Raw genomic sequence first — 57,671 nt, 5'->3', positions numbered from 1 at the left:
GGAGGTGCCTTTCGCTCAGCCATTCTCAAATCCCATCCACCGGGTCTACCACAGCGGCGCGCGGCAATCCGGTAGCAGCCGATAGACCATCAACGACGGATCGCATAACCCTTCGTGGTAGGGCCGTACGGAACACCTCGGCATCTGGCGACAGCTGGCACACAAGCGTAGCGTTTCTTGTACTGAGTGACGCCGTTGATCGGGCCCCGCGGTGTTGCCGGGGTTGAATTTTGGAAGTCAATCCGCAGAAGGAATCGGGATGGCTGGATGGAATGCTGATACTGCCGCTGGGCCGATGGGCCCTGGGTCAGTCACTTTGGTGGAGGGCTCGTCATTCTGCATTTCCGCGGCGAATGGGGATATCGATCCGGAATATCCGCACGGCGTTTTTCATGCAGACACCCGTATCTTGTCTGGTTGGCATCTGACCATTAACGGTCAGTCCTTGGAACCGCTGGCCGCGAAGGCGAAGGAACCGTATAGGGCACTGTTTGTTGGGCGAGTGCGCCGTACGGACGAGTACGAAGACAGTCCACTCGTCGTCGAACGTCTTCGCGAGGTGGGCGCTGGAATTCAAGAGCAGATCACCGTGCGAAACTACTCGTCCCTTCCTGCAGAGTGCGTTGTCGCCTTAACGATCAAGGCGGATTTTGCTGACCTGTTCGAGGTGAAGGAAGCACGCATTCAGCGGCGCTGGAATGAATCCCGTGAATTGAATGGCCCGAGCCTAACCATCCGGGCCACATGGCAGGACATTCGGAAGGGCGTCGTTGTGTTGGCCAACGGCGCTGAGACTTCCTCCGACGGACTGACGTATCATGCCGTTGTTCCGCCGCACGGGTTATGGAGCACCAGCCTGAGTGTAGTGCCCACAGTTGACGGGTCTGGTCCGGTTGCTTCTTTCGTTCGTCCCGACGAGGGCCAGTTGTCTCCGCGCGATCTGCGGCGCCAGGAGTGGGTAGGAAGGATTCCGGTATTGCGGATGGGCAACCGCTCCATCGAGCGAACCCTGCGGCGTAGCTACGATGATCTGGGCGCGCTTCGCATCGAGGATCCTGAACACCCCGAGCGCATCGTGGTGGCTGCCGGTGCACCGTGGTTCATGACGGTGTTCGGCAGGGACTCACTCTGGGCCTCCCTCATGGCGCTTCCGGTTGATCCGTCTTTGGCCTTCGGCACCATCCAGACCCTTGCTGGCCTCCAGGGCAGAGTGGTGGATGAGATGAGCGAGGAGGAGCCGGGAAAGATCCTGCACGAGGTTAGGTTTGACATCTCCAGCGGACTGGCGCTGGGCGGCAAGTCCGCCTACTACGGCAGTGTCGATGCCACTCCGCTGTTTGTGGCCCTATTTGGGGAAGTCAGCCGCTGGGGGTTTACTCCGGAATCCATCTCTGCCCTGTTGCCGCACGTCGACCGGGCGCTGGACTGGATCCAGGATTATGGCGATCGTGATGGCGATGGCTTCGTTGAATATGCTCGCCTCAACGACCAAGGGCTTATCAACCAAGGCTGGAAGGATTCCTGGGACGGCATCAACTTTGCCGACGGCAGGCTGGCGGAGCCGCCGATCGCCCTGTGTGAGGTGCAGGCCTACGTTTACGGCGCCTTTTTGGCCCGCTCTTGGCTCGCCTACGACGCCGGCGATCTGCGGTTGGCGAGGGAGTACCGGGACCGCGCGGCACAGTTGAAGAGGCGGTTCAACGAGCAGTTTTGGTTGCCCGAACATGGGTACTTCGCCGTTGCCCTGGACCGGAACAAGCGGCCGGTCGACGCCTGCGCTTCTAACATGGGGCAGTGTCTGATGTTTGGCATTGTCGATGATGACAAGGCTGCGCTGGTGGCCGAACGGCTGATGTCCCCAGAGATGTTTAGCGGCTGGGGCGTGCGAACGTTGGCGAGCGATATGGGCGCGTACAATCCTGTTAGCTATCACAATGGGTCCGTCTGGCCCCACGACAATGCGATCATTGCAGCCGGACTCCTGAGGTACGGCTTCACAGAGCATGTGCAGCAGATCTCCACAGCCCTTCTGGAGGCGGCCGAGTTCTCGGGGGGCAGGCTTCCGGAGTTATTTTGCGGCTTTAGCCGTGAGCATTTCGACGAACCCGTGCCCTATCCCACTGCATGCTCGCCTCAAGCGTGGGCCGCCACCACTCCAATCATGCTGATCAAGACCCTGATGGGCTACTACGCGGACGTCGCCCGGGGCGGCCTATGGATGGATCCAGCTTTGCCCCAGTCCTTCGGCGACCTGCACATCACGAACGCTCCCATGGCGAACAGCAGAATCACTATCGATATCTCCGGTTCCAACGCAACAGTGACCGGGCTGCCGGATAGCATGCAGTTCTACCAAGGAACACGACCCCGTGCCACCGAATTGGCTGAACGAGCTGGACAGCCAGGAAAAGGCTAGCCGCGAAGGCAACGGGTTCCGGGTAGGCCGCATAACGAAGCGCGATGAACGTCTATCCATGCTGCTTGATCCCTGATGGCGCGCTCAACTTTGACTGTCAGGCGTGGACGGCCGGCCGCCCACGCCTGCACCAGCGCCCCATGAAAGTGTCAGACGCATGAGGATACTCGGCCTCCCACAAGTTACGGACGCCCAAATCCTTGGAGAGGTTCGGAGCGCCGAACCGCCCCAATGACAGCCCTCCGACCAGTTTTCTTGTAGGCACCCTTGAATTTTCGACGCAAACTCATCATCTACCAGTCGAGCACGAGTCTGTCGGTCATCGATTTCGAAACGCACGCCGCCATCAGTTTATTCGACTCCTGTTCCTTGGATGAGAGGAAGGAGTCCCGGTGGTCTGGAACCCCTTTCAGCACGTTGGTCAGGCATGAGCTGCAGGTGCCTTCGAAGCAGGCGCCGGGGATGGTCACGCCCACTTCGGCGCAGGCGTCAATGATGGATTGCCCGGGCTGAACGGCCACGTCGATGTTGGATCGTTCGAGGTGCACGGTGAAGGCTTCATGCGAACCCGCTGCTCCCTGTCGGGCGCCAGGCTTTGGTGCGAACCACTCGGCGTGCAGCTCCCGCCCGGCACGCTTGGCGGCCTCCTCCAGGCCGACAAGGAAACCCTGCGAGCCGCACGCATAGATTGCCGCCCGTTCGTCCGTCGTCGCGACTAGGGCGTCGAGGTCCGGACGACCGTGTTCGGACGTCAGATGGATCTGCGTTGACTCGTAGTGCTCCAGCTGATCGAGGTAGGCGAGGCGGGGCCTGGTTCGCCCCACGTAGTCCAGACGCCATGGCACACCGCTCTCCTGTGCCGCTTCAATCATTGGCAGGATTGGTGTGATGCCGATCCCGCTCGCGAAGAAGTGGTAGCGCTCGGCGCTCTCCAGAGCGAAGTTGGTGCGTGGCCAGCGCACCCGGACCCGGTCGCCGGCTTTCAGGGTGTGGATCATCGCGGATCCGCCGCGCCCGTTCTCCTCGCGCAGGACCGCGACACGCCAATGGGTCCGGTCCGACGGTCCGTTGACCAGTGAATAGGACCTGACGACGTCACCGGGCAGCACCAGGTCGACGTGTGCGCCCGCGGTCCATTCTGGGAGCTCTGCGTCCTCATTGGCACGCAGCTCGATCTCGAGGGTGCGGTCAGCCACGGTACGGGCAGCGGCGACATTCATGACAAGCTCCCTGTAGCCGGCCCTGATCACGCTGCCTGTCAGGTCGACCGAGCGTGGAATGAAACGTACGGGGAGTTTGGAAGGGCCGAGGTGGGTCCAGGTGCTCCACTCGGGCTCACCCGTCAACTCGAAATCGTCCGTCATGGAGAGCAGCTCTTCCACCGCGATGCGCAGTTGCTCTCGTGCGAGGGAGGCACCGACGCAGCGGTGCGGGCCAAATCCAAACGCGATGTGCGGGTTGGGCTTGCGATCGAAATCGACCTTATCCGCGTTTTCGAACTTGCGGTCGTCCAGATTTGCTGCCGACACCATCAGACCGACACGCGATCCCTTGGGGACCATCCGACCCTCGATCTCGACATCACGGGTTGTCTTGCGGCCGACGAGGCGGACCGGTGTCCATACACGGAGCAACTCCTCGATGGCCTGTGGGATGAGCTTCGGTTCGCTCCTGAGCCGCTTCTGATCAGCCGGGGTCGTGGCGAGATGCCGGATGATGCTGCCGAGCATGTTGGTCGTGGTGCCGTGGCCTGCTTGGAGGAACAAGCGGATCGTGCCGGCGATGTCGTCGTCGGTGAGCCGCCTCCCATCAACTTCCTCGTGGATCATCGCGCTGATGACATCGTTCGGGTCGTAGGGCGCTTTTTTGCGCGACTCAAGGACGCGGTAAATGTACTCGTACATCTCATCGTTCGCGGCCTTATGCGTTGCCGTGTCGCCTGCCGCGCCGGCATCAATAATCTGGTTGATCGTCGTCTTGATGCGCTCGGCGTCCTCGACCGAGATGCCGAGGAAGATGCACTGGACCTGGATCGGCATGTAGAAAGTAAAGGAGGCAACGGCGTCGGTCTCGCCCAGGGAAACGCACCGGCCGATCAGGTCCCGTGCCGTACGCCGGATCACTGGTTCAATACGACGGATGTACTCCGGCGTGAAGAACCTGTTCAACAGGTCACGGTAGGCCGTATGAAATGGCGGGTCAACCTCTGCAGGTGCCCGAGGGGGACGATCCGGGGTGGTGGCATCGGGAATCGGAGTCTTCTGCGCGCTGGTGAAGGTGTGCCAGTCGAGGGCAGCCTCTGTCACATCCTTGAAACGCGTGAGGGCGTAGAACCCGTCGAATCGGTCGCTCCACGCGACCGGACATTCATTGCGCAGACGGGAATATACAGCTCGCGGATCACTATGGTTCTCTGTGGCGAGCGGATCCCAATCCTCAGATGGATGGGAAATGGGGCGGCCGGAGGTCATGAAACTCGCCTTTCGTGCGGGTACGTCGTCGTTCGTTCGGACCACGGTCGTGATCCTAGCGCTGGCTTGGGGGAGTGTGCGATCACGCCTGCTGTGTCCTAATAGTGCCCCGCCGCATGCACCGCTGACGGCCAGGTCGATCATTAAAACTGGAAGATACGGAACGAAGATGTGGAGCAAGGAGCGAACCCCTTGAGTTGACCAACCTGCAGCCATCAAGCAACTTCGGCGTTGAAGTCCCGCGCCGCGTCAGCACGTCGAAGCCTCATGGGGTGCAGTCGTCATGGTCGAACCTCGCTTCGTCGCTTTATGCCGGCATGAAGTGGGGCATAGTTCAACTAGCCCAAATACATTTGATCCTAGTATTTCCCGCATTGTGGGATTTAGTCAAGCCCCGCAGCGCCCGTATGAATGCATTTGAAGATTGACTATATCCCGAACTATGGGATATGGTCAATTATCGGCGTCTTGTTAGGCCTGAACCGCAATGGGTGAGCGGACGCCGGCAACCCGTCGGTTCTTGCCGGGGGATGACATCGACTTTTGTGAAGGAGCAGGAGAATGCGCGTAAGCAAGGCAGCCGATACCGGCAGTGAACGAGTCGGAACCATGCGTGAGGGAAAGCTGGACCAGAAGCACCTGCTGTTCGGTGAAGATGGTTCGCCCAACAACTTTGACCTGAATATGGGCCTCACGGGCAGCGGCGGTTGGGGAACGCCCCGGCACCGGCACAACTTTGACCAGATCCGCTACGTCATCGAGGGCAGCCTCCCCTACACCGAGAAGGATGTGCTGGAGCAAGGGTGGGTCGGGTACTTCCCCGAAAGCGTCCACTACGGCCCCCAGGCGCGTGCTGAGGGTCTTCGGACCATGGTGCTGCAGGCTGGCGGCGCGAGCGGTGGCGGATACCTCAGTGTCGCGCAGCGTGAAGAAGGTAATGCTGAACTGGCCAAGACCGGGGAGTTCAAGAAGGGCCTGTATCACTACACGGACGCCAATGGTGAAGCCCAGACCGTGGACGGGTCGCAGGCGATCTTCGAGCACGCCACCGGTCGTAAGCTCGAGTTCGCGACTCCGCGGTACGAAGACGTGATCGCGATGAACCCCGAAGCCTACGACTGGCTCCCGTCGGCCGACGAAGGGGTCTCGGAGAAGTGGCTCGGAAGCTTCACCGAACGCAACCTGCGCATCGGCTTCCTGCGCCTCGAACCGGGCGCCGTGTACCAGGCCGGCCAGCACCCCTCCATCGAAATCCTGTTCCAGATCAAGGGCCAGGTCACCGCAGGCGGGGAAAAGTACGGCCCCGAAACCGGCTACGAATTCCTGGCCAATGAAGGCCCCGTACCCGTCGAGGCAATCGAACCAACCGAGTTCCTCCGCGCAGTACTCCACACCTTCTAAAGCCAACCAGAGCACGCGAGCGACACGGGGCCCCACGGGGCCCCGTGTTGCCTTATGGGCGGAGCCAGATGGCCAAGCTTGGGGCCCTTAGGACGTTGTGGCGGAAGTTACCACGGCAACGACCTTTACCGACGGGGGCGAACCCTTCTTCGGCTTGTCGGCAGAAATCATAGCCTTTAGGGACGGCGCGCGGCCGGCGTGACAATTGGTGGTTCCGGCGGCCTTTGACCATCCCGCGCTTTCACGGCTATCAGTTGCGGTGATTGTTCTCCGTCATCCGCTCCGATATGGTCATCGCCGCCTGCTTGACGGCGAGCACGGCGCGCGGGACATCAACGTCGCGCCGCACATGTTCATCCCAGGCGACGCCTACGCTGCCCAGGGCGGTCTTCTGATCGGTGAGAATGGGTGCAGCAACGCTGTAGACACCGGGGTTGAATTCCCCCATGGTCAGGAGATGGCCGTCTTTTTTGATCTCGCCCAGCGTCGCGCGGAAGGAACTCCACGTGCTGCCCAGCCCGGCGTTCTCGATTTCTGCGCGCTGGCGAGGGTAGATAGCTTTCAGGCGATGATGGGGCAGGTAAGCCAGGATGACCTTCGACACCGATCCTCCGCCAAGTAGGGGGCGCCGCTGCCCTCGGCTGAACCGGTTCTCCGGACTTAGGGGGCCGCGGGCCTCGCCGACGCACAAGACGGAATCGCCGTACGCGGTACACAAAAGGGCCGAGTGCCCGATCTTGTCCACCAAATCCTCGAGGACGCCATGGCTGGCCAAGAGCAGCGGGTCCGTCAGGCGAATCTGGAGGTCCATCTCAATGATCCCCGGGCCGAGGCTGTAATAGCCGTTGCGGGTGGCGTTGAGCAGGCCTGCGTCATGCAGGGTCTTGATGTAGCGGTACCCCGTTGACCTGGAGGTCTCCAAGGCCTCAATGATGGCAGCCGTCGACCACACCGGCTCCGACTCGCTGAACAGCTGCAGAATATTGAGCATCTTGGCCAGACTGCTCGCACTGTCCGGAACCGACACCACCTTGCCGGCTGCATTCGCCGAATTGAATCCCGTCATGACCCGTGTCCTTTATTCCATGTAATGCAGCCTTGCGCCGGCCAGTTCTCACATTGTTGACAAAGTCTCATAATACAGGATATTCTCTTAATTGCTATGGCAGTTATGGCCAAGACAAGCGGCCCACCCTCTAGCCGGGCGCTCCATTCACCTGTATGAGCGGGAGCGCCAACGAACAGTAAAGGTACTTGGACACGTGACCGAACATTGTCGAGCGAATCCGTGCGCACGGCGCAAGTCTCACCTGGAACGAAGCTTGCCCTGCGTGCCGCGACTTCTCCGTCGCACCGCCTCCTTGTGGATGGATTCCTCCCGCTAACTTCCGTGCTCATGCCAGGCTGCGCCGCATGGCTGCACCGCCGTCCATCTCCTGCCTATAGAGGAGCGTTACATGCAAACAGTTGTTTTCCTGGGCGACAGTAAGCTTGAACTCCGTGAATACCCTGACCCCGTCCCCGGGCCGGATGAAGTTGTAATCCGCATGAAGGCCTCCGGGATGTGCGGGAGCGACCTCAACCACCTCCACGGCCCCCTGCGCACAGGATCCAGGCTGGTCATCGAAGGGCACGAGCCGTGCGGAGTAGTCGAGCTTGTCGGTGAGGCCGTGCGCCCCAGCGAGGCCAAGGTGGGAGACCGGGTCATGGTCCACCACTACGACGGATGCCGAACCTGCCAATACTGCCGTTCAGGCTTCACGCAGTACTGCCCAAATGCACGCACGGTATTCGGCGGGCTGGACGGCGACGGCGGACATGCTGACTTTATGAAGGTCCCCGCCCACACACTCATCAAGCTGCCCGACTCACTTTCATTCAAGACCGGTGCGGCAATCTCGTGCGGCACCGGAACGGCCTTCGCGGCGATCAAGAGGGTGAGCCTGTCAGCCGATGATACCGTTGCGATCTTCGGGCAGGGACCCGTCGGCCTGAGCGCCACCATGCTTGCCACGGCCTTCGGCGCCCGGGTCATCGCCGTCGATGTCGAACCCTCCCGGCTGGAGATGGCCAAAAAGTTCGGTGCCGACTACGTCATCAACTCAAGAGAGCAGGACCCCGTCGCCGCTGTCCGCGACCTGACCCGCGACGGCGCAGGCGCAGACAAGTCCATCGAATGCAGCGCCAACACCACCGTGCGCCGTCAGGCTATCCAGGCACTGCGCCCCTGGGGAACTGTCGGCATGGTGGGAGTCTTCGGCAAGGTCGAATTCGACAGCGAGGAACTCATCCAGTTGCAGAAAACTGTCGTGGGCTCGCTCACCTTCAGCAAGAACCAGCAGGAGGAATGCGCTCAGTTCGTGGCCGAGCGCAGGCTCGACGTGGAGGCCCTGTTCACCAACGAGTTCCGGCTGGATGAGGCCGAAAAGGCCTATGAACTGTTCGATCAGCGCAAGATCGGCAAAGGCGTCTTCATCTTCGACTGACGGAAAGTCAAAGGTCACTTGAGAGGAAAGCAATGACCACAACCCAGCCGGACTTCGCTCTGAATGAGCAGGCCAAAGGCTTCTTGTCCCGCGACGTTCACCATCTCTTCATCGACGGCCAACATGTTCCCGCCGTGTCCGGACGGACGCTGACCACGACGAACCCGTCTACCGGCGAGGTCCTGGCACGGTTCGCCTCCGGTGGTCAGGCCGACGTAGACCATGCGGTTCTCGCTGCGCGCAAAGCGTTCACTGGCCAGTGGGGCACGTGGACCCCTTACGAGCGTCAGGCGCTGCTGACGCGCATCGCTCAGGTCCTGGACCAGAGGTTCGAGGAGCTGATCCAGATCGAGGCCCTGGACATGGGTGCCCCGGTCTCACGTCTGCGCAACACTAAAGCCTCCCTGATGAAGATGTTGGCATTTTTCGCATCGCAGGCGATGAACGTCTCGGGCGAGACGCTGATGAACGGCGTCCCCGGCAACGTCACCACCATGACGTTGAAGGCCCCGGTCGGGGTCATCGGCGGAATCATTCCCTGGAACGGCCCGCTCAACAGCCAGTTCTGGATCATCGGTGCCGTGCTGGCCAGCGGGTGCACCGCCGTGCTGAAGCCGGCGTCGGAAGCATCCCTGTCCGTGCTGCGGGTGGCCGAGATCCTGCACGAGGCCGGCGTGGCGGCCGGTGTCATCAATGTCGTCACCGGCCCTGGCCGGGAAGCAGGCAATGCACTGGCGGCCCACCCCGACGTCGACCGCATCGCCTTCACCGGATCCACTGAGACCGGCCGCCGGATCATCGAGGCGTCCACTGCAAACATCAAAAAGCTGCAGCTGGAGCTCGGCGGCAAGTCTGCCGACATCATCTGCGCGGATGCAGACCTGGACAAGGCCGTGCCAGGGGCCGCGATGGGCGTCTTCTCCAACTCCGGCCAGATCTGTTTCGCCGGCACCAGGGTGCTCGTGCAGAGGTCCATCGTGGATGAGTTCACCAAACGCCTGCTGGCGTTCATGGACACCCTTAGGGTCGGGCACAGCCTGGACGACACGGCCACCCTGGGGCCGGTCATCAACCAAACCCAGCTGGACACAGTCCTGTCCTACATCGACATTGGCCGGAACGAAGGCGCCGAACTGCTCTATGGCGGCCAACGGCTCGGCAACGAGCTCGGGAACGGATACTTCATGCAACCGAGCGTCTTCGGCGGCGTGACAAACGACATGCGCATCGCCCGCGAAGAGATCTTCGGACCAGTCCTGTCGATCCTTCCATTCGACGACGTAGACGACGCGATAGCCCTCGCCAATGACAGCGAATACGGCTTGGGCGGGGCGGTCTGGTCGCAAAGCCTGTCCACGGCTCTTCGGGTTGTCCAGGGCGTGCACACAGGCACCATGTGGGTGAACTGCTACGGCTACATCGACCCAATGGTGGGATTCAGCGGTACGAAGACCAGCGGGTACGGCTACAAAGGCACCGCCGCACACATGGACACCTACCTCTACACCAAGAGCGTCTACATCCAGCTCTGATCACAAGAAGCGTCGGTGGAGTGCATGTCCGTGATGAGTGATTCATGAACGGGTTCAACCTTGGCCCCAGGTGTCAGGGCCGACGCTTCTACGGGGAGATGTGCCGTTGTAGGAGTCCTGTCATTGGGGCATTGGTGCGGTCGTCCTGATGTCAAAGGTTGCGGGCTGGTTCGACCTACCTGAATGCCCTGCGTAATCAATCCGGGGGCTCTCGGGACGAAATGGTCTGTGCACAGCTCCAAAGTCTCCGGCATGGGAAACTTCGTAGCCGGCCAGAAAGTCAGGCTTCGAGATCCGCGAATTCGCAGCGCCGCATGACTGCATGAATACAGATCCTGACGGGTCGATTGCAGAGATCCTTCGATAGGGGCACGCAAGCCCGCTTCGATGACAATGAGAGGGAATTTGGGATGGTAAAAGTCGGATTTATCGGTCTGGGGCTAATGGGCAGACACATGGCGAGTAATATTCTCTCGGCAGGCTATGAGCTTGTCGTGTTCGATCTGAACCCCCAAGCGGCCGAAGCGCTGGTCGAGAGTGGAGCTAAACTTGCCGCCAGCGTCGCTGAACTCACGCGCCTTGTGGACGTTCTCTTCACCTCGCTGCCGGGTCCAACAGAAATAGAGCAGGTCGTCCTGGGCGCAGAAGGTGTGCTCGCCAACGCCACCAAGGGTTTCGTTCTCTACGATCTGTCGACAAGTTCGAGGTCGTTGTCGCGACGGATGGCAGAGGAGTTCGAGAAGGTCGGCGCCCATATGCTTGATGCACCGGTAAGCGGGGGTCCCCCCGGTGCCGAGTCCGGCGACCTGGCGATCTGGGTCGGCGGTGAGCAGAATATTTTCGAGCGCCACGAGGATCTGCTTAAGGCGGTCGGCAAGAGCGCTGTCCATGTAGGGGCAGTGGGCTCGGGAAACGTCGTCAAGCTGACACACAATCTGCTGGGGTTCATGTTGTGGGAGGCCATGGCGGAGGTCTTTTCGGTTGGAGTAAAAGCCGGGGTTGAGCCGCTCGATCTTTGGAAGGCGCTTCGCCTGGGATCAGCCGGCAAACAGTCACCTCTGGATCTACTGGTAAACCAATTCCTCCCTGGGACATTCGACGAACCTGCATTCGCCCTAAAGCTCGCTTACAAGGACGCAGTACTCGGCACCGGCCTTGCGAACGAACTGGGGGTTCCGTTGCGCCTGGCAAATCTCGTCAAGGAAGAGATGACCGAAGCCATGGCACTTGGATACGGCGACAGGGACGCCCGGTCTTTCCTCACTCTTCAGCTGGAACGAAGCGGCACCAAGATCGCCGTCGACCCCGACAAAATTAAAGAGGCGGTAGCAGAATGACGAAGTCTGAGCACGAAGGCCAAGACATGAACTCGCCAGGGCGGGTTCACCCCCTTTACCGGGCCGTGCCCCAGCTGGGCAGGCTGCGCGATGATGTCCTATTCGGCGACGTCTGGGAGCAGGCGGAACTAAGTCCGCGAGATCGCAGCCTGGTCACCTGCGCGGTACTGGCATCCAACGGAAATGGCGAAGAGCTGACCAACCACCTCAAGCGGGCCGTTGATAACGGCGTTACCGTCGACGAATTGCGGGGGCTCGTCGTTCAGGTCGCCTTCTATGCGGGCTGGCCTGCAGGTCTATGCGCAGCCAAAGCGGGTCTCGAGCTCTTCACTGAGTCGGCAGGGGACACTGGCGATGACAATTGAGCTGCTCCCGCGACCGTTTCACTGAAACTTCATTCAGCTGGCTTCCTCCGCATCTATCCCCTGCCTCACCCCGGGCCGGTCGCTCCGGCCAGGGGTGAGCGCGGGGGGCGGATGCTTCGCCGACGGAATCAGCTAAGGGCGATGGGTCCGGGCGGTGAAATCGGGCTGGGGCGGTCACCGGAAAATGTTGCCCAAATATCTAGGCTGTTACAGAGACACTCTTGCTAGCAGGTCTAAACGAAGTAGCGAGGGTCGTAGGTGTACTTCACTTCGGGGACGCTTCGAAGTTCTTGGGGGGGCGGAGGCTCCCGCCCCTCCGTGCATTTCAGGGCTGACGCTTCTCCGCCAGACGATCAGATACTGTCATTGCTGCCTGCTTGACGGCGAATACAGCCTTCTGAACATCGACATCGCGCCGCTCCTTCTCATCCCAGGCGACACCGACACTGCCCAGTGATGTCTTCTGATCGGTGAGAATTGGTGCGGCGACACTGTAGACGCCGGGGTTAAATTCTCCCTTGGTCAAGGCGTAACCGGCCCTTTTGATCTCGCCCAGGGCAGCCCGGAACTCTTTCCAGTCGCTGCCCAGACCGGCCTTCTCAATTTCTGCGCGCTGGCGAGGGTAGATAGCCTTCAGGCGATGATGGGGCAGGTAAGCCAGGATGACCTTCGATACCGCTCCTTGAAACAATGGTCGCCGCTGGCCGCGGCTGAACCGGTTCTCCGGGCTTAGCGGGGCGCGGGCCTCGCCGACGCACAAGACGGAATCGTGAAACGCGGTACACAAAAGGGCCGAGTGCCCGATCTTGTCCACCAAGTCCTCGAGGACGCCATGGCTGGCCAAGAGCAGCGGGTCCGTCAGGCGGATCTGGAGGTCCATCTCGATGATCCCGGGGCCGAGGCTGTAGTAGCCGTTGCGGGTGGCGTTGAGCAGGCCTGCGTCATGCAGGGTCTTGATGTAGCGGTACCCCGTTGACCTGGAGGTCTCCAAGGCCTCAATGATGGCAGCCGTCGACCACACCGGCTCGGACTCGCTGAACAGCTGCAGGATGTTGAGCATTTTGGCCAGGCTGCTCGCACTGTCCGGAGCCGATACCACCTCGCCGACGCCATTTGCTGAATCCAATCCCGTCATGACCTAAGCCCTCATACTCCATGTCGTGCAGCCCCGGACGGAGCGCCCCTTGCATCATTGACAAAGTCTCATCATAAAGGATGGGTTCGGATACTCTCCTAAAGCCACAGGCATAAATGCCAAGCAGTACTTGCCCACCTGCCCCGAGAACGGCCGGCTTCCGCCTCGAACCGGGCACACGAGGCGCCCCATCAACGTTGCGATGAGCTTCGCCTCCGCTGCCGGAAAATGCCCACCGGCCCCGCCCGAAGTAACTCGGCGAACGAGGGCTGCCCGGACGCGTTGACGGCCAAGTCGGTTTTGCCGCACACAGTCAGCGCGCCGACCATGCGGGGGGATCATTCCCCCGCGGATTGCCTGGCGTGGCCTCCGCCCCGTCCATCCATTGCTGAATGGCCGTTGCGTTCGACTTCAGGCAAACCGTGGCTGGACGTACGCAAGTACACCTGACGTCATGGCCACATGGCGACCGCGCCACCATGAATCAGGCCGTCCTTGGTATCGGCCCCAGGAAGTCGCGCGGACGCGACCTCAGAGCGGTCGACCTATAGCTGACAATTCCCACATGATGGGATATCATTTATCAAGCAGGGAAAGTCTCTCCCTCCGCGGCGCGGTGCAGGCAATCAAAACGGCGTCGTCAGCGGGTCATACATGTCGGCAGACGCGGCCACAGCGTCCTTGCCGTCGTGCTGCTCCGCCGAAAGCTGCGCCAAAATCAGCGGGCACTTCCCTGCCCCAAACGCCTGAATCACAGCACACAGGAGGAAACGCACGATGAGTATTGGCTATATCGGTCTCGGAAACATGGGAGGCGCCTTGGCCCGCCGGATCGTGCGTGAGCACGAGGTGACCGTCTACGACATGAACCCGGACGCCGTCCAGGGACTCGTTGCCTCAGGGGCGAAAGCGGCATCGACACCAGCCGCCGTCGCGGCAACATGCGACACGATCCTGCTGTGCTTGCCGACCTCGCGCCATGTCCGGAGTGCCCTATTTGACAATGGGGGCCTCGCTGAATCGCTGAGGACAGGCACCATCGTCATCGACCAGACGACCGGTGATCCCAGCATGACGCGTGAGATCGCCAAGTCGCTCGAGGCTAAAGGCGTGACATTCATCGATGCACCAGTGAGCGGCGGTCCCACCAAGGCTGAAGAGGGCACGATTGCCATCATGGTCGGGAGCAGCCTGTCGCAATTCGAGCACGTGCTTCCCGTGTTGCGATCCATCAGTCCGAATATCTTTCATGCCGGTGAGGTCGGGGCTGGTCAGACCGTGAAGTTGGTCAACAACATGGTGTCCGCCACGCAGCGCCTCGTCTCCTTGGAGGCCATGACCCTGGCCGTCAAAAACGGCCTGGATCCGCGTAAGGTTGTCGAGATCCTCGTGGCCAGTGGAGGGCGAAATGCATACCTCGAGCGGTTCATGGTGCCCCAAATCATTGAGGGTCGAATGAACGTCGCCTTCACGCTGGGGCTGACCCTCAAGGATTTGAACCTGGCATGCCAACTGGGCACCGACTCGGGCGTCCCATTGCTGTATGGCAACGTGACAAGAGACGTAATGCAGGCCAGTGTGAACGAGTTCGGTCCAAACGCTCTAGTCGACACCGTGGCTGGGCTGGTGGACCGAGCAGCAGGCACGCGGCTGGTCGGCACCGAATCTGCGGACAAGGCCTAAGGGGCAGGGAGTCCGGCGACCCCCTGGACCCTTTGCCATGTGCACTTCCACACCCCGTGCCGGGGCGGTGCCTGCAACAGTCCAGCCCCGCGGACCATCGTTACCTCCTGGTAACCCCCATCAGAGCGGGTGGCCCCAGCTCGGTCCTGCTTAGGCCACCCTCAGTAGAAGCCCTGATCTCAGGGCGACGTTACAGCCTGCGGGCAGCGAAGCCCGCTCAAAGCGAAACCGTCGGTTAGGCAAAGGTAGCGTCGTCACGCTACGGGTCACCGGCGGAGATCACCGAACCTGCACCGCGATAAGACGAGAGACCATGACCGGCACGTGCCGGTCATGGTCTCTCGTCACAGCAGGCTACTGCCCCCGTCCGATTGTTGTCACAAGCCCGCGAGGCACCGGATGGAATGCCGGCCCGTGTGCTGAAACCGACCTTGGTTCGCTGGTAAGCCTGCCCCCATGATGGCCCCGGTCGAGGGTGCCGTCTTGAAGGGTTTCTGCGGCGTGGTGCGTCCGTGCGATGACCGGTGCAAGACACCTGTAGCGACTCCAACGGTGTACTGGAGTAATTGGGGCAACCGCCTCTTTACCCTGCCTGCCAAGGCCGGGTTGTGAATAACTCCGCAGTAACACGCGGTTCACATAGCATCCCAGCCGGCAACACGTGCAGTGTCTCCGTTCTGTTTGGTGCTTCGTGCACGATGGGCGGCGGGCCACTTTTGAGGATAGGGGCTGCTGTCGCGGTCCAGGTGAGGGTATGGGCTGGCGTTGCAGCGGCGAGGTATTCCTCGGTTTAGTAGATGAGCTTTTGCTCGAACCCAGGTTCGTTGGGGAGCTTCTACGCTTCCGCCAGAGCCGTCAAGCCCCCGGGCCGCCCAAATACGGTGCGCCCGAGCCTAAGACCTAAGGCACCCCTCGCCAGCATCGTCCGCACAGAGCAGTGCGGCTGGCCTGCAGACTTGGAATTGCCCGCCAGCTCAACGATCTCGTCCATCGATGATTCGGCGATGGCCAGCTTGCGGGTCCTCCCGTGTCTCACCCCGCTCAGATGGATCAGGACCTCCACCTCGAACCGCGCCGCCCGCCCGAACCTCACCATCGCCGGGCTCATCGGCAACCTTCGCGATCGATTCGTGGGCCACCCTTCGCGGCCATCGACAAACATGCGCCGCCGAAACGCAATGAGACGCATCTACGCTTTCAAAGGAGGAGTCGGGTTCGTCATACCTCCAGTTCGACCGGAACCATTGACCATTTGGAGGCATACCACCTGCGGGGATCCTGCGGTCCGAATAATTGGGCCAGCACGAGTGGCCAAGTCGGTACCGGAACTACTGCGCCCCGACCACGCGTTTGAGAGATACAGATCGGGGCAGCATACCAAAGGCCTGCCGCAAGCACGGCAGGCCTTTGGATCGCGTCTATCGGTTGCTTCAGCTGGGCAGCGGGCGGTTGGCGGTCTCTTTGATGAAGAAGAATCCAATGATGGGCGGAATCACCGAGGCCATGAGTAGCCACGCAGGGGCATATCCGTTGCCCGTTGCGGCGACCAGCCATGTGGCGATGTAGGGGGTTGGGCCACTGAGGAGCGCTGCGACCAGGCCGAGGGCCAGCGCGAAGCCGGTGTAGCGGTATCGCGTGGGGAAGGACTCCAGGGTCGGTGCACTCTGTGTTCCCGTGCCCGCCCCGTGTACTACTCCGAGCAGAATCAGGCCGAGGGAAGGGAGGAGGGCACCGCCGTCGCCATGTCCGCTTTGCAGCAGGGCGAACGCGGGGAGGGCGAGGGCCAGCTCTGTCAGGCAGACGGTCAGCAGCATCCGGCGGCGTCCGATGCGGTCTGATAGACGCCCGGCGACTGGCTGCAGGATCATGGCGACGATCATGGCGGCACTGACCGCCAGCAGTGCATCCCCGCTGGTGAGGTGCAGGCTTTTGGTGAGGTAAGCCGGCATGTACGTGAGCAGCATGTAGCCGGTGAATGCCATGGGCAGGGTGAACAGGAGTGCCTTGCCGAGCATGCGCAAGCCCTGGGCATTGCCAAGGATTGCCTTCAGGGGATTCGCCTTCGCGACCGTTTGCTCGACCTTCAGAAACTCGGGGGACTCCGAGACTCTTGAGCGGATGTAGAGGCCAATGGCGCCGAGCGGAAGTCCCAGCAAGAACGGAACCCGCCAGCCCCAACTCTGCATGTCCTCAGCTGAAAGTACCGAAAATAGCACGGTCGCAACAAGGAGCCCGGCGAGTTGCCCGATTGACACTCCCCACATGAGGAAACTCGTCTGCAGCGCGCGCTTGTTGGTGTGGGTGTGCTCAGCCACGAACGTCGCCGCGCCTGGGATCTCGCCGCCGGCAGAAATGCCCTGCACGAAGCGCAGCACCACAAGTGCGAGCGGAGCGAGTGTGCCGATGGCGGCATGGCTTGGCAGTAGCCCGATTGCCGCTGTTGCCAGCGCCATGATGATGATGATCGCCGCCAGCGTGCGCTTACGGCCAATCCGGTCGCCCAGCGGTCCCCAGAACAGGCCACCAAGTGGGCGTGCGACGAACGCCACGGCGAAGACGGCGAAGGTGTTTAGAAGGTCAGCCGTGTCGTCCGCACCAGGGAAGAACACTTTAGCCATCACCGAGGCAAACGCGCCGTAAACGGCGAGATCGAAGTACTCGATCAGGGATCCCACTGAGGCTGCTACGGTGATTCTCCGCAGCATTGACTCCTTGTTGTGGGTCTGATCCATCTCCATCGTCGAAATGGGTCCGTCTGTCAAGTAGTCGTTGGAGCTTTGATTGATGCTCATCTCGCCTCCTCCTTGAGGAAAGTCAAAGTGACTCGTCCATCGCCGCGTACGCGAAAGACGATCTAATAATTTCCGGTCCTCGAACGCTGGGGGAATTGCCCCTTCTTGTTCGAAGCCGGCACCGCGACACATATCCCGCTTATCGAGGCGTCGCGTTTTGCTACATGCCCACCCTTGAACTCAATGGTGTCGCTTCAGGGGGTCCCATGCCTTGCATACGCACATGTCCTGTCCTTCATGAATCGGGGCCCCGCAGCGGCAAGAGCCCGACAGGATCTTCTATGAGGGACCAGCGCAGCGACGTGCCTGGTGGACCGTGTCCTTGCTCACATGAATGTATCCCGGGATATGGGATATTGTCAACATACTGCCGTGAAGCGCTTGCCGCGGCAAAGTTGCGGCCGAATGTGCCACCCGGCATGGAGCATATTCTTGACGGTATCCCATATAATGGGATACTATTCAAGAAGCGGGCGTGGGACCGATAATTGCCTTGACGAGCGGCCACGATCCTCATTCCAGGAGTGTGAGGTAGTGGAATTGTCATCGCATCGAACCCGGAGGCCCGTGACTGGATACAGAAGGGCGACCGCCACGAAGGAGAAGAGGCTTGGACGCTTCACTGGGACTTCGGACCGTGACGCGTCCGGGCGCCGACTGCGGTGTATCAGGAAGGCCAGCGCCCATCCATCTAAATCCTGTTCGGAACCGAAAGTCGGGTGGCGGCGCCCGGAGATAATGACGGCCCCGAACGCTGCAACGAAGTCCTGCCCAAAGAGGGTCCGACGCCTGTCCAGGCCTACGGAACGCAGCGAGTTCCTCCACCCGATGCTCCCTACCTTTCTAAACCACACAGTGGAGCGACCGGGCCTGACCCGGTGGCTGCCCTGGCCGGAGACTGATTGCCGTGACGAGAAAGAACTCATGCCCATGACCGATTCCACCAGCCGTTCGGCGTTGCACGGCCCCGAGCCGCTGCACGAACGCAACTTTGACGGGGTACCTGTGGACGCCGACAACGGGACGCCCCCTGAGATGAGCGACCGGGCGGCGTCGTTGCTCCGGGAACTTGGAAAGGCGGGGGTGTTGGCGGACGCGTCGCCGCGGCGGCGTTCCGAATATTCCTACGATGCTTCCAATTACCGTATGGAGCCACTCGCGGTCGCGTTTCCCCGGACTGTTGCCGACGTCGTCGCCGCTCTCGCAGCCTGTCGGGCAAGCGGAACCGCCGTCATCGCCAGAGGGGGCGGCACGTCCATGGCGGGTAACGCCATCGGCCCCGGCCTTGTCCTGGACTTCTCGCGGCACATGGACCGTGTCCTGGCCATCAATGAGGACGCGGGGACGGTCGACGTCGAACCAGGCGTCATCCTCTCGGTCCTGTCCCGCGAGGTGGAACGCGCCACCGGCGGACGCTCCACCTTCGCCCCGGACCCTTCGTCCAAAAACCGCGCCACGGTCGGCGGATCGATCGGCAACGACGCGTGCGGCAACCACTCCGTCCGCTACGGCCGCACCTCCGACCACGTGTCAGAGATTGACCTCGTCACCTCCGACGGAGCCCGCCTGACAGCCAACGAGACAGGGCTCCAGGCCACCGACCCCGCCGACTCCTTCTCTGTGACCCGCGCCGAGGCCCTCACGACGTCCCTGGCCAGGCTCGCACAGAAGAACCTGAGCGCCTTCCGCCTCGAATTCGGCAACATCCCCCGGCAGGTCTCCGGCTACCACCTCGAGAATCTCCTGCCGGAAAAGAAGTTCAACATCGCGCGCGCCGTTGTCGGCTCCGAGGGCACATGGGCCATCGTCGTGGGTGCTCGAATGAAGCTGGTACCCAAACCGGCAGCCGCGCTGCTCGTGTGCCTCGGCTATGACGACGTCGTCGACGCCGCGCGGGACATCACCACGATCCTCGAGTTCAACCCGGCCGCAGTCGAAGGCACCGACGAGGCGATCGTCGCCACCATGCGGCACCGCCGTGGACCTGATTCCGTCCTGGGTCTGCCCGAGGGGCGGGCCTGGCTTTTCGTGGACCTCGACGGTGACGACCTGGACGCGGTGCGCAGCCAGGCGGACCGGCTGCTCGCCCGGCTAGCGAAAGACGGCCGCCTGGTCCAGGGCCGCGCCGCCGCCGACCCGGCGGAACGAGCTTCGCTCTGGCGCGTGCGGGAAGACGGCGCGGGACTTTCCTCCCGCCTTGCCACGGGGGGCCAGTCCTGGCCGGGGTGGGAAGACTCCGCCGTCGCACCCGAACGGCTTGCCGATTACCTGGCGGACCTCCGCGAACTCCTGGCCGAGCATGGGCTCACCGGGGTCATGTACGGGCACTTCGGGGCCGGCTGCATGCACATCCGCATCACCTATGACCTGCGCAGCGAGGAGGGCCGGGAAGTCTTCCGCACGTTCACCCGCCGGGCCGCGGAACTCGTCGTCCGACACGGCGGATCGCTGTCGGGCGAGCACGGCGACGGGCGCGCCCGCTCCGAACTCCTGCCCCTCATGTACTCACCCGAGGTAATGGCCGCATTCTCCGAGTGCCGCCGTCTGTGGGACCCGGAAGGCATCCTGAATCCGGGCTCCATGACCGATCCCGATCCCATGGACGCCAACCTGGCCCTCGCCGGAGTACCGGAACGGGAATGGCGCACGAGCTTCGACCTGCGCCCGGTCGGATCAGCAGGGACGGACCCGTGGGTTGACGCCGTCCAAAGCTGCATCGGCGTGGGCCGGTGCCGCTCCGACAGCGGCGGGGTGATGTGCCCGAGCTACCGTGCCACCAAGGATGAAAAGGACTCCACCCGTGGCCGCTCCCGCGTTCTCCAAGACATGGTCCGCGGCGCGCGCACGGTCGAGGAGGGCTGGAAATCCGAGGAAGTCAGGGACGTGCTTGACCTGTGCCTGGCCTGCAAGGCCTGCTCCAGCGACTGCCCCACCGGCGTCGACATGGCCACCTACAAATCCGAATTCTTCTCGCACTACTACGAGGGCAAACTCCGCCCGCTCTCACACTTCTCCCTGGGTTGGCTGCCGCGATGGCTGAAGATCACCGGGCGCCTGGCCCCGGTCGTCAACGCCATCATGTCCACGCCGCTGGCCAAAACAGTATCTGCGTTGGGTGGGCTCACCAGGGAGCGGACAATGCCCCGCTTCGCCGGAGCCAATGAATGGCGGCGTGAAGTCGCTGCGGCAGGCGTTGGGCAGGTTCGCAAGTTCACTGGCAGTGACACGAACGACCACCCCGCCGCCGAAGGGGTAGTGCTTTTCGTGGATACCTTCACCCGCGGGTTCCGTCCGGAGGTCGCCGGAGCAGCCGCCCGCCTTCTCGCCAGCACAGGCCCCACGGAATGCTCCGCCGATGCTTGCTGCGGCCTGACCTGGATTTCCACCGGGCAGCTGGACACTGCCAAGAAGCTGCTGAACAGGGCTGCGATCGCGCTCGATGACGGTACCGACCGCCCGATCGTCGTCGTGGAGCCGAGCTGCGCTGCAGCGCTCCGCAAAGACCTTCCGGAACTGGTTCATACGGATCAGGCGCGCAGGGTCGCTGCCAGGGTGCGCAGCTTCGCCTCCCACATACACGAGCTCACGGAGTCAGGCTGGAAACCCGCACCGGCGACGCCCTTGCCGGAAAAGGTGGTGCTCCAGACGCACTGCCACGAATACTCCGTCTTCGGTGCAGGCACTCAGCGCTCGGTACTGCAGGCGGCCGGTATCGGCGACGTGGCGGACGCAACAGGCTGCTGCGGTGTGGCCGGAAACTTCGGGTTCGAAGCCAACCACTACGACGTGAGCATGCAGGTCGCGGAGAACGCGCTTGCCCCGGCGCTCAGGGCCACCGGCCACGACGACGTCGTGCTGACCGATGGCTTCTCCTGCGCCAGACAGGTAGATCAGCTTGAGCCCTCGAGGCCCGGACTGCACCTGGCCCAGATTCTGGACCCGGGAACCAGCACCGTTTCAATCCCGGCTTCCATCACCAGCAAAGACCGTCACACCAAGGAAACAGAGGAACTCTCATGACCACCAATGTCAGCGACATCAGCGTCTCAGAGCGGGCACGCGAGGTCATCGCCAAAGTCAGCACGGGTCTCTTCATTGACGGACAGTGGGGCGAAGCCGCGTCCGGTGCCCGCTTCGACGTCGTCAATCCGGCAACCGAGGAGGTCATCGCGACCGTGGCCGACGGCGGGCCCGAGGACGCACAGCGCGCCATCGAAACCGCAGGCCGTGTGCAGAAAGAGTGGGCCCGGACAGCTCCCCGTGAGCGCAGCGAGATTCTGCGCCGCGCCTACGACCTCGTCATGGCCAGGCAGGATGAAATCGCCCTCATCATGACCTCTGAAATGGGGAAGCCCCTCGCCGAGGCCAAGGGCGAGATCGCCTACGCTGCCGACTACTTCCGCTGGTTCTCCGAAGAAGCGGTCCGCATTGGCGGCGACCACACGACATCGGGCGACGGCAAGACCCGCGTCCTTGTCTCACGGGAACCTGTAGGCCCCGTTGTTCTCGTCACTCCGTGGAACTTCCCGATCGCGATGGGCATGCGCAAGATCGGACCGGCCATCGCGGCCGGCTGCACCATCGTGTTCAAACCCGCAGCCCTCACACCGCTCACGTCCCTGGCGCTTGTGGACATCCTGGTCGAGGCTGGCCTCCCCAAGGGTGTCCTCAACGTCGTGTGCACCACCAAGGCGTCTTCGGTGGTCTCGCCCTGGATGTCGAGCGGGATCGCCCGCAAGATCAGCTTTACCGGATCGACTGAGGTCGGTGTCCGCCTGCTCGAGCAGGCGGCCCAGCACGTTATGCGCTCCTCAATGGAGCTCGGAGGAAACGCCCCCTTCATCGTCTTCGAGGACGCCGATCTGGATCGTGCTGTCGAAGGGGCGGTCGCGGCCAAGATGCGCAACATGGGTGAGGCCTGCACTGCAGCCAACCGGATCTTCGTCCAGCGGCCCATTGCAGAGCAATTCGCCCGCCGCCTCGCCGCCCGTCTGAGCTTGTTGTCGGTCGGCGACGGCACCGAGCCCGGCACCGAGGTCGGCCCGCTCGTTGAAGAGAAGGCGCTCCGCAAGGTCCAGGAGCTTGTCGACGATGCTGTCACCAAGGGCGCGAAGGTCGTTACCGGCGGGAGCCGGCCAGACCGCCCCGGATACTTCTACTCGCCTACAGTCCTCTCGGACGTCTCACCGGAGTCAAACCTCATGAGCGAGGAGATCTTCGGTCCGGTGGCGCCGGTCATCCCGTTCGACACCGAGGAAGAAGCCATCCTCAGGGCCAACGACACCCCGTTCGGCCTCGTGGGCTACCTGTTCACTCAGGACGTGGACCGCGGGTTCCGCGTGGGGGAGGCCCTCGAAGTCGGCATGCTCGGCCTGAACACAGGCATCGTTGCCAACGCCGCCGCCCCGTTCGGCGGGGTCAAAGCCTCCGGCCTGGGCCGGGAGGGCGGCCGCCTGGGCATTGACGAGTTCCTCGAATACAAGTACATGGCGATCCCTCGACTGTAATCCGCTGGCCGAGGCCTGGGAAAAACGGAACAAACCCCGGTGTTGAGCGCCGCCTCCGCGTCGCTCAACACCAATCAGGGGCAACAGTTCTCAGCATTCGAGGTTCTCCACAGTCGATGACAAAGAATCGTTCGCTGCCGCCTCCCAGTAAACGCCCCGCGTCCTTACGTCACGCCCTAGCCTGCTCCGACTTGCAAAGCGTTAGGTAAGCATGCGCACCGTAGCGCGCATCAATCCGACGTGGGCGTGTGCATCTGAGCGTTTCATTTGAGCCGGAGGCCCGACCAAAAAGCACAACCGGCGAGGAGGAGCGACGAGGTGCGCATACCCAACGACTTTCACCCGACGTTGGCCCGGAAATCACCGGCAGCCAATCTTGGTACACCACAGCCCGCATTATCCAGGAGACACCATGACAAGCTCTGACACAAAAACACACGTAGGCCTGCTGTCAGTTCTCACCCCAGGCGACTGCGTAGAAGCCCACAGCGACGAGGGTTTGAGGTGGGCCGGAAATGTTGAGTTGGTTGCCCCGTCATTGGGCATGGTCTGGATCCAGACTGATAAAGGCGAGAGAAAAGCACTCGATATATATGACTTCGAGATCCAGACCTGCTGACATCTGACCGTTGACACGGTGGTCCCGTCCGACCCGGCCGAGGGTTGGGCCTGAGTATTCCAGCACAGCAGGACGACGTCATCATCCCGACAGAGACCCCGAAGATATGGACGCTAACGTTTCTCGTCCGTGAACGAACATGGCGGTGCTACAAAAGCGCAGTGGTTCCGCGAAGGAGTAGCGCGGAACGTGTCGTGCGCGGTTCGGTTACTCACGTGAGCACGCTGACATATTACCCCTGCCCTCGTTCCGCTCCGGACCGAGCTTCCATCTGCCATTTGGATCCACCTCCCCAGCAACGAGTTCGCATCACCACCGCACAGGCGCGCGCCATCATTCACGCAGGAAAGGCCCAACCATGACGCAGAACATCACTCTAAACAACGGCGTCGAAATCCCTCGCATCGGATTCGGCGTCTTCCAGAGCGCTCCGGAAAAGACCGCTGACGCAGTGGAAACGGCGATCGGTGCCGGCTACCGCCATATCGACACAGCCGCCACGTACGGCAACGAACGAGAAGTCGGCGAAGGAATCCGCCGTGCGGGCATCGATCGGGATGACGTGTTCATCGAGACCAAAATCTGGGTCAGCGACTACGGATACAGCCAGACGCTCCACGCTTTCGCAAAGAGCGCGACCAAGCTCGGCGTAGACGTCATCGACCTCCTCCTCCTCCATCAGCCTATGCCGCAGCACTTCGACCGCACCATCGACGCATACCGGGCGCTCGAACAGCTCCTCGCCGAGGGGCGCGTCCGTGCAATCGGCGTCAGCAATTTCATGCCTCACCACCTGGACGCTCTTGCCGCCCGCACGACCGTTGTGCCGGCCGTAAATCAGATCGAACTCCACCCCTACTTCAGCCAGCCCGACGTGCAGGCCGCCGATGCCGCCCGGGACATCCTCACTCAGGCCTGGTCGCCGATCGGCGGCATCACCGTGTACCGAGACCTGGGAGAAAACCGAAAGAGCGTTCTCGGAGACGACACGATCGCGGCGATTGCGAGCAGCCACGGCAAATCACCCGCCCAGGTGATGCTGCGCTGGCACATCCAGCAGGGGCGCTCCGCCATCCCCAAGTCCACGAACCCGGACCGGATCGCGGAGAATTTCGCAGTGTTCGACTTTGAACTCACGACCGACGAAGTGGGCCGCATCGATGCCCTCGACATGGGAATGCGTGGCGGCCCCGACCCGGACGAGATCAACCCTTTGTCCTGGGACTTGCACATTGACGAACATTAACCGGCGAGCGAGCCGGACCATGATGTGCACTATGACAGCGTCCTCGCCGCAAGCGCACCGCAAGCAGCCCGGCCAGCTGGGGCCTTGCGAGGTCCCTGTCCGTGGCGCCGACCGGGGCCACGCTCGGCGGTGACGGGGGAGCACACCCCAGGGCCGCACTGGCCAGCGCCCCATGGGCCAAACGGAACGATGATCCCGGTTGCCCCTTGGAAAAACCCGGCAAACCTCGTGGCCGCACGCGTCCGCAGAGAACCATCCAGCCAGCCCTGGAATGGCTCGCACGCTCAGGGGCCGGCCCACGCACTTTAGGGTCAACCGTGAAATCACCATCACCGGCAGCAACGCCATGGGGGATAGATAAGGGTGAAACCTCGTGCAGACCGGGATCGCCGGCAACTGTGACGCCGCAGGGCCCCGGGCACTGCCGATACCGGCGAAAGGCACGACAGAAGAAGGCGCCGAAGGTTACGGTCACCGCCGCGGGGCACCAGCGGAAACGTCGGATTCGTCATCGCGCGGGAGTTCTCGCGCCTCGTCCTACTCCCGATGTTTGAACGCCGACAACGAAGATTCCATTAACTGACGAAAGGTCACCATGGCGCCGTGAGAGGAGAAGGGGTGGTACGAGGTTAGCCATAAGCCTGTCCATCCGTGGCTGTCCCTGGCTGGACTGTGCCGGGGGCAGTGCCCGAAGGTTTCCTGCTGTTGTCGCTTGCTGGTGGTGAAGTGAAAGCCAAGATCGACGAATGCGGGCCGCCCCGGCCGCCGGATGCGAGAGCACGCTTAGCGTGATGGGCCCGCTATGGCAGTCTCAAGGGTCGAAAAAATCTGCGAGCTCTTCCGCGTAAGGCCGCACAAGGCACGGCGGTTGAACGTCGCCGTGCCAGGTCATTAGCCGATAGGTCGTTGACCCAGCAGCTGGTGTGTCTGCTCCGTGCTGAGTGCTTCCACTGGGAGATCCACGGCGCCCGCACGGGCACGAATACCGTCGAGCGCGATCCAGAGATAGCGTCGGTAAAGGTCGGTAACGTCTCCGCGGTCGACGTTTGCGGCTCCTGCTCTGGCAGTGAATGCGATGGCCGCAATTCCGATCTGCAGGAAGATCAAATCGGTCCCGGTCAGGTCGGGCCGCACTACACGCTGTTCACGGGCACGGTCGGCGAGAGCAGTTACGAGAGGCGCCAGCCGGTCACGCTCCCAGTCATATTGCTCCTTCGTGATGCGCTTGCCCGAAAGAATCTGCGCCATGCCGCGATCACGCGCTTGGATTGCGAGCGAACGCTCAAGGTAAGAAACAATGCCGGCCCAGGCGTCCGGCTCGGCTAGTGAATCACGAAGGACTTGCTCGAGCTCATTCACCTGGTCCTCAAGGATCGCGTCCATGAGGTCGTACTTGTTCGAGAACCGCCTGTACGCGGTGCCCACGCCGACACCGGCGTGACGGGCAACGTCATGCAGTGTCGCTTCGAACCCATGCTCGGCGAACACCTCGCGCGCGGCAACCAGCAGCCTACGACGGTTGTCCTCGGCATCTTTCCGCAATGAGGTCTCACTCATAACCCGACAATACCCAACAGTCGCATAGCATTAGGTTCCCCGCCATGTCGGATGGATGCACTGTGGCCAAACTTGGATTCCAAGCTCCACCACCGACGGCAGAATCCCCTGCCGGAAGAAATCTTCTTAAAGGTTGAAGGGTGCACCTTTGTTAATCCTTTTTGGTTCTGGATGGACGGACGTATCTGGCCCCACCAGGGTCCCGAGGCCGTAAATTTCTCCGGCCAGGTCGGAGAAATTTCCGGTACGGACTGGCTGACGGGTCAAAGTGCAGACCGCCCCTTAAGGCGACGCTACGGGAGCCGCCAGCTGACAGAACCGCCTATTTGCATGTCCGCAAAAAACAGGACACCGATCTATTCGACATTACGCCGATCACCTCCAACACATGCGCGAGGGTTTGTTCCCGGCAGCACAACGTTTGTGGCGGCTATCCGCGTCCACCAAATGAGGGAATTCCTGCCGTACATCCTCCATCAACGGGGAGAATGGCCCCGGTGATGAAGCTCGCGTCATCGGAAAGCAAGAAAGCAATGGCCGCGGCGACTTCCTCCGGCTCCCCGGTTCGCCCAATTGGGTGTGCCGCATTGATTTTCTCTACATTGGCTTCATCCTGAAACATTGGAGCTGTCATCGGTGTGCGGATCATTCCAGGGGCGACGGCGTTCACGCGCACGCCAGAGCCGGCGAGTTCGAGCGCCATAGTTTGTGTAGCACCAACAACCCCAAACTTTGAGGCGGCGTACGGCAGGCGGTTCGGGTTTCCGCGAATACCCGCGGCTGAACTTACGTTGACGATAGCCCCGTGGCCATCTTCCGATACAAGTGAGGCTGCGAATGCCTGGCACACGAAGAGGGTCCCGCTGAGGTTAATAGTAAGAACCCGTTCAAGCTCCTCTGGCGAGAAGTCGAGGATATTTCCGACGCCTCGGATTCCGGCGCTATTGACGAGCCCGTGCAGTGGGCCAAAGGCGTCCCTGGCGGTCGAGATTAGTGCATTCGCCTGTTTGGGGTCTGAAACATCCGCCGCCACGGCGAGAGTCCGATCGCTGGGGTCCAGATCGACCAGTACCTTCTCCACATCTTCGAGGCGCAGATCGGCTGCCACCACGTAGGCGCCTTCGGCGTGAAGGCGTTTCGTTGTTGCGGCCCCAATTCCGCTGGCAGCTCCCGTCACCACAACAGTCTTGCCGTGCAGTCCGTTCATTTCACACACTTCCTATTTATCCAGTCCGTCACCAACTAAACTTGCATTGTTAGTTAGTAGGAGGTCCAATTTCTCATCGGCGATGAAACAATGCTTCTATTAGCGTCCGAATTTCTCGCAGACGGCACGTTCAAAGTCATCAAGGCTGGCCATAAGGTCCGGGTCGCAGAATGGCAGCATTTGCGTCATGAATACGGCCGCGATTCCGCGGCTGGGGTCGATCCAGTAATGGCTATTCAGAACCCCGGCCCAGGTCAGGGATCCAACGCCGCGCATTCCTGGCGTTGCCTCTTCTGTTCGGAAAAAGCCTGCCGTGTGCGTTTTGCGTAACCCAGGGCACGGTTCTATGTCATACGACATCGACGGTATATACGATTTAATGACGGGCGTCGGCAGCGTTACGCCCCCTAACTGGTTTTCGAACATCAGCCCCATCGCGTCGGATCCCACGATGGTATGGCCATCGTGCTCTCCCCGGTTCAAGACGAGCCGTAGAAAGGACAAATAGTCCGCAGCGCTCCCGTAAAGTGCGTGGCCCATGTGATAGATTTCTGGATTCGCCGCTGGAAAGACCTGGCAAGGTTCGAGCGTTCCGTCCGGATGCTTGAGCGCCTGGTCTGCGAGGTGGTCGCCAGCTTGAGCGCGTTCGAAGTAGGTATTCGTCATCCCCAAGGGGTCGAGAATGTCTTCACGTAGGAGCCGGTCCATAGGGCGTCCATCCAGTTCCGCTACGAGCGCTCCGACCCAATCCGTCGATACCCCGTAGGCGAAGTCCTGACCGGGGTCGAACAGCAACGGATAGTTCAGGGACGCGTGCGTGCCAGTGACATCCGTCGAATGTGAGGGGGTCGCTTCTGCATACTCAGCCATCAAGGGATAGAAGGGCTCATAGCCCATACCGCTGGTGTGTGTAAGAAGGTGCCGAAGAGTCGCCCGGGTCCTGGGCTTGCGGTAGCGAGGGCCCTCTGCAGTGACCGCTTCCAACACCTGCAGTTCATCGAAGGCAGGGAGGACATCTCCTACAGGAGTGTCTAGTGTTATCAGACCGCGGTCGATTGCCATGACGGCCATCAGGCTGCCAATCGCTTTTGTCATCGAAAACAGCGTGAAGACGGTATCTGGGCCGGCCGCACGTGCGGCGTTGGCCTGTCCAGCGCTGTGTTCCCAGACGACTCCTTCGCGATCAGTCACCATTGCCACGAGGAAGGGGGCAACGCCTCGTTCCACCGTATTATCGATGATCTGGTCCAAACTGGACATTTTTGCTCCTTTGCAATCATTGCCCGATCGCAGTCATTGCCCTTTAGCAATTAGCTGCGGGTTGATTCTTTCAAGTAGGAATTTTTCCTTCTTGCGACGTCATTCACGTGCCGCCGGCAACATGGCCGTCACTACAGTGCATGAATGATCTGACCGATTTCTCCACGCATGCCGAGTTCCGCGCTGGACGAGGAAGTCGCCTGGGCGCAGTACTGTTTCACCCTCATCCAGAAGCAGACATAGTTCTCCGTCAATGATGGCCATAACGTCGATGGTGTCCGTTCGATGCATGCCGGCGACTTCGCTGGCTTGCTGGCCGCCTTGGTCGCCGTATAGGTCACGCATAGACGCCTCGTACTCTGCCATCTGTTCTGGATTAGTTCCGCCGTCAGGAGGAAACACAGCGATCCTGAAAGCCACACCCTGGCCAGTCGGTGCGGCGAGGACACCTTCCGGTGGCGAAGGCATGTCACCAGTTCGTGCTGGAAGAGAATCGGTTCGCCATATTTCTGTTATTGACAGTCCCGTCGGCCGACGGACCCAATCGGTGATCGTCGCATCAGAAACAATGACAGACCGTCCTTTGGCGTTCTCGCCTGTTACAACACGTCGCATGGGTTCGTACGGTTCTTCAGATGTCATGGTGCTCCTCGATGTGTGGCATCAGTATGTCCGTGGAAACAGACCGGGCCAGTACGCGATGGCTTCCACCGCGCTCAGTGATGATCACGGCGGTGTGAAAGTCAGGCGACAGTCCGGAGTAGTCCGTCACGAAGACGCCCGCAGCTTTTCTAGTTGCATCTTTCGTGCTTTACGCTCACGAGCACTTGCACTCAGGGTCGCGATGGCGACACTGACGATCAGGGCACCGCCGTTGAACATTTGCGTCACGCTGCTTGCTACTCCTAAGAGCGTGAACCCGTTAACTGCTACTGCCACGAGGAAGAGGCCGAACATCGTGCCCCAGACGTTGTAATGGCCGGGGCGGATGGCAGTCCGGCCGAGGAATACTGCAGCGAGGGACGGGAAAAGGTACGAGATTGCGCTGGTGGCATCGCCACCTCCGTTACTTGAGGTGAGAAGCCCTCCGGCAACTCCGGCCAGAAGCCCTGACAGAACGAAAGTCAACGCCACGGACCGTCGGGTGCGGATGCCAGCCAGCTTTGCTGCTGGCTCATTGCTGCCGATGGCTGCCAGTTTCCTTCCGAATGGAACTTGGTTCAGGAAGTACCAGACGATGATCGCTACGACAACTAGAAGCCAAAAGGGGAGGGGGATCAGAAGCAACCTCTGCGTCGTCCAGAGTGAAAAATCAAGTGGAATGTTGTTGGAAATGGTCTGCCCGCCTGTGTATAGGGCGAGCGCGCCTGCCCAAAAGATGTACGTTCCAAGGGTCGCTATGAACGGATCCAAATTGAAGCCGGACACAAGTACTGCATTCACTGCACCCGCCAAGGCGCCGACCAGGAGGCCAGCAATTAAGGCGACCACGACCGGCTGGCCATGTTGTGAAATGAGGCTCGCGACGGTCACGTTGGCCAACCCGGCGATGGCCGCGACCGACAGGTCGAAGTATCCAGCCACGAGCGGAATTACCATGGCCAATGCAATCAGACCCGTTACGGACTGGTATCCCAGGACGTTTTGTATGTTGAGCAGCGACCGGAACTGTTGCCCGGTGCTTGGCATGAGCGCGAATACGGCAATCAGAAGGACTAGGAAGATAGGCAGTCCGGACTTTTCGATGTATCCACGGATATTAAGGTCCGGAGGGGCCGTGCGTTCGTGTGCCAGTTCCGCAGTGTCAGTCATGGTTGTTCCTACTTTGCATGTGGACGAGTTCATTGAGGCGGTGGGCTGTGAGCTCATCGTTTGGTACGTGAGCGACAACGCGCCCGTTTCGGAGTATCAGAGCACGGTCGACAAACTGCGCTAGCTCTTCGAAGTCGGACGTGACCACGAGCGCAGCTGCGCCAGCCTCCGTTGCCTTTCGGACAAGCCTGTAAATGTCCGAGCGTGCCCCGACGTCAACGCCCTGGGTGGGCTCATCGAGCAGGAGGATTGAGACCTTGTCGCGACGCAGCCATCGTGCCAGGATCGCCTTTTGCTGATTGCCGCCGGACAATGTCCGCATCTGGACAGACCCAGAGGCTGCCTTGACGCCAAATCTTGCACGTAGTTCATCAGCGTCCCGGCTCATCTGCCCACTGCGGAACCCGATGCCTTTCCAGTATCGATCGAGCACCCCAATATCCATGTTCTGGTCCACTGACATGTCCAAAAACGCGCCGATGCGGGGGCGGTCCTCTGGGACCATTACGACCCCGGCGCCGATCGCCTGATCAATGCGCCGAAAGTCGGCTGCGCGGCCGTTGACTTCTACTTTTCCTGCGGTCTTCTTCAGCCCGCCGTAGATTGCGCTGAGCAATTCCGTTCGGCCTGAGCCAAGTAGGCCTGCCACTCCGACGACTTCACCGGGGCGGATCTCGAAACTGGCATCTCGGACAGGACCCGCCGTAAGGTCCGTGACTGTCAGGATGGGGTCGCCCGACGGGGCGGCTGTTGAGCGCTGCGGCTGAAGATCCGCCGCAGCGCGTCCGACAATCGACTCGATCAGCTCAGATTCAGTCAGCGTCTCGGTCCGATGGTCCTTGAACACCTGACCGTCACGCATCACGGTGACACGATCGGTCGCTTCAAGGACTTCGTCCAAACGGTGGCTGACGAAGATGACCGCATGGCCCAGAGCCGCCAGCTGCCGCATGGCCTCGAGCAGTACTTTTACTTCCGCAGCGGGGAGCGCTGCCGTGGGTTCATCGAGTGCGACGATGCATCGACCACCGTCGACATCCTGGAGGGCTGCCGCGATAGCAACCTGTGTCCGCACGGACACGGGAAGATCCCGTACTAGTGTTTCGGGAGAGGCCTGAATGCTATACCGCAGGATCAACTGCTGTGCCCGCCGCCTCACCTCCCGCCAAGAGATGTTGCCGGATCCGGACGTTGGGTATCGTGCGGACAAAGCAATGTTCTCTTCAACGCTTAGGTCCGGGTAGAGCGGCGGATCTTGGTGGACTACCCTGAAACCGAGATTATAAGAGGCTTTGGGGTCCAAGCTCGCAGCATCGAGCTGGCGGCCATTGATCATCACGGTTCCCTGGTCCGCGGGCGCGAATCCAGCGAGTATCTTGATCAGAGTGGACTTCCCGCAGCCGTTTCCGCCGCACAGCGCGTGTACTTCACCGTAGTGGATGTCGAGGTCGATTCCCTTGAGCGCCTGTGTACCAGGAAACACCTTAGAGAGTCCCCGAATGCCTAGCGCGAGTTGCCTTGACGCCGCAGCATCCAAGTTATTGGGTCGCAGAACGGGCTCCCGTTCGGCAGTCAGATCAGTCATCTCCGTCTTTCCATTTAACGTCCCCAGGCGGAATGAGTCGGCGCTGGCGGTACCGTCCCATCCCGTCCCCGGGTGGGGGCTGTCCAACCGGGCCACGGTCAGTCGACTCCCCAGGCCTTCTTATAAAGCTCCTTAAAGGGAACCGCGGTCTTGTACGCATCGCCGGACGTTGGACTCAAGTTGTGATCTTTGTCGATCGACACGAACCCGACACCTTGAGGGACCGACGGCTGGCCGTTGAAGTGACGGTTCAGCTGATCCATCGCACCCCACGACAACCAGTCAGAAGATCGGGCCACACCTTCTGCGTGCACCTGGCCAGACCGAACCAGATCGAGTCCAGGGCCTGTTCCGATACCGGAGACCACCTTTGCCTTATGTCCGGCTTGCAGAATCGCTTTGGCGCCGCCGCTGTCAACACCGTTGCTGTCAAAGGGCCACCAGACGTACCCCGCCTCGGGATACTTGATCAGGGCATTGCGCAGCGCTGTAACCCACGGGCCGTTGGGCGCCAGGTCAGAAACTGTCCAGGGGACGTCTGCCACGATCGAACAGCCGGAGCATTTTGCCAGTTCGCTCTTGAACCCATTGTTCAACAGGTCGAATTGTGGGTCACCCTGACCCATATTCGTGACTACCTTCGCGGTACCGCCCGAGTCAGCGGCCAGGTATTTCGCTGACCACTCGCCCCAGCCGGTCCACCACGACTTGTTGTCCGGGTAAGTCTCGCTGTAGATCATCGGGACGGTAAACAATGAAGGTCCGCTGCCTGTATCAGAACAATCCAGTGTCTCCAGACCAAGCACGGGAACGCCTTGCTGCTTTGCACGTTCCAGCTCGGGCTGCACGATTGAACAAGAAAAGGCATCCGTGATGATGGCATCCGGTTTCGCGGCCAGGGCTGTGCGAATTGCCGTTGAGTAGCCGTTGGCCTGATTCAGGTTTCCATCAGCAAGATGGAAATCCCATCCCAGCGCCCCGGCTGCCTCCTTCGCCGCGTCCGCAAACGACGCGCAGGACGCGACCTGCTGACCGCAGGAAACAAACCAAACGCTCTTGTCCTTCGCCGCCGGCGGCGATGTGGCAGGCGGCGTCGCTTCGTTGCCCTTAAGGGCTACTGCAAGCGCAGCGGAATCCTTCTGCACCGACGCGGTCGAGGCCGGGTTCGCGGAGTCTGCCGCACTACAGGCCGACAACATTGTCGTTGAAACCGCAACGCTAGCGACCGCTACGGTGAGATGCCGAAATTTAGAACGGTTCAATCTAATCCTCCAAGAATGGGGAATGAAGGGAAGCGTATTGTCCTCGGTCAACACTGACCTGCAGATCCTTCGCACTGTTTGAAATGCGGAACGCCGGTTCCCTATTACGATCACAAGCGTAACCGGACACGATCTGTCCGCGCAAGCATTTTTTCTGTCAATGCTGCGACCGCGGCTGAGGCGCCTTGGTCTTAGTGAACTGAACATGCTCCTGCTCGACCGGCCCGTCGTTACGAACAGCAAGTGCTTGCGTTTATACCTCGTGCGGCCTATCGTTCATCTCTGGAAACGGATGTACGTAAATAGGGCGTGAATGGGATTGATGACTAGAGAGCACCTTCAGCAACACTTCGTGCCTCGATACCCACAACCGCTGCCAAGTGGAAGGGGGAGCGACCTGGAGTGGACCTCGCGAGGTATAAGTCGGTCCGGGCCTTTTGCGTCCGTGAATGCACTTGCTTGCCCGCCAGCCGCAAGCGCAAGGGGTTCTCGTGCCGAGGTCCGGCCATGACCACCTCCGTCAAGACGTGATGGACCCAGAGTTGACCAGTGACGACACGGCAAGAGAGCTACCTACCTCGAGGCCAGTGCTGGTTCTGAGGGGGTAAGAGTGAAAGGACTGATGTGATGGCAGTTGAAGGAAGCGGGCGGACAGAATCCCCGTCCGAGCTTAATTACCAGGCGCGCTTATACCTTGAATCTCGGTCCTCCAAAAACGGTCCGGATCCATATAGCCAAAGCGTAGAGGAAGCGCGCTGGGAACAGTCCCTCACCGCGGGCGTCATAGGTGCAGGTTCTCCCGATCTAGCCGGTATATACGACCTCATGGCGACTCGCGGAACAACATCCGTCCCTTTGCGAGAGTATCGCCCCCATGGGCTAGCTACCCTTCCCGGAGCCATGGTATTCATTCATGGCGGCGGTTGGGCAGTTGGGGACCTGGCAACCTATGACGAATTGTGCGCTCGGCTTGCGATCGCAAGTCAATCTGTCGTGTTCTCGGTTGATTATCGGCGTGCCCCTGAAGAGCCATTCCCAGCGGCGGTACAGGACTCAGAGGCGGCTACGCGTTGGCTGCTCGATCAGGCCAAGAATTTGGGAATCAACTCCCAGAGAGTTGTGATCGCGGGCGACAGCGCCGGGGGAAACCTCGCGGCAGTCGTTGCTCGTCGGCTGCGAGACCACCCTCCCTCCAGTGGCGTTTGCCTCTTGGGACAGTTGCTCATTTACCCCATCACCGACGGGCGAATGAATTCAGCTTCGTACGCCCAGTTTTCTATTGGGTATGGCCTCACGAAAAGACGCATGGAATGGTACTGGGATATGTACTGCCCCGACCCGGATCAACGCGGGCACCCGGACGCCTCCCCCATTTTGGCCGCAGAACTAGACGGTATTCCACCAATGGTTGTCGTTGTAGCAACGCATGACCCGTTGCATGATGAAGCGAGGGAGTATGCAGATGCGGCTCTTGCCGCAGGAGTCCAGGTCGAGGTTTTGGAGGCCAAAGGGCAGCTTCATGGATTTATCAGATGCACTGGGATTATCGATGAAGCGATAGCAACAATCGATCGGCTGGGGGTCGCTGTCGTTGAGTGGGCCGCGACAGCAGCGGAAGATTCGAATAAGCAAGCGCTGGCGGGCTTGGAATGAGCCTTTTGCTGAACTCGTGATGTTTGCCAGTGCAAGCTTTTAGACGAAGCCCATTGTTGTCGGGCCTGTCGTTCATGGTCCGATGCCGCGGCGTGCCGGCGAACGTGGCCCTGAACCCGGCGCGCTTGGGGCTGTGGGCGTAAGCCTCGGCGTCGGCGAATGCTCAGCATGCCAAGCCGTCCAGACAACGCCGATAATGGGGATTCCGTCATGTTGGAGGCCGCCGTGCTTGGTGGCACTCCGGTGCTCGATAGGACGGGTTCGGTCATGCATCTTCTGTGGTGTCCGCCCATGAGATCTTCGAAGGAGGCCGCAACGCAATGATCATTGAATCCTGGTGCCGGCTTGCCGCGGACAGAAATGTGTGGGCAAGGTCGTGCGTGGGGCCTGGGTATCTCCGGACATCAGGCGCAGCGATCGCGCGCGTCCGTCACCGTTACTCCTCGCCCTCAAAACGCCGCACATGCGCGGGGATGGGCGTCCAAAATGGCAAAAAAGAGGGTGTGCACAATGTGCACACCCTGGGCTTCGGATTCGGTTGTTCCGGCGTCGGACTGGGCCGGATTGGGGGATGTTTTCGGGGGAGAGTCGGATTTGCAGGGGGAGAAGGCTGGTTCGAGTCCCATCTTGGGCACGTGTTTTCCCTGTTCAGGGGCTTTTAGCCTCTGAATGTGGACATTTTGTGTTGTGAAGGGCCCCTTCGGGGGCCTTTCTTATTGGTGGCCGGTGCTGTGGCCGGTTGCCTCCTTGCCCAGTGGTTGACCGTTTGGTCTTTGGTACCTGTTCATGGACGTTGTTGGGTTGGCCAACATGATCTGAGAACGTTCGGCGGAAAATTTCTTTTCTGCTCGACGTTGGTTGTTCATCCCGTTCCTCCTTTTCGGTCGTGGTGGACTGTTCTGCTCGTTCATGGTCGGCCTGGGTTGGAACTGCATGACCTTCCAAAGTTGCCGAGCTAACTGTGTCGTGGTGTTGCCTGTTTCTGCCCCCACGCCTGTTCATGGCAGGGCTTTCGGCTGACAGCATGACTATTAGGGCACTTGTCCCGAGCGTCAAAGTGTTCGCGGGGAAGCCACTATCTGCCGGCAAGAGAACGGGGCCAAGAAGATCAAGGGGAGGCTGCCGTCAGAGCGGGGATGCGTGGCCGTGCTGCCGACACGAACGGATGGCGCGCTGGTAAAGCGCAGGACCCACGACCTTACCGATGCCGGACTTCACAGGGAGCCCGGCTTACTTGCGGGCGGGGGAGGAGCGCCTGCACGCCTCCTGGGCTGACAAGGAAGACCCTGCCATCACCCGCACTGCGCATGAACCGCCTGGAGGAGCCCGCCGCCGCCGAGGCCCTGGTCAAGCTGCACCCGGGGACCCAGCAGCAGTGGCGTGGCGCCGTTCGCGACCGGTTGGGGTGAGGGGCCGTGGAGCAAGCTTGGGTGAGTGGGAGAGCTTTCCTGCGGTTGCACGACCGGGGAATTGATGTGATCTTCCACTCGGGGTGGGAGGGGCATTCGCCTGAGAGCCGCCGCGGATCCGGTCAGGCCTGCAGCCAGCGCCACCAGCGTGGCCGCTCCGGTTCCGGCATCGGTTCGGGCTCCGGCTCCTCGCCCAAGGCCAGCGCGGCCTGGACGATGTCGTCCGCGGTGAGTGTCATGACGGCCTCACGATCGAGCGCGTCGAGACTTTGCTCCTTGTCGAGGGACAGCCGCAGCGCCTGGCGGTTGAGGGCCTGCTCGAACAGCGTGCGGGCGAACCGTGCGTTCCCGGAGTCCTCGCCCGGGTGGAGCCCGGTAAGGATACGGCGCAGCATCTGGTCCGCCCCCGGGCCAAGCGTGTACTCGTGCTGGGCCAGCATCTGGTGGAAGATCGTTTGGAGTGCGTCGACGGAGTAGTCGGGGAACGTGATCTCGCGGGCGAACCGGGAACGCAGTCCGGGGTTCGAGAGCAGGAAGGACTCCATCAGCCGCGGGTACCCGGCCACGATCACGACCAGGCGGTGGCGGTGGTCCTCCATCCGCTTGAGCAGGACCTCGATCGCCTCGGGGCCGAAGTCCATCCGGCCGTCCTCCGGGGCCAGCGCGTAGGCCTCGTCGATGAACAGCACGCCATCCAGCGCACGCCGGATCACACGGTCCGTCTTGATGGCGGTCTGGCCGACGTACTGCCCAACCAGGCCGGAACGGTCGACCTCGACCAGGTGGCCTTTCTGGAGCAGACCGACCGCGCGGTACATCTCGGCCAGGAGCCGGGCTACGGTGGTCTTGCCCGTGCCCGGGTTTCCGAGGAACACCAGATGCTGTGATGTGGCTACCTCCGGCAGGCCGTGCGCCTTGCGGCGGGCCTGGACTTGGAGCAGCGCGACGAGGGCCCGCACCTGTTCCTTCACGGTCTCCAGTCCGACCAGCGCGTCGAGCTCGGCCTGCACCTCGGACAGCGGCCGGGCCGGTCCGGCCTTCACACCGAGGAGATCGCCGACCAGGTCGTCGACGCGCTCCGAACCGGGCAGCTTGAGCTGATCGGCCAGATGGCCGATGGTTTCGCGTAACTCGTCGAGCGGATGGCGGTTGGGAGCCATGCAACCACTGTAGTACTCGATTCCCGGTCGGGGTTGGGTTGGGCTTACCAGGGGTGCTTCCCCATGGCCTGAGCCCGCCCTACCATTGGAGGTCCTCTTTCACCCATGGTTCCTGCTTGTGACGGTGCCTGGGCGTGTGATGAGGCTGATGAGGTCCACTTCTAGGATGTTGCTATGGAGACGGGCGAGCAGAACGAGGTCTTCCAGCGGCTGCACCAGCTCATTGACGGTGCGGTGACGTTAGCGGATGACGTTAAGGGCTTCCTCGAAGGTATGACCCGGTACGCCTCGGCGACCCTTAGCCGGGTCACCGGGGCACAGATTGAGTGCGCCGTGACGCTGCACCGGCGCAAGCGCAGTGTCACGATCGCCGGCAGCAGCGACACCGCTATCCTGCTCGATGGTGTCGAGTAGGCGTTGGGTGAAGGTCCGTGTCTGGAAGCACTCGAAACCCTCAAGCCCGTGCTGCTCCCCGACACCGGGTCCGACGAGCGGTGGCCACGGCTCTCCCAGAGCCTGGCTGCAGTTGGTGCCCGCAGCGTGCTGGGTGTTCCGTTGGCCCTTGGTGAGGACGCCTCCGCGGCTTTGAACTTCTTTGCCCGGCAGTCGGGGCTGTTTACCGCGGAAGCCATCGACTAGGCGGCGGTTTTCGCGGACATGGCCGCCCAGGCGTTGCGACTGGCTGTGCGGATCGCCTCAGCTGACCTGTTGGCCGAAGATCTCAAGGCCGCGATGGAAAGCAGGACGGCCATCGATTTGGCGACCGGCATCATCATGGAACAGGACCACTGCAGCCAGTACGAGGCGTTCGCGATGCTGCGCGATGCCTCCCAGAACCGGAATGAGAAGCTCCGCAGCGTTGCCGAAGGAATCTTAGAAGACCGGACTGCAAACCACGAACCAACGTCGGTTACCCATTTTGAAGAATGAACCCTGGAGGCCGGGGCGCCGGTTTTCGCGGCTCCGCTCAAGAAGCCATCGACAGCTTGGCCGATGTCCAATGCAGATCTGGGTCCGAGACCGGCGGCAACAAACAGAAGCTGCCAATCGGAACGCTCCCTTCACCTAGTTCCCGCTATCGGCCGCAGACTGCTGCTTCGCGCCCGTTGCCCCCAGAAGAACGTCAAGATATCAGGCTTGAGGGCGCCAGGTTGCTGTGTACTTCAACCGGCTATGAGGACCGCCGCACCACGCCTGTGTTCCCCCTTTCGCGAAGTTTGCAAGCCCCGCGGTCGAGTTGCAGGAAGTCTGGTCGGTTACGTGTTCGTACAGTCTTTGCTCCTGACAGGCGCGAAAGAAGAGCTCCGGACTCTGCATTGTGAGACGGTTATTGCCTTGGCCGCGCGGTGCTTTGGCGGTGCACGATCTGGGTGGGGACCAAGGTAATGCCAGTTTCGGTGGTGTTGGTGTGGATCTGCCGGAGGACGTGGTCGACGCATTGGTTGCCGACGTTGGTGAAGTTCTGACGGACAGTGGTGAGCGGGGGAGCGTAGGAGGAGGCTTCGGGGACGTCGTCGAAGCCGACCAGGCTGATGTCTTCCGGGACGGATTTCCCTTTTTCGCGGAAGGCGCGGAGCAGGCCCAGTGCCATGTGGTCGTTGGCGGCGAACACCGCCGTGCAGCCGGGTTCGTCGGCGAGCCGGAGGCCTGCGGCGTATCCGGAGGCCGCTGACCAGTCGCCGCGGAGCACCGGTGGGACGGGCCTGCCCGCGGTGGTGAGGGTGGTGCGCCAGGCGGCGGCGCGGCGTTCGCTGGCGAAGGATTCCTCGGGGCCGGCGACGTGCCAGACGGTTTCGTGGCCGAGGTCCAGAAGGTGCTGGACGGCTTTGCGGGCGCCGTCGGCCTGGTCGGTGTCCACCACGCTGTACTGCTCGCCGGCGTCGGAGTCGACGACGACCTTCACTCCCGGGGGCAGCGCAACGGTGGCTGCGTCGAGGAGGTGGATCTCCATGATGGCGATGACCGCGTCGACGGCGAGCTCGCTCATGCGTGAGAACGCACCCTGGATCCCGGCCTGGGTGGGGGCTGTGACCGGGATGAGCGTGATGGCGAAGTCCTGCCGTGCGGCGTGCAGGGCGATGGCTTCCACGGTGCGCATGGTCCCGGTCGAGGACAGCGAGAACGTGATGACGCCGATGGTCCGGAAACTGCCCCGCTTGAGCGCCCGTGCGGCGCTGTTGGGCCTGTATCCCAGCTCGTTCATCACGGCGATAACACGCTCTCGGGTCGCGTTGCGGACGTCCGGGTTCCCGTTGGCAACGCGTGACACCGTCTGAGTAGAGACGCCAGCTCGTTTGGCTACGTCCACCACGGACACGCCGTGCTTACGGCCTTTCTGGGCGCTATGACAGTCGTTGAGTGCGGACCGCACGTCCAAGTCATGGACGGGTGTGCGTGTTCCGGTTCCGGAGCTGGCCATGGATCACCTGCCTGCGAACGCTTCGAGCCGGGACCATTCGGCATGGGACAGCGCGAGGATGGAACCGTGGCTGGCTCCCGAGGGCAGTCTCGAGGTGACGGGGGACCACATGGCCGTCTCGAGCGAGTCACTGGTGAACGCCGTGTAGCGGCGGTGGCCGTACTCGTCGATGAAGAGGCACCACTGGTTCCGGCCCCGGACCACAATGGGCCCTTCTCCGTGCATGATGCCGTTCCCGCCGATTCCCGTGGCGACCCTGCTGTACTGCGTGCTGTCCAGGGTCTTCGAGCGCTCGACCGTGATGTGTCTGGCGTCTGGGCTTGAGGAGTCCGCGGAGAGCTCGTCTTTGCTGAATCGGTAATAGTGGCCGGCGGATGCAACGACGGTGGAGTCGATGACTGACCATCCCTGGTCGATCCAGACGCGTGCGGGGGTGAAGGTCTTGAAGTCGACGGTGTTGGAGCAAAACATCCGTTGGTAGTTCTGGTTGTTCGCGCTGGTCCCGTGCAGCGTCGAAGCCCAGTACACGAGGTAAGAGCCGGCGGCCGGGTCGTACATAGCCTCGGGCGCCCACGCATTCCCTGCGTCCGGCGGAGCGAGTTCGACCAGTCTGGGTTCAGACCAGGAGATCAGGTCCTGGCTTTCCCAGACGACAATGCATCGGCTCCCGGCCTTGATGCAGTCCTCCCAAGCGGTCTGGGGGTCCCGTCGTGCAATGCACAGGTCGGTGGCGAGCAGGTAGTAGCCGGCATCCTCTCCGGGCAGTCCGGCGGCGCGAAGCAGGAACGGGTCCCGGACGCCTTGCTCGCCGACGTCTGAGCGGAGAACGGGCCGCCCGCCGTTCAGGGTCTCCCATTCAAGCGGGTCGGGCCCGTTGCTTCGTGCAAAGCGGACCTGTTCCCCGTCCTCCTCGGCAGCGGAGGTGAAGTAGGCGAAGAGGTAGCCGCTGTGTTCGGTCACCCCTTTACGCTTCCGCTGACGAGCCCGCTGACGATGTGCCGCTGCATCAGGACGAAAAAGATCACCATCGGGATCAGGACGATGACGGTCAGGGTCATGAAGGCCGGCCAGTCGGTGGTGAACTGCCCCACGGCCGAGTAGACCTGCAGGACCAGCGTCTGCTTGTCCTGGGAGCTGATGAACACATTGGGGGTGATGAAGTCGTTCCAGACCCACATGGTCTGGAAGACTCCGACGGTGACGAGGATCGGGCGGATCAGCGGCAGGACGATGGTCCAGTAGATGCGGAATGGTCCGGCGCCATCGATCCGGGCGGCCTCCATGATCTCAGCGGGGATGGTGCGCATGTATCCGAGGATCAGGTAGTAGCAGAAGATCGACCCGCAGGCGTACAGCACGACGAGCCCGTTGAGAGAGTCCACGAGGTGCACGCCCACCAGCATCCGGTACAGCGGGATGAGCGTTGCCTGTCCGGGAATAACGAAGGCGGCTACGAGGACTCCACCGATGATCGTTGAGACCTTGCTTCGGCCGGTGATCCTGCCGAATGCTGCCAGCGATCCGATGGCCAGCATGAGGAAGATCGACGCTGCAGTGACGTAGATGGTGTTCAGTAGGCTGTGGAGAATCTCTGTGCCCTGGAAGACCTTCGTATAGTTTTCGAACACCCAGTGAGTCGGGAGCGCAAGGGGGTGATTGGCCGTCTCCTCCTGCGTCTTGAAGGTGTTGACGATGATGTAGTAGAAGGGCACCGCCATGAGGCAGGCCAGAGGGATCATGAGGGCGGAGGTCAGGATGTGCCGGGTCTTGGTCATGAGAACTTCCTCTGCAGGGCGCTGGAGATCGCCATCTGGCCGAGAACGACCAGGCCGACGACGATCAGGAACAGGACGGCGAGGGCCGAGGCAGCGCCGACGCGTGACTGGGCGATTCCGTCTTCGATAAGGGACTGGGTGAGGGTTCTGGTCGAGAAGCCGGGGCCGCCGTGGGTCAGGGTGAAGGGGAGGTCGTAGACCTTTAGCCCGTTGGTCATCAGCAGCAGTTGGCTGACGGCCATGGCAGGGACCAGCAGGGGCAGGGTGATGTAGCGGAAGCTCTGCCACCCGCTGGCGCCGTCGATCTTGGCGACCTCGTAGTAGTCGGCCGGGATCGCCTGGAGGTACGCCAGGTAGAGGACAGCATGCCATCCGGTGAGCGCCCAGACGGTGACGGCGACCGTGGAGAGCTGCGCGAGTGTGCTTTGGGAGAGCCACGGGATCGGGCCGAGTCCGGTCAAGGAGTGGATGAGGGAGTTCAGCACGCCGGACCCGAGGGGGTTGAGGATGAACCCCCACACCAGCCCGAGGACGGCGACGCTGGGGATAGCGGGGAAGAAAAAGGCCGACCGGACGAAGTTCAGCCCGACGAACTTGCGGTTCAGGGTCAGTGCCAGCGGGATCGCCGTCGCGGTGACCAGCACGGTCGTCGAGACCGCGTAGAAGACCGTGTAGCCGAGCGCCGAGAGCATCGAGGGGTCCTTGAATAGCTGTGCGTAGTTAGCGAATCCTACGAATTTCGGGTTGCTCACGTACCCGTTGAAGTCGGTGAAGCTGAAGTAGAGCGACTGGCCCATCGGAACGACGAAGAGCACGAGGAAGACGACGACAATCGGGGCCATGAAGGCCAATGAGGAGAAGGGGAGGCGCAGCCGTCGCCGGGGCTGCTGTACGGCTCCCGGCTGGACCGAGCGCACCGAGGGTGATGTTGTTGAGAGTGCCATGGGTATGCCTTTCGAGCGGCCCCAGGGACCCGGCAGCGCGTCCTGACTTGGAGGTGTGCTGCCGGGCCCTGGGAAAGGGGGTTACTTGCCCTGGAGGGACTTCAGCTTCGCATCCAGTGCCGCTGACACCTTCTCGGGGCTGCTCTGGCCCTGGATGAGCTGCTGGAGGAGGGAAACCGCTTCGGTGTTCATCGCGGCGGAGTTCGTGGGCCAGGTGACCTGCGGGAGGTAGAACTGGCCGGCCCGCACGGCGGGAACCATCGAGGATACTGCCGGATCCAGCTTCGGCGTGTAGTCCTTGGTTGTGGTGATCGTTGCTGTCTGTTTCTGGTACAGCTCGACCCCGGTCTTGCTTTGGAGGAACTCGACGAGCTTCCCGGCCGCGGCCTGGTGGTCGGTCTTGGCGTTGACCGCGTATCCGGGTGAGACGGCACCGGCCCAGTAGCTACCGGAGTCGCCGGCAACAGGCATGAAAGCCACTTTCAAGCCGGGAGCGGCCTTCTGGATGCTGCCAAGGGCCCAGGAGCCGGTGCTGATCATCGCCACGGATCCCTTGGCGAACTCCGAGTTGATCTGGTCCCCGGTCAGGCCGGCCACGGAGGAGGTCATCAGATCCAGGGTGAACAGTTTCTGCCACTGCTGCAAGGGGGCGGTCCAGGTATCGGCGAAGGAGGTCTTCCCGGCCCAGATGTCCGCGTCCATCGTGCGGCCCCTGGCTTCGTTCTGGAGCCCGAGGAGGGCGGCCAAGCTCGTCGGGATTTCGTCGCCGCGCTCGTAGAACGGGGTGATGCCTGCGTCCTTGAGCTTCTTGCACAGGGCGAGGAAGTCGTCCCAGGTCTTGGGCGGGGCGGTGAACCCGACCTTGGCCAGGAGGTCTTTGTTGTACAGGATGCCGCCGCCCCAGGAGGCCGTGGCCGCGCCGTAGACTTTGCCGTCCTTGGTGTAGGTCGCCTTTGCGGCATCGGCAATGTTGCTGATCCAGGGCTCGCCGCTGAGGTCTTTGGCCAATCCGCTGTTCATGATGTCGGTCTTGTTCTCGGCGGTGATGATGAACACGTCGGCGGCCGTGCCGCTGTTCAGGCGGGTCTGCAGGGTCGAGATGTAGCCCTGCACAGGCGTCCCGTAGGAGACCTGGACGTTGATGCCGGGGTTTTCCTTCTTGAACTCCTCCAGGACAGGCTTCATCGTCGCCTCGTTATCCCAGGAGTAGAAGCTGACGGTGTCCTGACCGTTGGAGCCGCCGGAGGCGTCGGAACATCCCGTGAGCGCTGCGACGGTGGCCAGCACCGTCCCGGCGGCCACCATGCCGAACGACAGCTTGCGGCGCCGGGTGGATTTGGTTTGCTGCTGCATGAGCTTTCCCTTTTCCTTACTTGTTACTTTGATGCTTGTTCGGATGTGGTGCAATGGTGCGTCAGTTCCCTCACGACCGGTTCGTGCGAGGTCCGGACCTTCTGGAGCCGCCCCTCCGGGGTGTGGATCAGAGGGTCGATTGCGAGTTCCCGGCGGTACCCGGTCCCGCCGGGGATCGCGAAGCGGTGGTAGGCGATGAGCCATTCGTCGCTGTCAGGGATCCGGACGATGGAGTGGTGTCCCGTGGCGTAGATGCCGCGGCCGGGGGCCTTCTCCAGGAGCACTCCCTGATCGGTCCAGGGCCCGAAAGGGCTCGTTGCGGTGGCGTACCGTACCCGGTAGTTCTCATCCCGGGTGTCATTCTCGGACCAGGAGAGGTAGTAGACGCCCCCGCGGCGGTGCACGTTCGGGGCCTCGCAGAAAGCCGTCGGGATCCAGGAAATCACCGTCGATGGATCGAAGGAGACCATGTCGTCATTGAGCCGCACGACGTGGGCGACGCCGTTGCCCCAGTACAGGTATGCCGCCCCGTCCTCGTCGACGAAGACATTGGGGTCGATGGCGCGGCCCGGATACGCCCCTTCGGAAATCAGCGGGACGCCGAGGTCCTTGAATGGGCCCGTGGGTGCGGGCGCCACGGCGACACCGATGTTCTCCCTCTCGGCCGTGTAGTAGAGAAAGTACCGGCCGTCACGCTCGGCCACGGCAGGCGCCCAGGCATGCTCACGCGCCCACCCGGTGTCCTCCGGGAGCGAGAACACCACGCCGTGATCGGTCCACTCGACCAGATCCCGAGACGAGAAGGCCCGGAAGGACGTCGCCTGCCAGCCTTCGCTGCCGTCGGTCGTCGGATAGATATAGAACCTTCCATCGAACACTGTCAGATGAGGATCTGCGTAGTACCCCTCAATCAGGGCTGGGACCGGGGGCTTCCCCGGGTCGAGATCAGTGTGAGTCAAAACGTTCTCCTAGTAGAGGTGTGGATCGATACAAATAGTTCGCGTACGCTGATGAGTACGCCGTTGGGCAAGTTGGGAAAGAAGGTAAGAATGGCAACCATTCAGGATGTGGCCAAGGCTGCCGGCGTGTCGCCGATGACCGTCTCGAATGTCCTTAACGACCACCCCCATGTGCGCCCGACCACCCGGGCGAAAGTGGTCAAGGCCATGGAGGAACTGGACTACCGGGTCAACGTAGCGGCACGGAACCTCCGCGCAGGCCGGACCTTCACCATCGGACTGGCCGTGGCCGAGATCGACCGCCCCTACTGGGGACAGTTCGCTGCCCGCGTCATTGACGAAGCAGCCGCGCACAACCTCCGCGTCCTCATCGAACAGACCGGGCGTAGCAGGGAAAACGAAATCAACGCACTGGCCCTCTCCCGCAATCGGATGTACGACGGCCTCCTCCTCAGTACGGTCGGCCTCGGTGCCCCCGATGCCGACATGCTCCGGGTTGACTACCCTGTCGTCATCCTGGGCGAGCGCATCTTCTCCGGGCCCGTCGACCACGTTGCCATGGCCAACGTGCAGGGCGCGCGGGCCGCCACAGCGCACCTGGTTGAGCGCGGATGCCGACGCGTGGCGGCCATCCTCGGGCGCGCAGGAGGCGAACCCGACATCTCCTCGCTGCGCTACGCAGGCCACCGGGAGGCGCTCGAGGCGGCGGGGCTCGCATGCGATCCCTCGCTGCGGCTCGCGATTGATGACCTCACACTCAAGGGCGGGCACGCGGCCGCCGAGCAGCTGATCCGCTCCGGGGAGCGGTTCGACGGTCTCTTCTGCGTTACCGACACGGCCGCGCTGGGCGCCCTCCGGGCCCTCCACGAAGCCGGAATCCGCGTCCCGGAAGAAGTGAAGGTTATCGGGTTCGACAACCTCGTCGAGGGCGAGTACAGCACCCCCAGCCTCTCGACCATCGACCCCGACAACGCCGAGATGGCCCGGATGGCCGTCAAAATGCTCGTGCAGCGGATTGCGGATCCGGCCAACAGGAAGCCCACCGAGTTCATAAGCTCGTTCCGGGTCGTGGCACGAGAGTCGACGGGCCAGCACTGAAGCGGAGACGGCAAAGCCGTCCTTTCCAAAGCTGTCGGTGGACTGCCGCATGGTCGGGCCTCCTCTCGTCCTCGGCGACGTGTTGTATCGATACGAACTTGTATCGATACATAAGAATGATGCAGGTCACCTCCAGTTGTCAAGAGGTTCTTTGGAAGCGCGCCACCGAGCGGGCCAGCAGGTAGTCCCCGGGGCGCCGCTGCGTTCGATCACTGGCGGCCTGCGCCGGTCTTCCTTGCGGCGGCCCTTTGTTTTGTTGCCTCAGGGCCCCGGGCCCAACGCAACAAAACACGATCCCAGTCGGCACTGATTGCTGGATGGGCTGGCCGATGCCGGGCCGTGGTGCTGGGCCAGTGACGCCTTCCCTGGGGCTTAGCTCTCCACCCGCAAGACCACCGTGAAGTCAGCTGCCCTGGGCGTCAGGCGGTACGGTTCCAGGACACCTGGCCCGCACGCGGCCGTTCCGACTCCTCGCAGGACATGATCCAGGTACACATAGCTCCTTCCGTCAGCCCGCAGGTCGGGGCGGTGGGTGGCCGCGTCGAGGGCTTCAAGGCCGTAGGGCCGCACTGTCAGGGCAAAGGGTGATCCGGAGATGTTCAGGGTGCTTGCGCCAAGGTTTAGGGCTGCAGAGCGCACTCCCGAGCGCGCTCCGCATTCCTGCGGCCGCACGTAGTCCACATCCATTTCGGCCAGCGGCAGCGCAAACCATCCCGTGCGGGTGCCCTGGCCGGTGTCCGGGTAGCTCTGGTGCGGGCCTCGGCCGAACCAGCCCACTGATGTGGTCTGGCCGGCCAGCACAAACTCCAGGCCTATCCGCGCGCACTCCAGTTCGAAGCCGGCGTCCACCCATTTCCCCTCCGGCCGGACCTGGGTCCTAAGTGCCAGGGACTCGCCATCACTGGTCCACGAGTAGTCCACGAGCACGCCGAACTGCTTGTCCGCTGCTCCCATGCGGGTGCGGACGGAGAGAACGTTTCCCCCCTCAGGGCTGGTTTCTGCGCTGATGCCCAGCAAACGCGTGTGGAGCCGGTGAAGCCCCGAGGCCTTCCATTGCGTTGCAATCGGACGGGCATCTTCGCCGCCCCACTCACTGCCCAGATCGTTGTCCGTGGGCGCCCACCACAGCACCAACCCCATCTTCTCAACCGGGATGCCGCCGATGAGGGTGGGCATCCCGGTGAGCCGGCTGAACACGGCCGGTCCCAGCCGAAGTTCATGATCAAAGACCGTGACGGGTTCAAGCGGAAGCGGAGGGTGGGCCGGCGCGGGCTCTTGGACGGACTGGCCCCAGGCGACCTCGAGGCCCTTCGCTGCCCAGGGTGAATCAGCGGCAAGGACAGCGCTGACGGTGAGCACCGCGGGCCCGCTGCCTGACAGCGCCCCGGCAGCGAGGCTGGCGACACTGACAGGCAAAGCGACAAGCGTCTCGGAATGGGGCGCCAGCCGAGCCACGTCCACTGTCCCGGTATCGACCGTGACGCCGTCCGCCTCCACGGTGTAACCGAAGCTGAACATGGAGGTGTCGGCGAAGTCGTGGCCGTTGCGGAGCCTGAAGCCGGACCAGTTCTCCGCAACCTCAATGCGCAGCGGCTCGATGACCTTTTTGAAATCGAGGAGCCCCGGCCGGGGTTTGCGGTCTGCGTCGACCAGGCCGTCGGTGACGAAGTTACCGTCGTGGACCTCCTCACCGAAGTCCCCGCCGTAGGCGAAGTGTTCACCGCCGTCGGCGGAGGGAACCGTAATGCCGTGCTCCAGCCATTCCCAGACGAACCCGCCCATCAGCCGCGGATACCGGTCAAAAAGCTCCTGGTACTCGCTCATGCCGCCGGGGCCGTTGCCCATGGCGTGCACGTATTCGCAGAGCACAAACGGCATCGCCCGCCGGCGCGCATCCAGCTCCGCATCCTCCAGCGCGGGCTCGATGCCACGGCCGATCAACTCCGTTTCCGCCTGGCTCGCGTACATGCGCGAGTAGACATCGACGTATGCCGAGGACCAGTCCCCCTCGTAGTGGATGGGTCGTGACGGGTCACGGTCTTTGGTCCAGCGTGACATGGCCTCAAGGTTCCTGCCGGTGCCTGCCTCGTTGCCCAGCGACCACATGATCACGGAAGGATGGTTCTTGTCCCTCTCAACCGTCCGGCGCATCCTGTCCAGCAGCGCCGGTTGCCATCGCGGATCATCGCTCGGGTTCTGTGCCCAGCCGGCGCTCTCAAAACCATGCGTCTCCAGGTCACACTCGAGCACCACGTAGAAACCGAGCCTGTCTGCAAGGGCCAGGAATTCGGGGTGTGGCGGGTAGTGCGAGGTACGGATGGCGTTGATGTTGTGCTGCTTCATGAGCCGCAACTCCGCCTCCACCATGTCGTGCGGAACTACCCGCCCCAAACGGGGATGGTGTTCGTGGCGGTTGACGCCACGCAACAGGATGCGCCGGCCGTTGACTTTGAATTGTGCGTCTTCCACAGTGATGCTGCGGAATCCCAGCTGAAGCCCAATGGACTCGCCCGACGTGCTCACGGTCGCCTCATAAAGCCGAGGGACTTCGGCTGACCATGGCTCCACTCCGGGAACGCGCAGCTCCGTGCCGGCACCCAGTTCCAGGCCCAGCTCCGGAACGCGAACGACGGCGTCAATCGCCTGGCCTTTCCGGCTCACCTCCACCTTGAGGGTGCCTTCGCCGCTGAGATGGTCATAGCCGGCATGAACGAACACGTCGTCAATACCACCGGCAGGCCTGGCCTGGAGCGTGACATCGCGGAAGATGCCCGGGAGCCACCACATGTCCTGGTCCTCCACGTAGCTCGCAGCTGAAAATTGGGCCACACGGACGGCAAGGGTGTTGGTTCCCTCCACCAAAATGCCCGAGACGTCGAATTCATGCGGAAGCCTGCTGCCACGAGTGATTCCGAGTTCCACGCCGTTCAGCCATACAGTTCCAGCGGACTCGATGCCGTCAAACCGCAGCAGGGCACTCGGAAGAAACTCAGGCCGGGCTTCAAAGCTCAGCAAATGATCTCCGATGGGATTCGCCTCGGGAACATGCGGTGGTTCCACAGCAAAGGGGAACTGGACGTTCGTATATACCGGGGAACCATGGCCGTGCATCGGCCAGCTGGAAGGGACGGGCAGGGTTGCGAACCCGGCCAAAACCTTCCCCTGCTGCCATCCGTCGGCCGGTGCCGAGCGTATTCCCGCGCTGAGCCGGAATCGCCATTCGCCGTTGAGCGAGACTCTTGGTGCGTCGCTGGACAAGTAGGAGCGAGCGGGGAGGGCGCCCCTGCCAGGGGCCAGTGAGGACAGCTCTTGCACTTCCTCGAGGCCGAGCTCAAGACTGTGGGACGTGCCCTCGACGGGCGCAGCCGAGGCAAGGCTGGCCGCTGCGGAGCGTGACTGAACTGACATGGATGTTCCTTGCTGGATGGGGCGAAGGCTTGGGGGTTGCCTTCACGGCGGGAACGCGAGCCGAACCGTGAGCCGAGGTGGCGGCGCTGGTACGGGGGACCTCGAAAGGGCTTGCGGCGTGTCGGCCATCGTTACCCCCGGATCGTCATTTCGCGATTTGTATCGATACATAAGCATGGCGCCGAACTTCTCGTCTTGTCAAGAGCTTTCTCGTCCAGATTCAGTAGATAGCCCTCCGCGTGAATGCCGGGACCCACTCGAATTGCCATCCGGCATTCTCCACCGAAACCCGAAGAGTCCTAACACGACAAGCGAATTGATTGCGTTCCGAACGCATCTTTGAACGCCGATAATGGGGATTCCGTCGACCTGGTCTGGATGCGGCGAGAATCGGCGCTCCGATTGGTTCGGGCCGTGGAGCCGCGGTGCCGGGGTTAGGGTGAGATCGTCGCTTTCTCTGCTCTTACCGTGATGAGCCGGGTTCGTAGGAGCCTGCACTCAATTCCTGGCCTTGGGGATCAGGGGCCCTGGAGCGTGATCCCAATTCTGTATCCTCGGGTTCGATCACGGAGATGGGGCCGGAAGTGATGACCTTCCGGTAGACATCGTCGACATCATTGACGGGCAGGTACAGCCCCTGACCTGTCGAACGCCCGATGAGGGGCGGCCTTTGATGGTCGGCGTCGCTGCTCGCAACCATCTCGATGGCCTGCCCCATGCGTGCTTCGGCGTGCACGACGGTGCCGTTGGGCCCGCCTTGTCGGCGAACAACCTTGAACCTGGCTTTTTGCAGCCAGTTCAGGGCTGTAGGGGCGTCGCTGTAACTGAGGTAGGCGTAAAGCCGGGTTCCATGTCCTGATGATATTTTTCCGGGCAGGCCTGAGAACACCTGAACAAGTTGGGATGTCTGTTCCAGCCCGACACGCGGCACCCTCACTCCGAAAGCAACCGCCCCGTTGCCTGGCTCCCGGGGGCGCAACGAAGGGCGCACCCCGTTCGCTGGGTGCGCCCTTCGCTATCCTGCTGGTCAGTCTTTTTTGAAGGCGTCCTTGACTTTCTCGCCGGCCTGCTTCAGGTCGCCTTTGGCCTGGTCGGTCTGGCCTTCGGCCCGCAGGCTCTCATCTCCGGTGGCAGCGCCTGCAGCTTCCTTGCCCTTGCCCCCGGCCTTCTCGGCCGCGTTCTCAATCTTGTCGCCCAGTCCCATGGTGTTTCCTCCTCTGGTTGGTAGCCGTTCGCATGCGGCTGCAAATATCATAAGCATACTTAGGATATTTCTTTCAAGTGCACATAGAGGTGCCTCGCGATGGTCTCAGAGCTAAACGGCGGCAGGGGCCTCCTAAGAGGTCCCTCAGGCCGTCTTTTGGCCAGCCTTCAGGTGTCGCCTCCTTGTCGAATGGCGGCATAGGCTAGTGCCATGACTTTGGGGGAAGACAACGCGAACAGACCGCCGCTTCGTCGCCGGCGGCTGCTGATACCGATCCTTGCCGCAGCGTCAGTGGTTGCGGGAGCTGTGGCCCTTGTGGTTCCCCGGCAGTCCATCGGATCGTTCGCCTACTTGGCCTTGGATGACTCCACGTTCATATCGGACCAGCTCGTGCTGATGGACAGCGGTGCACGGGCTGGATACTTGCTCATTGCTGCCGGCCTGCTGACCCTGTCATTTTGGTTGGGTTACCGCCTGGGTGTCCGAGGCAAGGGCAGCCGGTCTGTGGAGATCGGGTAAACCGGAGACGAGGGTTGTGCCTGCCAAATGCCCGCTCGCTTCCGGGCTGGGTCACTTGTTGTTGCAAGGAGGCTGCCGTGCCCAGTCAGCGGGCTGTCTCCATGGAGGATGCCGCACCTCCCGTGGCACCAGTGCCGGAACGGGGAAATCGGCGGGACGGGCTCACGGGAGTCTCCCGCTTCGGCTGCTATCGGCATTAAGCAGCCGGGCGGGGCTCACCCCGAGGTACTTACCCGGTAGCAGCGTCCGACGACGGAACCGGCACCCGCCGCATGCCCTCGGCGTTGTCCTATGTGGGGGCCGGCCCATCCGGGCCGGACCGGCTCCCGGCGGGCGTCCATCCCAGGGCCGGACCCAATCTGCCGGCGATGTCGGTGAGGATCTGGATGTAATCCTCGTGGTCAAAGCTGAAGGGAAGTGCGAACGCCACTTCGTTGACTTCCTGGAATCCTGCGTGCGCGTGCAGCTGTTCGGCGATTTCCTCGCTGGTGCCGATGAGGTCCGGGGCGAACAGCATGCCCTTTGGCCCCTGCGGCGCCCGTGTGCGGGGAGTGCGTTCATCGACGTACCGCTGGTACTTCTCCCGCTGAGCCTGCGAAGCCGAATCGGTCGGGATCACGACCAGGCCCTGCGATACCCGGGCCGGTCCGTCCGCTTGTGCCGAGGTCGCGGCGGCCTCACGGTAGGCACGGATCTGTGATTGCTGAATCCGGGCAAAGTCCGGTTCCTGGCCAGTTTCGGGGAAGACCACGCTGCTGGAGAGCAGGTTGAAGCCGTTCGCCCCGGCCCAGACGGCCGACTTCCTGCTGGCCGCCCCATACCAAAGGCGGTCCCGCAGCCCGGGTGAGTGCGGCTCGACGCGGCCGGAGAATTCCTCGACTGCGCCCTGTTTGCCGGAGAAGTCCCGCACCGTTTCCCCGGCGATCAGACGCGCGAGCCGGTCCACGCGGGCATAGCTGAAGTCCTCCGACTCCGAGGTATCCGGGTACAGCGCGTGCTTGACCGTGTCGTAGTGCATCGGTTCCCCCACGCTCAGCCCCGGGTTGATCCGTCCCCCGGCCAGCAGATCCACGGTGGCCAGGTCCTCGGCCAGGCGCAAGGGGTTTTCCCAGCCCAGCGGGGTCACCGCGGTTCCAAGCTCGATCCGGGAGGTGCGCTGGCTGGCTGCGGCCATCACCGCAACGGGGGAGGAGATGCCGAACTGGAGATGGCGGTGGCGCAGCCAGGCACTGTCGAATCCGAGCCGCTCGCCAAGTTCGATGATCTGCAACGTGGATTCGTGGCCCGGGGCGGGATCCGCCGGATCGAACAGGCCAATGGTGAGGAATCCAAGCTTGCGCAAGGGACGTGGGCGGTCGGGCATGGGCATCCTTCAGGATCGGCGTGCGGATCTGTCTCAGAATATGCCCCCGCAGCGGGCGGTTCTTTTCACCATGACGGGACGTGAACCTTTGTCATTGGCATGGGCCAATATCAATGGTCATCTGCTTTAGGGAGATTCCTCCCGGCCAGCGCCGTCGTTCGACGGGCCAGGCCGGGGGAGGGATGGTGGCCCATCGGACACGGGAAAACCGCGGCAGCGTTCCTCGCCTGCCGCGACCCGAACTCGGGGTCTGGCTGCGCAGTCAACGGTACGAACACAGGAGCAGCCAGTCCCTCCGCACTTGACCGGGAGCGGCAGGCCGCAGTCCCCGCCGGGCCCCAATGGCCGGCCTCTGCTCCGGTTCCACTTGGTCATGGCGCGCCTGCACCTCGCGTGATGCGGACGCGGCCCTTGCGAAGATCGCGTATGCGCAGCCGGGCAGAAGATCACGTACACACCGCGCGGATCCACAAGCTTCTTGATGAAACCTTGAGGAAAGGCGGACCGGGTCTTGAGGGGCGGCAGGAAGAATGGGTGAAGGCCGTGCGGCAATTGCGCGGCTTTCCAGGATTAGGGACACAACTGAAATGACCCAGGCCGCCTCGCCGACACTGGGCTCCTCCGGGGCCGGGATGGCGGGGCTTGTGTTTGACCCATCCGTTCCTGCCTACGACGCGGTGGTCTTGATGGAACTTGCCCATGAGGCGGGCGAAACGGCCGCGAAGAGATTTCTCGATGAGTACTGGGAGCTTCTGCCCCGACGCCAGGACCGGATCCTCAGCCATCTCGCCAACGGCGACATGGAAGCGGCCGAGGATGCCATCATCAGCCTGAAAATCACGTCCGCCATGGTCGGGGCAGTTCGGCTGAGCAGTTACTGCGGGCATCTGCAGGACCAGCTGTCGTTAGGGAACATCGCCGATACCACCGAGGTCGCTTCGGATCTGGGCCACCTGGTGTCTGCGTTTGTCCGGGCTGTGAACGGCCGCTAGCAGGCACAAACGGCCCGTCAGGCCTGGGCGGCATTCCGTCGCGTTGCAGAATCCGGGGTTGGCCGATGTCATCTGCCGGCAGCTGACGGGCGTGCCTGCGGGCAGCGCCAATGCCGGGCGGAGACAACGCCCCCAAACTCACCGGGTAACCGGTTCACAGGGCAACGCCACGCGGCCACTGAACCCGGCGCTGGTTACGGCGGCCGTGTACCCGGGCAGGATACAACCATGTCTGCCTCCGTAGTGGAAGCGCTGATCCGACGGGCAATGGACGCCGCGGAAGCGGCTGAGAAGGCCCGGCGGGATCCGGGATCGCAGGCACGATGAATCCGCGAGTCACCTGGCGTCCGCTTTGTCCGGGCAGCGGACGCGTCTAACAGGGGCGCCCCCGCGACCCACCGGTTCCGGCGGCAGGGGGACGCGCACCCATCAGGTTATTCAGAAGAACGCGTCCCTCACCGCTGCGATCAGCGGTGGGGCGAAGACCGCGATGGTGTACCAGAACGACGCGACGACGACCGCTACGGCCACGCCGATCACAACCCAAAAGGACACTGCCGATCCCGGCCGCACCGAGGTCCCGCCTCCGCCTGCCCGGTCAAATTTTTCCGCCATGATGCCCTCCCGGGGCTGACTTCTGTGACGCACTCAAGGTAGCCGGCCAGGGTGGGAAATTCGTGGGACCCAGCCGCGCGTTTGCCGTGAGTTGAGGCCGGTGCGCAGCGCACCGAAGCGGCGTTTGGCTCCGCGGCGCGCAGGGTAGCGCCGCCTGCCGTCGCGATGGAGCGAGGTTCCCGCCTTCCCGCACGGCCACGATTCGCACTGCACCCTGGGCAATCAGATACTTATGCATATCGATACTCCAGCGTATCGTTACGGGTATGAGCAGCACTACTCGTCTCCCGCCGGGGAGGAAACTCGACCGCTCACGCGATGCGGCCATCCTGGATGCAACCCTGTCACTCCTGGCTGAACTCGGCTACGAGGCCACCACGGTGGACGCGGTCGCGGCTCGTGCGGGCACCGTCCGCGCTACGGTGTACCGGCGGTGGCCAACCAAGATCGCCCTCGCGATCGCCGCGGTTGCACACCTCGGCAGCGTCGATGCCGGCAGCGCCGTACTTCCTGACACCGGTAATCTCCGCGATGACCTGTTAGCGACCATCGTCCCGATGTCCGCGGAGGAGCAGCAGCTCCGGATCGACGTCATGAGCACGCTCGCCGGCGCAGGCCGCACGGAACCTGAGCTGGCCGCTCTGACCGCCGGCGCAGGTCTCGAGCCGTGGGTCGAGGTCAGCCGATCCCTCCTTCGCCGCGCTGTCGCCCGCGGTGAATACCCCAGCGGCGACATCGAGACACTCGCGACGGTGATCCCCACCATGTGCCTCTACCGCATCGCCGTGCAACATGAACCGATCACCAAAGCGTTCGCCATCCGTCTCATTGACGACATCGTCCTCCCCGCACTGCGTGGACGAAGCTGACCCCCGACACCAGTTCAAAAGGAGCCCAGTCATGACTGTTTCCGTAACCCCGCACCTCAACTTCCGCGGCCAGGCACGACAGGCGCTGGATTTCTACCAAACCGTGTTCGGCGGTGAAGTCGCCGCCGCAACCTACGCAGACACACACCAGGTCCAGGACCCCGCCCAGGCCGACGCCGTCGCCTTCGGGCAGCTGACCGCACCGAACGGCTTCCGACTGATGGCATACGATGTCCAGACCGCCAAGCCCTACGAGGCCGGGAGAAATCCCTTCTATCTCACGCTGCACGGCGACGACCAAGCCGAGATCAAAGAGCAGTGGCACCGCCTCGCAGATGGCGGGACCGTATTGACCGGCCTGGGCCCAAGCGCCTTTGCCCCCCCTCTACGGCATGCTCACCGACCGATTCGGCACCACCTGGATCATCGGAGCCGACTGACCCGCCGCCGACAACGCCCTCTGAAGGACCGTTAAGCCGTCCCGCCAGGTCTCAGTCGATCGCTCGGGGCGGCAGCAGTGGCGGCCGGCAGGAAGAGGATAGGCAAACCCAGGATGGGTCGCCCTGGGCGTAGATCCTGCATTGAGCGTTGGCGTTCGTGAATTGCACTCTCCGTTTGACCTTCCAATAGTCACGCCTCTTCTGGGGTAGACCGCGTCCCGGGTCCTTCGTCATGAGATCCAGGCCAAAGCAGCCGCACTGGCGAGGATGAAACAGCACCATCAGCAGCCTCGTGCGGCTGCGGATTTTGGAGCCGGTTCGCGAAGAAGCCTCTCCACGACACGAGGCGGGGCCAAGACCAGCTATCGATGTGCGGTTCCCTGACGTTTGACCGTTCTTGTAGGGAGGCAGGTCCGCAGGGTTTCGGAGGTCGCGGATGTGGGCAAGCAGCGCCAAAACCTGGGCGCCCTGGGTTCGCGGCCAGATGAACCAGCAGGACTCACGTGCTTCAGTGGTGAGTGAGACGGGTGTCCGTTCTCAAGGTAGATGTCAGTGGCGACATAGAAACTGACAGGTTGGATGAGACAGCTCCTGGCGGGTTCTTTCTCATCCATGTTGTCAGTTCCGTAAACCAGTCAAGGGTTTGCACCGGGCCCGGCCAACGTCGTGGTCGGCACAGCAAGGGCAAGCGCCAGCTGACAACTTGACTCAGAAATGCCCAAAATCCGTCGACTGTCACCTCGGCTGAGAAAACTGACAGCTGAGATGAGAACGGACAACGGGGTCCCTCATCTACTTCTACTCGTCCTTGAACGCCGACAATGGGGATTCCGTCATCCCAAGAGCCCCTTACCGCAAGGGGCGAAAGGCACGGCCGGGCCGGAGGAAGAAGACCTCTTCCCTCGGCCGCCAACCCGTCCCGGGCCTGGGTCCCGCTCGACTCGCTAATCAGAGTCGGACGGGAAGGGCCGTGGTGGGTGGCTGCCACCCCTCCTGCTCCCGGATGGCTCGTTGGATCCGCAGACTGATCTCGCGGAGGTGACGCCGTTGGGCGTTTGTGAGCGGTTCGAGGACTAATTCGGTGACCGTCCGGGCTTGTACGGGGTTGGCCTTTTCGAGCATCTCAAGCCCGGCCTCGGTCAGGGTGGCCAGGGTAGACCGCCCATCCAAGGGGTCCCGAGAGCGCTGTACCAGGCCCCTGCCTTCAACCCGCGAAATGGCCCGGGACAGCCGCGAGAGGGAGCTGTTGGCATAGCCGGCCAGTACGGTCATCCTCAGCGCGTGGTCCCGCGCCTCAGCCAGTGCGAACAGGATGCCGTACTCGAAGTGCGTGAGATCGAAGTCGCGAACTAGTGCGGCGTCGAGGGCGGGCGGCAGCCACTCCAGTACCGTCGCAAGGGCCGCCCATGTCGCTAGGTCATCCCCTTCAAGACGGATCGATGTGGTGGAATCACTCATCCCCACAGGCTACAGGTTTTACTTGACTGGGCAAGCAAGCTGCGACTACTTTTGCTTGACTGAGCAAGTAAAAGTAAGGGTTACGACCATGGATATGCAGCTGGCAAACAAACGCGCCTTCATTAGCGGCTCAACGCAGGGGATCGGGTATTCGATCGCGAAGGCGCTTCTTCGGGAGGGCGCAGCGGTGGTTATCAACGGCCGGGATGCCAGCCGGGTCAAACAGGCGGTGAAGGACCTTGAAGCCGAGGTGCCCGGCGGGAGCGTGGCGGGCATCGCGGCGGACTTCACGGAGGCCACCCATGTGCAGCGCCTGCTCGATTCGCTCGGCGGTGTCGACATTCTGGTCAACAACGTCGG

At 62.3% G+C, this 57,671-nt stretch carries 45 protein-coding genes; 21 read left to right on the top strand and 24 right to left on the bottom strand.

Annotation, left to right across the window (positions count from 1 at the left end; genetic code table 11):
* The first annotated feature begins 259 nt into the window (after positions 1-259).
* Positions 260-2,416, top strand: a complete 2,157-nt coding sequence (locus ACFQ50_RS11605) for a glycogen debranching N-terminal domain-containing protein (protein ID WP_377995685.1) — start codon at positions 260-262, stop codon at positions 2,414-2,416.
* A 293-nt stretch (positions 2,417-2,709) separates the two neighbouring features.
* Here the strand turns inward: ACFQ50_RS11605 and ACFQ50_RS11600 are convergent, their stop codons facing one another.
* On the bottom strand, positions 2,710-4,887 hold the full coding sequence (locus ACFQ50_RS11600) for a cytochrome P450/oxidoreductase (protein ID WP_377995684.1): 2,178 nt from the start codon (positions 4,885-4,887) through the stop codon (positions 2,710-2,712).
* Between the two features lie 561 nt (positions 4,888-5,448).
* Here ACFQ50_RS11600 and ACFQ50_RS11595 point away from each other — a divergent pair.
* Entirely contained in the window at positions 5,449-6,288 is an 840-nt protein-coding gene (locus ACFQ50_RS11595; protein WP_377995683.1) for a hypothetical protein, read from the top strand.
* A 250-nt stretch (positions 6,289-6,538) separates the two neighbouring features.
* On the opposite strand, the gene ACFQ50_RS11590 is transcribed toward ACFQ50_RS11595, so the two are convergent.
* The gene (locus ACFQ50_RS11590) at positions 6,539-7,354 is read right to left on the bottom strand and encodes an IclR family transcriptional regulator (RefSeq protein WP_377995682.1); all 816 of its coding nucleotides are present in this window, start codon (positions 7,352-7,354) and stop codon (positions 6,539-6,541) included.
* Positions 7,355-7,745: 391 nt separating this feature from the next.
* Between ACFQ50_RS11590 and ACFQ50_RS11585 the strand changes: the two genes are divergently transcribed.
* The 4 genes from ACFQ50_RS11585 to ACFQ50_RS11570 all read left to right on the top strand — a co-directional run bounded on the left by ACFQ50_RS11585 (position 7,746) and on the right by ACFQ50_RS11570 (position 12,008).
* Positions 7,746-8,774: a zinc-binding dehydrogenase gene (locus tag ACFQ50_RS11585; protein ID WP_377995681.1), complete on the top strand. Its 1,029-nt coding sequence runs from the start codon at positions 7,746-7,748 to the stop codon at positions 8,772-8,774.
* 32 nt (positions 8,775-8,806) lie between these two features.
* A complete protein-coding gene (locus tag ACFQ50_RS11580; protein ID WP_377995680.1) occupies positions 8,807-10,306 on the top strand; it encodes an aldehyde dehydrogenase family protein in 1,500 nt (499 codons plus the stop codon).
* Between the two features lie 410 nt (positions 10,307-10,716).
* On the top strand, positions 10,717-11,643 hold the full coding sequence (locus ACFQ50_RS11575; protein WP_377995679.1) for an NAD(P)-dependent oxidoreductase: 927 nt from the start codon (positions 10,717-10,719) through the stop codon (positions 11,641-11,643).
* Complete coding sequence (locus ACFQ50_RS11570) at positions 11,640-12,008, top strand: carboxymuconolactone decarboxylase family protein (protein ID WP_377995678.1); 369 nt, start codon at positions 11,640-11,642, stop codon at positions 12,006-12,008. The genes ACFQ50_RS11575 and ACFQ50_RS11570 overlap by 4 nt, the downstream gene beginning before the upstream one ends.
* 325 nt (positions 12,009-12,333) lie before the next feature.
* On the opposite strand, the gene ACFQ50_RS11565 is transcribed toward ACFQ50_RS11570, so the two are convergent.
* Entirely contained in the window at positions 12,334-13,143 is an 810-nt protein-coding gene (locus tag ACFQ50_RS11565) for an IclR family transcriptional regulator (RefSeq protein ID WP_377995677.1), read from the bottom strand.
* 777 nt (positions 13,144-13,920) lie between these two features.
* Between ACFQ50_RS11565 and ACFQ50_RS11560 the strand changes: the two genes are divergently transcribed.
* Positions 13,921-14,826, top strand: a complete 906-nt coding sequence (locus ACFQ50_RS11560; protein ID WP_377995676.1) for an NAD(P)-dependent oxidoreductase — start codon at positions 13,921-13,923, stop codon at positions 14,824-14,826.
* 1,430 nt (positions 14,827-16,256) lie between these two features.
* On the opposite strand, the gene ACFQ50_RS11555 is transcribed toward ACFQ50_RS11560, so the two are convergent.
* Positions 16,257-17,618 carry an MFS transporter gene (locus tag ACFQ50_RS11555; RefSeq protein WP_377995675.1) on the bottom strand — a complete coding sequence of 454 codons (1,362 nt, stop codon included), beginning with the start codon at positions 17,616-17,618 and terminating at the stop codon, positions 16,257-16,259.
* Between the two features lie 1,035 nt (positions 17,619-18,653).
* Between ACFQ50_RS11555 and ACFQ50_RS11550 the strand changes: the two genes are divergently transcribed.
* The 4 genes from ACFQ50_RS11550 (at position 18,654) to ACFQ50_RS11535 (ending at position 24,990) form a co-directional block, all read left to right on the top strand.
* Positions 18,654-21,638 (top strand): FAD-binding and (Fe-S)-binding domain-containing protein, encoded by a 2,985-nt coding sequence (locus ACFQ50_RS11550; RefSeq protein ID WP_377995692.1) that lies wholly within the window; start codon positions 18,654-18,656, stop codon positions 21,636-21,638.
* On the top strand, positions 21,635-23,125 hold the full coding sequence (locus ACFQ50_RS11545) for an NAD-dependent succinate-semialdehyde dehydrogenase (RefSeq protein WP_377995674.1): 1,491 nt from the start codon (positions 21,635-21,637) through the stop codon (positions 23,123-23,125). Before ACFQ50_RS11550 ends, ACFQ50_RS11545 begins: the two co-directional genes overlap by 4 nt.
* 412 nt (positions 23,126-23,537) lie before the next feature.
* A complete protein-coding gene (locus ACFQ50_RS11540) occupies positions 23,538-23,744 on the top strand; it encodes a hypothetical protein (protein ID WP_377995673.1) in 207 nt (68 codons plus the stop codon).
* Between the two features lie 358 nt (positions 23,745-24,102).
* Positions 24,103-24,990 carry an aldo/keto reductase gene (locus ACFQ50_RS11535; protein ID WP_377995672.1) on the top strand — a complete coding sequence of 296 codons (888 nt, stop codon included), beginning with the start codon at positions 24,103-24,105 and terminating at the stop codon, positions 24,988-24,990.
* Between the two features lie 891 nt (positions 24,991-25,881).
* Here the strand turns inward: ACFQ50_RS11535 and ACFQ50_RS11530 are convergent.
* The 7 genes from ACFQ50_RS11530 to ACFQ50_RS11500 all read right to left on the bottom strand — a co-directional run bounded on the left by ACFQ50_RS11530 (position 25,882) and on the right by ACFQ50_RS11500 (position 33,556).
* Positions 25,882-26,547 (bottom strand): TetR/AcrR family transcriptional regulator, encoded by a 666-nt coding sequence (locus tag ACFQ50_RS11530; protein ID WP_377995671.1) that lies wholly within the window; start codon positions 26,545-26,547, stop codon positions 25,882-25,884.
* Positions 26,548-26,977: 430 nt separating this feature from the next.
* Complete coding sequence (locus tag ACFQ50_RS11525) at positions 26,978-27,754, bottom strand: SDR family NAD(P)-dependent oxidoreductase (protein ID WP_377995670.1); 777 nt, start codon at positions 27,752-27,754, stop codon at positions 26,978-26,980.
* A 99-nt stretch (positions 27,755-27,853) separates the two neighbouring features.
* A complete protein-coding gene (locus ACFQ50_RS11520; protein ID WP_377995669.1) occupies positions 27,854-29,014 on the bottom strand; it encodes a serine hydrolase domain-containing protein in 1,161 nt (386 codons plus the stop codon).
* A gap of 99 nt (positions 29,015-29,113) precedes the next feature.
* On the bottom strand, positions 29,114-29,656 hold the full coding sequence (locus tag ACFQ50_RS11515) for a cupin domain-containing protein (RefSeq protein ID WP_377995668.1): 543 nt from the start codon (positions 29,654-29,656) through the stop codon (positions 29,114-29,116).
* Positions 29,657-29,782: 126 nt separating this feature from the next.
* On the bottom strand, positions 29,783-30,826 hold the full coding sequence (locus ACFQ50_RS11510; protein ID WP_377995667.1) for an ABC transporter permease: 1,044 nt from the start codon (positions 30,824-30,826) through the stop codon (positions 29,783-29,785).
* Positions 30,819-32,411, bottom strand: coding sequence for a sugar ABC transporter ATP-binding protein (locus tag ACFQ50_RS11505; RefSeq protein ID WP_377995666.1), 1,593 nt, complete (start codon positions 32,409-32,411; stop codon positions 30,819-30,821). Before ACFQ50_RS11505 ends, ACFQ50_RS11510 begins: the two co-directional genes overlap by 8 nt.
* Positions 32,412-32,509: 98 nt before the next feature.
* Positions 32,510-33,556 (bottom strand): sugar ABC transporter substrate-binding protein, encoded by a 1,047-nt coding sequence (locus ACFQ50_RS11500; RefSeq protein WP_377995665.1) that lies wholly within the window; start codon positions 33,554-33,556, stop codon positions 32,510-32,512.
* A 1,017-nt stretch (positions 33,557-34,573) separates the two neighbouring features.
* Between ACFQ50_RS11500 and ACFQ50_RS11495 the strand changes: the two genes are divergently transcribed.
* Positions 34,574-35,326, top strand: coding sequence for an alpha/beta hydrolase (locus ACFQ50_RS11495; protein ID WP_377995664.1), 753 nt, complete (start codon positions 34,574-34,576; stop codon positions 35,324-35,326).
* A gap of 1,531 nt (positions 35,327-36,857) precedes the next feature.
* Here the strand turns inward: ACFQ50_RS11495 and ACFQ50_RS11490 are convergent.
* Entirely contained in the window at positions 36,858-37,895 is a 1,038-nt protein-coding gene (locus ACFQ50_RS11490) for an AAA family ATPase (RefSeq protein ID WP_377995663.1), read from the bottom strand.
* A 174-nt stretch (positions 37,896-38,069) separates the two neighbouring features.
* On the opposite strand from ACFQ50_RS11490, the gene ACFQ50_RS11485 reads away from it, so the two are divergent.
* The 3 genes from ACFQ50_RS11485 to ACFQ50_RS11475 are packed head-to-tail and all read left to right on the top strand — an operon-like array spanning position 38,070 to position 38,825.
* Positions 38,070-38,309, top strand: a complete 240-nt coding sequence (locus tag ACFQ50_RS11485) for a hypothetical protein (RefSeq protein ID WP_377995662.1) — start codon at positions 38,070-38,072, stop codon at positions 38,307-38,309.
* Between the two features lie 3 nt (positions 38,310-38,312).
* Entirely contained in the window at positions 38,313-38,534 is a 222-nt protein-coding gene (locus ACFQ50_RS11480) for a GAF domain-containing protein (RefSeq protein WP_377995661.1), read from the top strand.
* Between the two features lie 18 nt (positions 38,535-38,552).
* Positions 38,553-38,825: an ANTAR domain-containing protein gene (locus ACFQ50_RS11475; protein ID WP_377995660.1), complete on the top strand. Its 273-nt coding sequence runs from the start codon at positions 38,553-38,555 to the stop codon at positions 38,823-38,825.
* A gap of 397 nt (positions 38,826-39,222) precedes the next feature.
* Here ACFQ50_RS11475 and ACFQ50_RS11470 read toward each other — a convergent pair whose 3' ends face one another.
* From ACFQ50_RS11470 to ACFQ50_RS11445, 6 genes are all read right to left on the bottom strand, one after another.
* Positions 39,223-40,314, bottom strand: a complete 1,092-nt coding sequence (locus ACFQ50_RS11470; RefSeq protein ID WP_377995659.1) for a LacI family DNA-binding transcriptional regulator — start codon at positions 40,312-40,314, stop codon at positions 39,223-39,225.
* A 3-nt stretch (positions 40,315-40,317) separates the two neighbouring features.
* The gene (locus ACFQ50_RS11465; protein ID WP_377995658.1) at positions 40,318-41,274 is read right to left on the bottom strand and encodes a glycoside hydrolase family 43 protein; all 957 of its coding nucleotides are present in this window, start codon (positions 41,272-41,274) and stop codon (positions 40,318-40,320) included.
* A complete protein-coding gene (locus tag ACFQ50_RS11460) occupies positions 41,271-42,089 on the bottom strand; it encodes a carbohydrate ABC transporter permease (protein ID WP_377995657.1) in 819 nt (272 codons plus the stop codon). The genes ACFQ50_RS11465 and ACFQ50_RS11460 overlap by 4 nt, the downstream gene beginning before the upstream one ends.
* Positions 42,086-43,033, bottom strand: coding sequence for a carbohydrate ABC transporter permease (locus ACFQ50_RS11455; RefSeq protein ID WP_377995656.1), 948 nt, complete (start codon positions 43,031-43,033; stop codon positions 42,086-42,088). The genes ACFQ50_RS11460 and ACFQ50_RS11455 overlap by 4 nt, the downstream gene beginning before the upstream one ends.
* Before the next feature lie 81 nt (positions 43,034-43,114).
* Positions 43,115-44,386, bottom strand: a complete 1,272-nt coding sequence (locus tag ACFQ50_RS11450; RefSeq protein WP_377995655.1) for an ABC transporter substrate-binding protein — start codon at positions 44,384-44,386, stop codon at positions 43,115-43,117.
* Positions 44,387-44,409: 23 nt separating this feature from the next.
* Positions 44,410-45,345: a family 43 glycosylhydrolase gene (locus ACFQ50_RS11445; RefSeq protein WP_377995654.1), complete on the bottom strand. Its 936-nt coding sequence runs from the start codon at positions 45,343-45,345 to the stop codon at positions 44,410-44,412.
* Positions 45,346-45,435: 90 nt separating this feature from the next.
* Here ACFQ50_RS11445 and ACFQ50_RS11440 point away from each other — a divergent pair, with 90 nt between their 5' ends.
* Positions 45,436-46,443: a LacI family DNA-binding transcriptional regulator gene (locus tag ACFQ50_RS11440; RefSeq protein WP_377995653.1), complete on the top strand. Its 1,008-nt coding sequence runs from the start codon at positions 45,436-45,438 to the stop codon at positions 46,441-46,443.
* Positions 46,444-46,815: 372 nt separating this feature from the next.
* Here ACFQ50_RS11440 and ACFQ50_RS11435 read toward each other — a convergent pair whose 3' ends face one another.
* The 3 genes from ACFQ50_RS11435 to ACFQ50_RS11425 form a co-directional block, all read right to left on the bottom strand.
* Positions 46,816-49,851, bottom strand: a complete 3,036-nt coding sequence (locus ACFQ50_RS11435) for a glycoside hydrolase family 2 TIM barrel-domain containing protein (protein ID WP_377995652.1) — start codon at positions 49,849-49,851, stop codon at positions 46,816-46,818.
* 463 nt (positions 49,852-50,314) lie between these two features.
* Positions 50,315-50,587 carry a hypothetical protein gene (locus tag ACFQ50_RS11430; RefSeq protein ID WP_377995651.1) on the bottom strand — a complete coding sequence of 91 codons (273 nt, stop codon included), beginning with the start codon at positions 50,585-50,587 and terminating at the stop codon, positions 50,315-50,317.
* A gap of 291 nt (positions 50,588-50,878) precedes the next feature.
* Positions 50,879-51,055: a CsbD family protein gene (locus ACFQ50_RS11425; RefSeq protein WP_377995650.1), complete on the bottom strand. Its 177-nt coding sequence runs from the start codon at positions 51,053-51,055 to the stop codon at positions 50,879-50,881.
* 210 nt (positions 51,056-51,265) lie between these two features.
* Between ACFQ50_RS11425 and ACFQ50_RS11420 the strand changes: the two genes are divergently transcribed.
* On the top strand, positions 51,266-51,574 hold the full coding sequence (locus tag ACFQ50_RS11420; RefSeq protein ID WP_377995649.1) for a hypothetical protein: 309 nt from the start codon (positions 51,266-51,268) through the stop codon (positions 51,572-51,574).
* A 289-nt stretch (positions 51,575-51,863) separates the two neighbouring features.
* On the opposite strand, the gene ACFQ50_RS11415 is transcribed toward ACFQ50_RS11420, so the two are convergent.
* Entirely contained in the window at positions 51,864-52,937 is a 1,074-nt protein-coding gene (locus ACFQ50_RS11415; protein WP_377995648.1) for an LLM class flavin-dependent oxidoreductase, read from the bottom strand.
* A 587-nt stretch (positions 52,938-53,524) separates the two neighbouring features.
* On the opposite strand from ACFQ50_RS11415, the gene ACFQ50_RS11410 reads away from it, so the two are divergent.
* Positions 53,525-53,929 carry an Hpt domain-containing protein gene (locus tag ACFQ50_RS11410; protein WP_377995647.1) on the top strand — a complete coding sequence of 135 codons (405 nt, stop codon included), beginning with the start codon at positions 53,525-53,527 and terminating at the stop codon, positions 53,927-53,929.
* A 438-nt stretch (positions 53,930-54,367) separates the two neighbouring features.
* Here the strand turns inward: ACFQ50_RS11410 and ACFQ50_RS11405 are convergent, their stop codons facing one another.
* The gene (locus ACFQ50_RS11405) at positions 54,368-54,544 is read right to left on the bottom strand and encodes a hypothetical protein (protein WP_377995646.1); all 177 of its coding nucleotides are present in this window, start codon (positions 54,542-54,544) and stop codon (positions 54,368-54,370) included.
* Positions 54,545-54,810: 266 nt separating this feature from the next.
* Between ACFQ50_RS11405 and ACFQ50_RS11400 the strand changes: the two genes are divergently transcribed.
* Both ACFQ50_RS11400 and ACFQ50_RS11395 read left to right on the top strand, forming a co-directional pair.
* Complete coding sequence (locus tag ACFQ50_RS11400; RefSeq protein ID WP_377995645.1) at positions 54,811-55,413, top strand: TetR/AcrR family transcriptional regulator; 603 nt, start codon at positions 54,811-54,813, stop codon at positions 55,411-55,413.
* 31 nt (positions 55,414-55,444) lie between these two features.
* Complete coding sequence (locus tag ACFQ50_RS11395; protein ID WP_377995644.1) at positions 55,445-55,888, top strand: VOC family protein; 444 nt, start codon at positions 55,445-55,447, stop codon at positions 55,886-55,888.
* 913 nt (positions 55,889-56,801) lie between these two features.
* Here ACFQ50_RS11395 and ACFQ50_RS11390 read toward each other — a convergent pair.
* Positions 56,802-57,311 carry a MarR family winged helix-turn-helix transcriptional regulator gene (locus ACFQ50_RS11390; protein WP_377995643.1) on the bottom strand — a complete coding sequence of 170 codons (510 nt, stop codon included), beginning with the start codon at positions 57,309-57,311 and terminating at the stop codon, positions 56,802-56,804.
* A gap of 88 nt (positions 57,312-57,399) precedes the next feature.
* Between ACFQ50_RS11390 and ACFQ50_RS11385 the strand changes: the two genes are divergently transcribed.
* The coding region (locus ACFQ50_RS11385) for an SDR family NAD(P)-dependent oxidoreductase (protein ID WP_377995642.1) at positions 57,400-57,671 on the top strand (272 nt) is incomplete at its 3' end.

Source organism: Arthrobacter sp. NPDC056493 (assembly GCF_042795115.1).
In the GTDB taxonomy this organism is placed as follows: Bacteria; Actinomycetota; Actinomycetes; order Actinomycetales; family Micrococcaceae; genus Arthrobacter.
Note: the sequence above shows the minus strand (reverse complement) of the source record. Positions and strands in the feature narration are given on the sequence as shown.

Bases quoted from the DNA above. Each gene is read 5' to 3' on its own strand.
- ACFQ50_RS11580 (WP_377995680.1), top strand. From the start codon at position 8,807: ATGACCACAACCCAGCCGGACTTCGCTCTGAATGAGCAGGCCAAAGGC.
- ACFQ50_RS11510 (WP_377995667.1), bottom strand. From the start codon at position 30,826: ATGACTGACACTGCGGAACTGGCACACGAACGCACGGCCCCTCCGGAC.
- ACFQ50_RS11435 (WP_377995652.1), bottom strand. From the start codon at position 49,851: ATGTCAGTTCAGTCACGCTCCGCAGCGGCCAGCCTTGCCTCGGCTGCG.
- ACFQ50_RS11440 (WP_377995653.1), top strand. From the start codon at position 45,436: ATGGCAACCATTCAGGATGTGGCCAAGGCTGCCGGCGTGTCGCCGATG.
- ACFQ50_RS11460 (WP_377995657.1), bottom strand. From the start codon at position 42,089: ATGACCAAGACCCGGCACATCCTGACCTCCGCCCTCATGATCCCTCTG.
- ACFQ50_RS11415 (WP_377995648.1), bottom strand. From the start codon at position 52,937: ATGCCCGACCGCCCACGTCCCTTGCGCAAGCTTGGATTCCTCACCATT.
- ACFQ50_RS11540 (WP_377995673.1), top strand. From the start codon at position 23,538: ATGACAAGCTCTGACACAAAAACACACGTAGGCCTGCTGTCAGTTCTC.
- ACFQ50_RS11585 (WP_377995681.1), top strand. From the start codon at position 7,746: ATGCAAACAGTTGTTTTCCTGGGCGACAGTAAGCTTGAACTCCGTGAA.
- ACFQ50_RS11475 (WP_377995660.1), top strand. From the start codon at position 38,553: ATGGCCGCCCAGGCGTTGCGACTGGCTGTGCGGATCGCCTCAGCTGAC.
- ACFQ50_RS11495 (WP_377995664.1), top strand. From the start codon at position 34,574: ATGGTATTCATTCATGGCGGCGGTTGGGCAGTTGGGGACCTGGCAACC.
- ACFQ50_RS11490 (WP_377995663.1), bottom strand. From the start codon at position 37,895: ATGGCTCCCAACCGCCATCCGCTCGACGAGTTACGCGAAACCATCGGC.
- ACFQ50_RS11560 (WP_377995676.1), top strand. From the start codon at position 13,921: ATGAGTATTGGCTATATCGGTCTCGGAAACATGGGAGGCGCCTTGGCC.
- ACFQ50_RS11565 (WP_377995677.1), bottom strand. From the start codon at position 13,143: ATGACGGGATTGGATTCAGCAAATGGCGTCGGCGAGGTGGTATCGGCT.
- ACFQ50_RS11525 (WP_377995670.1), bottom strand. From the start codon at position 27,754: ATGAACGGACTGCACGGCAAGACTGTTGTGGTGACGGGAGCTGCCAGC.
- ACFQ50_RS11400 (WP_377995645.1), top strand. From the start codon at position 54,811: ATGAGCAGCACTACTCGTCTCCCGCCGGGGAGGAAACTCGACCGCTCA.
- ACFQ50_RS11515 (WP_377995668.1), bottom strand. From the start codon at position 29,656: ATGACATCTGAAGAACCGTACGAACCCATGCGACGTGTTGTAACAGGC.
- ACFQ50_RS11595 (WP_377995683.1), top strand. From the start codon at position 5,449: ATGCGCGTAAGCAAGGCAGCCGATACCGGCAGTGAACGAGTCGGAACC.
- ACFQ50_RS11520 (WP_377995669.1), bottom strand. From the start codon at position 29,014: ATGTCCAGTTTGGACCAGATCATCGATAATACGGTGGAACGAGGCGTT.
- ACFQ50_RS11390 (WP_377995643.1), bottom strand. From the start codon at position 57,311: ATGAGTGATTCCACCACATCGATCCGTCTTGAAGGGGATGACCTAGCG.
- ACFQ50_RS11420 (WP_377995649.1), top strand. From the start codon at position 51,266: ATGACTTTGGGGGAAGACAACGCGAACAGACCGCCGCTTCGTCGCCGG.
- ACFQ50_RS11590 (WP_377995682.1), bottom strand. From the start codon at position 7,354: ATGACGGGATTCAATTCGGCGAATGCAGCCGGCAAGGTGGTGTCGGTT.
- ACFQ50_RS11455 (WP_377995656.1), bottom strand. From the start codon at position 43,033: ATGGCACTCTCAACAACATCACCCTCGGTGCGCTCGGTCCAGCCGGGA.
- ACFQ50_RS11555 (WP_377995675.1), bottom strand. From the start codon at position 17,618: ATGAGCATCAATCAAAGCTCCAACGACTACTTGACAGACGGACCCATT.
- ACFQ50_RS11570 (WP_377995678.1), top strand. From the start codon at position 11,640: ATGACGAAGTCTGAGCACGAAGGCCAAGACATGAACTCGCCAGGGCGG.
- ACFQ50_RS11535 (WP_377995672.1), top strand. From the start codon at position 24,103: ATGACGCAGAACATCACTCTAAACAACGGCGTCGAAATCCCTCGCATC.
- ACFQ50_RS11425 (WP_377995650.1), bottom strand. From the start codon at position 51,055: ATGGGACTGGGCGACAAGATTGAGAACGCGGCCGAGAAGGCCGGGGGC.
- ACFQ50_RS11545 (WP_377995674.1), top strand. From the start codon at position 21,635: ATGACCACCAATGTCAGCGACATCAGCGTCTCAGAGCGGGCACGCGAG.
- ACFQ50_RS11550 (WP_377995692.1), top strand. From the start codon at position 18,654: ATGAGCGACCGGGCGGCGTCGTTGCTCCGGGAACTTGGAAAGGCGGGG.
- ACFQ50_RS11410 (WP_377995647.1), top strand. From the start codon at position 53,525: ATGACCCAGGCCGCCTCGCCGACACTGGGCTCCTCCGGGGCCGGGATG.
- ACFQ50_RS11405 (WP_377995646.1), bottom strand. From the start codon at position 54,544: ATGGCGGAAAAATTTGACCGGGCAGGCGGAGGCGGGACCTCGGTGCGG.
- ACFQ50_RS11470 (WP_377995659.1), bottom strand. From the start codon at position 40,314: ATGGCCAGCTCCGGAACCGGAACACGCACACCCGTCCATGACTTGGAC.
- ACFQ50_RS11575 (WP_377995679.1), top strand. From the start codon at position 10,717: ATGGTAAAAGTCGGATTTATCGGTCTGGGGCTAATGGGCAGACACATG.
- ACFQ50_RS11605 (WP_377995685.1), top strand. From the start codon at position 260: ATGGCTGGATGGAATGCTGATACTGCCGCTGGGCCGATGGGCCCTGGG.
- ACFQ50_RS11530 (WP_377995671.1), bottom strand. From the start codon at position 26,547: ATGAGTGAGACCTCATTGCGGAAAGATGCCGAGGACAACCGTCGTAGG.
- ACFQ50_RS11600 (WP_377995684.1), bottom strand. From the start codon at position 4,887: ATGACCTCCGGCCGCCCCATTTCCCATCCATCTGAGGATTGGGATCCG.
- ACFQ50_RS11485 (WP_377995662.1), top strand. From the start codon at position 38,070: ATGGAGACGGGCGAGCAGAACGAGGTCTTCCAGCGGCTGCACCAGCTC.
- ACFQ50_RS11450 (WP_377995655.1), bottom strand. From the start codon at position 44,386: ATGCAGCAGCAAACCAAATCCACCCGGCGCCGCAAGCTGTCGTTCGGC.
- ACFQ50_RS11395 (WP_377995644.1), top strand. From the start codon at position 55,445: ATGACTGTTTCCGTAACCCCGCACCTCAACTTCCGCGGCCAGGCACGA.
- ACFQ50_RS11505 (WP_377995666.1), bottom strand. From the start codon at position 32,411: ATGACTGATCTGACTGCCGAACGGGAGCCCGTTCTGCGACCCAATAAC.